Source organism: Ruegeria sp. H7 (genome assembly GCF_056532945.1).
The window spans coordinates 282348-336529 of the sequence record NZ_JBQFNZ010000003.1 but is presented as its reverse complement, the minus strand read 5'-3'; the positions used below and the strand labels follow the sequence as shown (position 1 = coordinate 336529).

General features: G+C 60.6%; 63 protein-coding genes (2 of these 63 cut by a window edge). 30 read left to right on the top strand and 33 right to left on the bottom strand.

The features are described from left to right. From ACR0AC_RS10485 to ACR0AC_RS10455, 7 genes are all read right to left on the bottom strand, one after another. Positions 1-450, bottom strand: the 5' portion of a protein-coding gene (locus tag ACR0AC_RS10485) for a M16 family metallopeptidase (RefSeq protein ID WP_170631068.1). 861 nt of this gene lie to the left of the window's left edge; only the first 450 of its 1311 coding nucleotides appear in the window; it begins with the start codon at positions 448-450; its stop codon lies off the left edge, out of view. Then, entirely contained in the window at positions 447-1784 is a 1338-nt protein-coding gene (locus tag ACR0AC_RS10480; protein WP_170623203.1) for a M16 family metallopeptidase, read from the bottom strand. The genes ACR0AC_RS10485 and ACR0AC_RS10480 overlap by 4 nt, the downstream gene beginning before the upstream one ends. 80 nt (positions 1785-1864) lie before the next feature. Continuing rightward, the gene (locus ACR0AC_RS10475; protein WP_170453645.1) at positions 1865-2380 is read right to left on the bottom strand and encodes a DUF3035 domain-containing protein; all 516 of its coding nucleotides are present in this window, start codon (positions 2378-2380) and stop codon (positions 1865-1867) included. Positions 2381-2429: 49 nt separating this feature from the next. Then, positions 2430-2906, bottom strand: a complete 477-nt coding sequence (gene lspA, locus ACR0AC_RS10470; protein ID WP_480873188.1) for a signal peptidase II — start codon at positions 2904-2906, stop codon at positions 2430-2432. Next, positions 2906-4495 carry a bifunctional phosphoribosylaminoimidazolecarboxamide formyltransferase/IMP cyclohydrolase gene (purH, locus tag ACR0AC_RS10465; protein WP_480873186.1) on the bottom strand — a complete coding sequence of 530 codons (1590 nt, stop codon included), beginning with the start codon at positions 4493-4495 and terminating at the stop codon, positions 2906-2908. The genes lspA and purH overlap by 1 nt, the downstream gene beginning before the upstream one ends. A gap of 22 nt (positions 4496-4517) precedes the next feature. Continuing rightward, positions 4518-6257 carry a heparinase II/III family protein gene (locus ACR0AC_RS10460; RefSeq protein ID WP_480873184.1) on the bottom strand — a complete coding sequence of 580 codons (1740 nt, stop codon included), beginning with the start codon at positions 6255-6257 and terminating at the stop codon, positions 4518-4520. A 90-nt stretch (positions 6258-6347) separates the two neighbouring features. Further along, the gene (locus tag ACR0AC_RS10455) at positions 6348-7604 is read right to left on the bottom strand and encodes an RsmB/NOP family class I SAM-dependent RNA methyltransferase (RefSeq protein ID WP_480780712.1); all 1257 of its coding nucleotides are present in this window, start codon (positions 7602-7604) and stop codon (positions 6348-6350) included. Between the two features lie 89 nt (positions 7605-7693). Here ACR0AC_RS10455 and ACR0AC_RS10450 point away from each other — a divergent pair, with 89 nt between their 5' ends. Continuing rightward, on the top strand, positions 7694-7870 hold the full coding sequence (locus ACR0AC_RS10450; RefSeq protein WP_170453640.1) for a DUF1674 domain-containing protein: 177 nt from the start codon (positions 7694-7696) through the stop codon (positions 7868-7870). A gap of 18 nt (positions 7871-7888) precedes the next feature. On the opposite strand, the gene ACR0AC_RS10445 is transcribed toward ACR0AC_RS10450, so the two are convergent. After that, complete coding sequence (locus tag ACR0AC_RS10445; protein ID WP_170453639.1) at positions 7889-8743, bottom strand: LysR family transcriptional regulator; 855 nt, start codon at positions 8741-8743, stop codon at positions 7889-7891. 97 nt (positions 8744-8840) lie between these two features. On the opposite strand from ACR0AC_RS10445, the gene tmpA reads away from it, so the two are divergent. The 3 genes from tmpA to ACR0AC_RS10430 are packed head-to-tail and all read left to right on the top strand — an operon-like array spanning position 8841 to position 11229. Next, positions 8841-9977: a 2-trimethylaminoethylphosphonate dioxygenase gene (gene tmpA / locus ACR0AC_RS10440; RefSeq protein WP_170453638.1), complete on the top strand. Its 1137-nt coding sequence runs from the start codon at positions 8841-8843 to the stop codon at positions 9975-9977. After that, the gene (gene tmpB, locus ACR0AC_RS10435; protein ID WP_480626588.1) at positions 9974-10564 is read left to right on the top strand and encodes a (R)-1-hydroxy-2-trimethylaminoethylphosphonate oxygenase; all 591 of its coding nucleotides are present in this window, start codon (positions 9974-9976) and stop codon (positions 10562-10564) included. Before tmpA ends, tmpB begins: the two co-directional genes overlap by 4 nt. Further along, positions 10561-11229, top strand: coding sequence for an ureidoglycolate lyase (locus ACR0AC_RS10430; RefSeq protein WP_480873181.1), 669 nt, complete (start codon positions 10561-10563; stop codon positions 11227-11229). Before tmpB ends, ACR0AC_RS10430 begins: the two co-directional genes overlap by 4 nt. On the opposite strand, the gene ACR0AC_RS10425 is transcribed toward ACR0AC_RS10430, so the two are convergent. Together ACR0AC_RS10425 and dapB are read right to left on the bottom strand one after the other, a co-directional pair. Then, entirely contained in the window at positions 11216-11854 is a 639-nt protein-coding gene (locus tag ACR0AC_RS10425; RefSeq protein ID WP_480583918.1) for a DUF2306 domain-containing protein, read from the bottom strand. The genes ACR0AC_RS10430 and ACR0AC_RS10425 overlap by 14 nt on opposite strands. A gap of 84 nt (positions 11855-11938) precedes the next feature. After that, positions 11939-12748 (bottom strand): 4-hydroxy-tetrahydrodipicolinate reductase, encoded by an 810-nt coding sequence (dapB, locus tag ACR0AC_RS10420; protein ID WP_170453634.1) that lies wholly within the window; start codon positions 12746-12748, stop codon positions 11939-11941. Between the two features lie 91 nt (positions 12749-12839). Between dapB and rbfA the strand changes: the two genes are divergently transcribed. From rbfA to ACR0AC_RS10385, 7 genes are all read left to right on the top strand, one after another. Continuing rightward, entirely contained in the window at positions 12840-13235 is a 396-nt protein-coding gene (gene rbfA / locus ACR0AC_RS10415) for a 30S ribosome-binding factor RbfA (RefSeq protein WP_170453633.1), read from the top strand. Next, positions 13232-13975, top strand: coding sequence for a phosphodiester glycosidase family protein (locus ACR0AC_RS10410; RefSeq protein ID WP_480583829.1), 744 nt, complete (start codon positions 13232-13234; stop codon positions 13973-13975). The genes rbfA and ACR0AC_RS10410 overlap by 4 nt, the downstream gene beginning before the upstream one ends. Positions 13976-14029: 54 nt before the next feature. Continuing rightward, positions 14030-14935 (top strand): tRNA pseudouridine(55) synthase TruB, encoded by a 906-nt coding sequence (gene truB / locus ACR0AC_RS10405; RefSeq protein WP_480583826.1) that lies wholly within the window; start codon positions 14030-14032, stop codon positions 14933-14935. A gap of 21 nt (positions 14936-14956) precedes the next feature. Further along, positions 14957-15460, top strand: coding sequence for a DUF1643 domain-containing protein (locus ACR0AC_RS10400; RefSeq protein ID WP_170623226.1), 504 nt, complete (start codon positions 14957-14959; stop codon positions 15458-15460). A 95-nt stretch (positions 15461-15555) separates the two neighbouring features. Then, positions 15556-16578: a calcium-binding protein gene (locus ACR0AC_RS10395; protein WP_170631117.1), complete on the top strand. Its 1023-nt coding sequence runs from the start codon at positions 15556-15558 to the stop codon at positions 16576-16578. Positions 16579-16721: 143 nt separating this feature from the next. Next, a complete protein-coding gene (gene rpsO, locus ACR0AC_RS10390; protein ID WP_170453629.1) occupies positions 16722-16991 on the top strand; it encodes a 30S ribosomal protein S15 in 270 nt (89 codons plus the stop codon). Positions 16992-17233: 242 nt separating this feature from the next. Beyond that, complete coding sequence (locus ACR0AC_RS10385) at positions 17234-18325, top strand: Hint domain-containing protein (RefSeq protein ID WP_480873178.1); 1092 nt, start codon at positions 17234-17236, stop codon at positions 18323-18325. Between the two features lie 65 nt (positions 18326-18390). Here the strand turns inward: ACR0AC_RS10385 and ACR0AC_RS10380 are convergent, their stop codons facing one another. Both ACR0AC_RS10380 and ACR0AC_RS10375 read right to left on the bottom strand, forming a co-directional pair. Next, positions 18391-19992: a BCCT family transporter gene (locus tag ACR0AC_RS10380; RefSeq protein ID WP_170623230.1), complete on the bottom strand. Its 1602-nt coding sequence runs from the start codon at positions 19990-19992 to the stop codon at positions 18391-18393. A 202-nt stretch (positions 19993-20194) separates the two neighbouring features. After that, positions 20195-20953, bottom strand: a complete 759-nt coding sequence (locus ACR0AC_RS10375) for a DUF3299 domain-containing protein (RefSeq protein ID WP_170623232.1) — start codon at positions 20951-20953, stop codon at positions 20195-20197. A gap of 284 nt (positions 20954-21237) precedes the next feature. Here ACR0AC_RS10375 and pnp point away from each other — a divergent pair, with 284 nt between their 5' ends. The 6 genes from pnp to ACR0AC_RS10345 all read left to right on the top strand — a co-directional run bounded on the left by pnp (position 21238) and on the right by ACR0AC_RS10345 (position 27374). Beyond that, a complete protein-coding gene (gene pnp, locus ACR0AC_RS10370; RefSeq protein WP_480873176.1) occupies positions 21238-23388 on the top strand; it encodes a polyribonucleotide nucleotidyltransferase in 2151 nt (716 codons plus the stop codon). Positions 23389-23596: 208 nt separating this feature from the next. Then, complete coding sequence (locus ACR0AC_RS10365; protein ID WP_170453625.1) at positions 23597-23869, top strand: PepSY domain-containing protein; 273 nt, start codon at positions 23597-23599, stop codon at positions 23867-23869. 23 nt (positions 23870-23892) lie between these two features. Beyond that, complete coding sequence (locus ACR0AC_RS10360) at positions 23893-24402, top strand: helix-turn-helix domain-containing protein (RefSeq protein ID WP_170453624.1); 510 nt, start codon at positions 23893-23895, stop codon at positions 24400-24402. 153 nt (positions 24403-24555) lie between these two features. Next, on the top strand, positions 24556-25245 hold the full coding sequence (locus ACR0AC_RS10355; protein WP_170453623.1) for an outer membrane beta-barrel protein: 690 nt from the start codon (positions 24556-24558) through the stop codon (positions 25243-25245). Positions 25246-25485: 240 nt separating this feature from the next. Then, positions 25486-26499 (top strand): Hint domain-containing protein, encoded by a 1014-nt coding sequence (locus tag ACR0AC_RS10350; protein ID WP_480873174.1) that lies wholly within the window; start codon positions 25486-25488, stop codon positions 26497-26499. A gap of 101 nt (positions 26500-26600) precedes the next feature. After that, on the top strand, positions 26601-27374 hold the full coding sequence (locus ACR0AC_RS10345) for a glycosyltransferase family 25 protein (RefSeq protein ID WP_480873172.1): 774 nt from the start codon (positions 26601-26603) through the stop codon (positions 27372-27374). Positions 27375-27414: 40 nt separating this feature from the next. On the opposite strand, the gene ACR0AC_RS10340 is transcribed toward ACR0AC_RS10345, so the two are convergent. Further along, entirely contained in the window at positions 27415-28065 is a 651-nt protein-coding gene (locus tag ACR0AC_RS10340) for a peroxiredoxin (RefSeq protein ID WP_170521286.1), read from the bottom strand. Positions 28066-28276: 211 nt separating this feature from the next. Between ACR0AC_RS10340 and ACR0AC_RS10335 the strand changes: the two genes are divergently transcribed. Beyond that, positions 28277-29716 (top strand): aldehyde dehydrogenase family protein, encoded by a 1440-nt coding sequence (locus ACR0AC_RS10335; protein ID WP_480873171.1) that lies wholly within the window; start codon positions 28277-28279, stop codon positions 29714-29716. Positions 29717-29770: 54 nt separating this feature from the next. Here ACR0AC_RS10335 and ACR0AC_RS10330 read toward each other — a convergent pair whose 3' ends face one another. Then, positions 29771-30205, bottom strand: a complete 435-nt coding sequence (locus tag ACR0AC_RS10330; protein WP_170631145.1) for a glyoxalase superfamily protein — start codon at positions 30203-30205, stop codon at positions 29771-29773. A 177-nt stretch (positions 30206-30382) separates the two neighbouring features. Further along, on the bottom strand, positions 30383-31234 hold the full coding sequence (locus ACR0AC_RS10325; protein ID WP_480873169.1) for a methylated-DNA--[protein]-cysteine S-methyltransferase: 852 nt from the start codon (positions 31232-31234) through the stop codon (positions 30383-30385). 130 nt (positions 31235-31364) lie between these two features. On the opposite strand from ACR0AC_RS10325, the gene nth reads away from it, so the two are divergent. Continuing rightward, complete coding sequence (gene nth / locus ACR0AC_RS10320; protein WP_170453702.1) at positions 31365-32009, top strand: endonuclease III; 645 nt, start codon at positions 31365-31367, stop codon at positions 32007-32009. Beyond that, a complete protein-coding gene (locus tag ACR0AC_RS10315) occupies positions 32006-32995 on the top strand; it encodes an adenosine kinase (RefSeq protein ID WP_170453617.1) in 990 nt (329 codons plus the stop codon). The genes nth and ACR0AC_RS10315 overlap by 4 nt, the downstream gene beginning before the upstream one ends. 165 nt (positions 32996-33160) lie before the next feature. Here ACR0AC_RS10315 and ACR0AC_RS10310 read toward each other — a convergent pair whose 3' ends face one another. The 3 genes from ACR0AC_RS10310 to ACR0AC_RS10300 form a co-directional block, all read right to left on the bottom strand. Beyond that, entirely contained in the window at positions 33161-34000 is an 840-nt protein-coding gene (locus tag ACR0AC_RS10310; protein WP_480873166.1) for a DUF547 domain-containing protein, read from the bottom strand. Beyond that, positions 33997-35370, bottom strand: coding sequence for a radical SAM protein (locus tag ACR0AC_RS10305; RefSeq protein WP_170453615.1), 1374 nt, complete (start codon positions 35368-35370; stop codon positions 33997-33999). The genes ACR0AC_RS10310 and ACR0AC_RS10305 overlap by 4 nt, the downstream gene beginning before the upstream one ends. Before the next feature lie 67 nt (positions 35371-35437). Next, positions 35438-35923 (bottom strand): RNA pyrophosphohydrolase, encoded by a 486-nt coding sequence (locus ACR0AC_RS10300; protein ID WP_170453614.1) that lies wholly within the window; start codon positions 35921-35923, stop codon positions 35438-35440. A gap of 137 nt (positions 35924-36060) precedes the next feature. On the opposite strand from ACR0AC_RS10300, the gene ACR0AC_RS10295 reads away from it, so the two are divergent. After that, entirely contained in the window at positions 36061-38088 is a 2028-nt protein-coding gene (locus ACR0AC_RS10295) for an FAD-dependent oxidoreductase (RefSeq protein WP_480873164.1), read from the top strand. 6 nt (positions 38089-38094) lie between these two features. On the opposite strand, the gene ACR0AC_RS10290 is transcribed toward ACR0AC_RS10295, so the two are convergent. Then, positions 38095-38703 (bottom strand): LysE family translocator, encoded by a 609-nt coding sequence (locus ACR0AC_RS10290; protein WP_480873163.1) that lies wholly within the window; start codon positions 38701-38703, stop codon positions 38095-38097. 69 nt (positions 38704-38772) lie between these two features. Beyond that, entirely contained in the window at positions 38773-39213 is a 441-nt protein-coding gene (locus ACR0AC_RS10285; RefSeq protein ID WP_170521267.1) for a DUF4399 domain-containing protein, read from the bottom strand. 226 nt (positions 39214-39439) lie between these two features. Here ACR0AC_RS10285 and ACR0AC_RS10280 point away from each other — a divergent pair, with 226 nt between their 5' ends. Further along, positions 39440-40345 carry a LysR family transcriptional regulator gene (locus ACR0AC_RS10280; RefSeq protein WP_170453610.1) on the top strand — a complete coding sequence of 302 codons (906 nt, stop codon included), beginning with the start codon at positions 39440-39442 and terminating at the stop codon, positions 40343-40345. Positions 40346-40402: 57 nt separating this feature from the next. Here ACR0AC_RS10280 and ACR0AC_RS10275 read toward each other — a convergent pair whose 3' ends face one another. The 4 genes from ACR0AC_RS10275 to ACR0AC_RS10260 are packed head-to-tail and all read right to left on the bottom strand — an operon-like array spanning position 40403 to position 43317. Further along, complete coding sequence (locus ACR0AC_RS10275) at positions 40403-41305, bottom strand: OmpA family protein (RefSeq protein ID WP_480873160.1); 903 nt, start codon at positions 41303-41305, stop codon at positions 40403-40405. Further along, positions 41302-41859: a peroxidase-related enzyme gene (locus ACR0AC_RS10270; protein WP_480873226.1), complete on the bottom strand. Its 558-nt coding sequence runs from the start codon at positions 41857-41859 to the stop codon at positions 41302-41304. Before ACR0AC_RS10270 ends, ACR0AC_RS10275 begins: the two co-directional genes overlap by 4 nt. Positions 41860-41887: 28 nt before the next feature. Next, positions 41888-42598 carry a GNAT family N-acetyltransferase gene (locus ACR0AC_RS10265; protein WP_480873159.1) on the bottom strand — a complete coding sequence of 237 codons (711 nt, stop codon included), beginning with the start codon at positions 42596-42598 and terminating at the stop codon, positions 41888-41890. Beyond that, positions 42595-43317, bottom strand: coding sequence for a competence/damage-inducible protein A (locus ACR0AC_RS10260; RefSeq protein WP_480873157.1), 723 nt, complete (start codon positions 43315-43317; stop codon positions 42595-42597). The genes ACR0AC_RS10265 and ACR0AC_RS10260 overlap by 4 nt, the downstream gene beginning before the upstream one ends. A gap of 49 nt (positions 43318-43366) precedes the next feature. On the opposite strand from ACR0AC_RS10260, the gene sfsA reads away from it, so the two are divergent. The 3 genes from sfsA (at position 43367) to map (ending at position 45832) form a co-directional block, all read left to right on the top strand. Beyond that, a complete protein-coding gene (sfsA, locus tag ACR0AC_RS10255; protein WP_480708407.1) occupies positions 43367-44080 on the top strand; it encodes a DNA/RNA nuclease SfsA in 714 nt (237 codons plus the stop codon). Positions 44081-44113: 33 nt separating this feature from the next. Further along, entirely contained in the window at positions 44114-44911 is a 798-nt protein-coding gene (locus tag ACR0AC_RS10250) for a hypothetical protein (RefSeq protein ID WP_480708408.1), read from the top strand. A 108-nt stretch (positions 44912-45019) separates the two neighbouring features. Further along, complete coding sequence (map, locus tag ACR0AC_RS10245) at positions 45020-45832, top strand: type I methionyl aminopeptidase (protein ID WP_170521256.1); 813 nt, start codon at positions 45020-45022, stop codon at positions 45830-45832. On the opposite strand, the gene ACR0AC_RS10240 is transcribed toward map, so the two are convergent. The 5 genes from ACR0AC_RS10240 to ACR0AC_RS10220 all read right to left on the bottom strand — a co-directional run bounded on the left by ACR0AC_RS10240 (position 45820) and on the right by ACR0AC_RS10220 (position 49077). After that, entirely contained in the window at positions 45820-45999 is a 180-nt protein-coding gene (locus ACR0AC_RS10240; RefSeq protein ID WP_170453603.1) for a hypothetical protein, read from the bottom strand. The genes map and ACR0AC_RS10240 overlap by 13 nt on opposite strands. A 24-nt stretch (positions 46000-46023) precedes the next feature. Continuing rightward, positions 46024-46659, bottom strand: a complete 636-nt coding sequence (locus ACR0AC_RS10235; RefSeq protein ID WP_170453602.1) for an HAD family hydrolase — start codon at positions 46657-46659, stop codon at positions 46024-46026. Positions 46660-46810: 151 nt separating this feature from the next. Then, positions 46811-47158 carry a hypothetical protein gene (locus ACR0AC_RS10230; RefSeq protein ID WP_170521254.1) on the bottom strand — a complete coding sequence of 116 codons (348 nt, stop codon included), beginning with the start codon at positions 47156-47158 and terminating at the stop codon, positions 46811-46813. A gap of 150 nt (positions 47159-47308) precedes the next feature. Further along, positions 47309-47869 (bottom strand): 16S rRNA (guanine(966)-N(2))-methyltransferase RsmD, encoded by a 561-nt coding sequence (rsmD, locus tag ACR0AC_RS10225; RefSeq protein WP_480873153.1) that lies wholly within the window; start codon positions 47867-47869, stop codon positions 47309-47311. Further along, positions 47866-49077, bottom strand: coding sequence for an NAD(P)/FAD-dependent oxidoreductase (locus ACR0AC_RS10220; RefSeq protein WP_480873151.1), 1212 nt, complete (start codon positions 49075-49077; stop codon positions 47866-47868). The genes rsmD and ACR0AC_RS10220 overlap by 4 nt, the downstream gene beginning before the upstream one ends. Positions 49078-49177: 100 nt before the next feature. Between ACR0AC_RS10220 and ACR0AC_RS10215 the strand changes: the two genes are divergently transcribed. The 4 genes from ACR0AC_RS10215 to ACR0AC_RS10200 all read left to right on the top strand — a co-directional run bounded on the left by ACR0AC_RS10215 (position 49178) and on the right by ACR0AC_RS10200 (position 50704). Next, positions 49178-49663: a peroxiredoxin family protein gene (locus tag ACR0AC_RS10215; protein ID WP_170453598.1), complete on the top strand. Its 486-nt coding sequence runs from the start codon at positions 49178-49180 to the stop codon at positions 49661-49663. Positions 49664-49766: 103 nt separating this feature from the next. Beyond that, entirely contained in the window at positions 49767-50012 is a 246-nt protein-coding gene (locus ACR0AC_RS10210; protein ID WP_170453597.1) for a glycine zipper 2TM domain-containing protein, read from the top strand. Positions 50013-50023: 11 nt separating this feature from the next. Then, positions 50024-50368 carry an EF-hand domain-containing protein gene (locus ACR0AC_RS10205; protein ID WP_480708411.1) on the top strand — a complete coding sequence of 115 codons (345 nt, stop codon included), beginning with the start codon at positions 50024-50026 and terminating at the stop codon, positions 50366-50368. Between the two features lie 24 nt (positions 50369-50392). Further along, positions 50393-50704, top strand: coding sequence for a hypothetical protein (locus ACR0AC_RS10200; RefSeq protein WP_170453595.1), 312 nt, complete (start codon positions 50393-50395; stop codon positions 50702-50704). Here the strand turns inward: ACR0AC_RS10200 and ACR0AC_RS10195 are convergent. Genes ACR0AC_RS10195 through ACR0AC_RS10180 form a run of 4 tightly spaced genes read right to left on the bottom strand, consistent with a single transcriptional unit; the run spans position 50701 to position 53443 of the window. Further along, complete coding sequence (locus tag ACR0AC_RS10195) at positions 50701-50994, bottom strand: 4a-hydroxytetrahydrobiopterin dehydratase (RefSeq protein ID WP_170453594.1); 294 nt, start codon at positions 50992-50994, stop codon at positions 50701-50703. The genes ACR0AC_RS10200 and ACR0AC_RS10195 overlap by 4 nt on opposite strands. Next, positions 50991-52178, bottom strand: a complete 1188-nt coding sequence (locus tag ACR0AC_RS10190; RefSeq protein ID WP_480873148.1) for a GNAT family N-acetyltransferase — start codon at positions 52176-52178, stop codon at positions 50991-50993. The genes ACR0AC_RS10195 and ACR0AC_RS10190 overlap by 4 nt, the downstream gene beginning before the upstream one ends. A 45-nt stretch (positions 52179-52223) precedes the next feature. Next, complete coding sequence (locus tag ACR0AC_RS10185) at positions 52224-52991, bottom strand: glycerophosphodiester phosphodiesterase family protein (RefSeq protein WP_480873146.1); 768 nt, start codon at positions 52989-52991, stop codon at positions 52224-52226. Beyond that, positions 52988-53443, bottom strand: coding sequence for a RidA family protein (locus ACR0AC_RS10180; protein ID WP_170453591.1), 456 nt, complete (start codon positions 53441-53443; stop codon positions 52988-52990). Before ACR0AC_RS10180 ends, ACR0AC_RS10185 begins: the two co-directional genes overlap by 4 nt. Before the next feature lie 291 nt (positions 53444-53734). Here ACR0AC_RS10180 and ACR0AC_RS10175 point away from each other — a divergent pair, with 291 nt between their 5' ends. Next, positions 53735-54182, top strand: partial view of an MlaA family lipoprotein gene (locus tag ACR0AC_RS10175; protein WP_170453590.1) — the 5' portion only. 368 nt of this gene lie beyond the right edge of the window; the window shows 448 of its 816 coding nt (coding positions 1-448); the start codon lies at positions 53735-53737; its stop codon lies off the right edge, out of view.

Genomic DNA, 54182 nt, shown 5'->3' with positions numbered 1-54182 from the left:
CGACCGCAGCCCCGACACAATCTGCGCTTTGACCCGATCCACCGCGTCCTGATCAAACCGGGGCTCGTGGATGGTGGTCCGCAACAGATCCGTCACCTCATCCCGGTTTTCGGTCAGAAACCGGGCCGAGATCGAAACGCTGTCATCCGAGGCGTTGTAGCTGAACGATGCGGCCAGAGCCTCCAATTCACGCGCATAGGAGCGCGAATCCATGTCTCCCGCACCTTCTTCAATCAGCCCACTCATCAGGTACACGGCCCCGCGCTTGTCGGGGTCGTCCAGCGATGTCCCGCCGCGAAAGCGCAGTTCCAGCGCTGTAAAGGGGATCGAATGATCCTCGACCAGCCAGGCGGTGATGCCCCCGGGCGAGGTGACCTCTTTGATCTCGATCTCGGCCCAGGCCGGTACAGCGAATAAAAGCGCGATCAGGGGGGCAAAAAACCGTTTCATTGCGTCACCTCATCTTCGCGCATCAGCCAGCCGGTGACCGATGCCTCGCGTTGCAACACGTCGCGCGCGGCGGCGATGATCTCATCGCCCGTCACCGCTTGCAGAATATCGGGCCAGGCCTGCACGTCCTCGACCGTCAGACCACTGGTCAGGGCCCGACCATAGCGGTTGCCGATGCCGTCCACATTGTCGCGCGCATAGATCTGGGACGCGCGCAGCTGCATCTTGATCCGGTCCAGATCCTCTTCGTTCACGCCCTCGGCGATGAAATCGGCCACGGCCTGATCCATGGCATCCTCGGCCTCTTGCAAGGACACGCCTTCGGCTGGAACCACCAGCAGATCAAAGGTCGTGTCATCCAGCGAAACCCCGCGGTAGAACGACCCGGCATAGACGGCGATCTGCTGATCCAGTTGCAGCTTTTCATTCAGGTAAGAGGTTGTGCTGCCCCCCAAGAGTTCCGCCAGCAGGAACAGGGCCGCTGCCGTTTCCTGCGCGCCCGGATCGCGTTCAGGGGCCAGATAGCTGCGCTGCACATAAGGCTGCGCCACGCGCGGGTCCTTGAAGGTCAGGCGGCGTTCGGCGGTGTGCGGTGGTTCTTGCGACCGTACCCGTTCGGGCAGGTCCGGATTGGCCGGGATCACGCCATAGTACTTTTCGGCCAGCGCCCGTACCTCATCCGAATCCACATCCCCGGTCACGACCAGAATGGCGTTGTTGGGCGCATAATGGGTTTCGTAGAAGGACAGCGCGTCCTCCATATCCAGCGTCTCCATCTCGTGTTTCCAGCCGATGATCGGTACGCCGTAGCGGTGGTTCAGGTACTGGGCCGCGTTCATCTGCTCGCCGAACAGGGCGCGCGGATTGTTCTCGGTGCGCTGGTTGCGTTCTTCCAAAATCACGTCGCGCTCGGTCAGGATGTCATTTTCCGACAGGCGGATATTGCGCATCCGGTCCGCCTCCATCCGCATCATCAGTTCAAGCCGGTCGGCGGCGACGCGCTGGAAATAGGCGGTATAGTCATACGAGGTGAAGGCGTTGTCATTGCCGCCATTGGCCGCCACGGTGGCCGAAAACTCACCCGGGGCCAGCGTGTCCGTGCCCTTAAACAGCAGATGTTCCAGAAAATGCGCAACACCGGACGAGCCGACGGGTTCATCGGCAGACCCCGCGCGATACCAGACCATATGTTGCACGACCGGGGCGCGGTGATCTTCGATCACCACGACGTCCATGCCGTTGTCCAGCGTGAAGGTTGTAACCGCCTCTTCCTCGTCAGCAAAAAGGGGCGTCGCGGCGATCAGGGCAGCCGACAGGGCAAGGGCCCGAACCATGGAGCATCCTCCGTTTCGTTATCCGACTAAAACTACGGTGGTGCGCGGCAGGTTCAAGGGAGATGACAGAAAGTTAAGAATTATTCATCCGGCGGTGACGACGGTGTCTCAAACCCTGCGCGGCGGGCGGCTTCGGTTTCAGCCTGCGGGTTGATCGACTGCCGCTCATAGACCTGTGCGTAACGATCCACAGGGAACAGGCGCAGGCCGGTCCAACGGCCGCGGCGTTTACGGAACGCATCATCTTCGGCCTGAACCACCTGACGCGTATCTGGCGGCACACCGTAACGGCCCGATGCAGCCACCAGCGCGGCATCAGACGAAGGAACCGCCCCGTTCGGGTTCAGCGCGCCAGCGTTTCCGCCCAGCGCCGCAACCACATCAGCCTGCGGGTTCGGATCGGTCAGGTTGCCCCCACCCGGAGTGGGCGCAGGCAGGAACGCATAATCCTGTGGCTGTGTCAGCGGTTTGACCGGCAGGACCGAGAATTCATCGGGCCCCTGCCCCGGCGGTTCCAGCGTGCGCAAACCAGAGTTCGAGCACGCCGCAACAGCGACGGCAAAGATCAAAGCAATTGGGGCGCGCGACAACCGCATCAGAGTCTCCAGCCTGTTTGGGCCGTTTTATCGCATATCCTTGGGCGCGTCACGAGGGCTTTTTTCCATCGAACAAAACCAGCCCGATCGCGCCCGCAAAGACGAAAACATCCGCCAGATTAAAGACATAGGGGTTGTTGATGCCGCAACACGACATGTTCAGGAAATCGAGAACAAAGCCATACAGCACCCGATCCACCACATTCCCCAAGGCCCCGCCGATCAACAGACCGCCGCAGATCAGCATCAGTTTCGACGGTGTGGTACGCCGCAGCCAGACAAAAACGGCAACACAAATGGCAATCGAAATGCCGATCAAAACCCAGCGCGCGGCATCGGAATCGCCCTGAAACAGGCCGAAATTGATGCCGCGGTTTTCGCCGTATTTGAACACCACCAAGGGCGGCAGCACATCGATACCGCCGGGCTGTTCCGCCACGCGCATGACACGAACGACCAGAAACTTGCTGATCTGGTCGATCACGATGGCCAAAAACGCGGCCCAGTAGAACAGCCGATACGACATCAGTGACGGAAATGCCGCATGCCGGTGAAGACCATGGCCAGACCGGCCTCATCCGCCGCCGCGATTACCTCATCATCCCGCATCGAGCCGCCGGGTTGGATGACGCAGGTTGCACCTGCCTCGGCGGCTTCCATCAGACCGTCGGGAAAGGGGAAGAACGCATCCGAGGCCACGGCGGAGCCGATGGTCAGTGGCTGTGGCAGGCCCAGCGCGTCGGCCATGCGCTCGGCCTTTTTGGCCGCAATCAGCGCCGAGTCGACGCGGCTCATCTGGCCTGCGCCAACACCCACGGTCGCGCCGTCCTTGACGTAGACGATGGCGTTGGACTTGACGTGTTTCGCCACTTTCCACGCAAACAGCAGGTCGCGCATCTGGTCCTCGGTCGGAGCTTTCTTGGTCACCACCTTCAGGTCATCCATGCCGATAAAGCCGTTATCCTTGTCCTGCACCAGCAAACCACCGGCCACCTGACGCACGGTCTTGCCGCCGGTGGTCACATCCGGCAGCGCCTCGGTCGTCAGCAGGCGCAGGTTTTTCTTGGCGGCAAAGATCGCCTTGGCCTCGTCCGAGGCACCGGGGGCGATCACAACCTCGGTGAAGATGCCGGTGATTTCCTGCGCGGTTTCGGCATCCAGCGGCTGGTTCAGCGCCACGATACCGCCAAAGGCCGAGGTGCGGTCGCAATCGAAGGCCGATTTATAAGCGTCCAGCAGGGTCGCGCCTTTGGCAACGCCGCAGGGGTTGGCGTGTTTGATGATGGCACAGGCTGCGCCTTGGGTAGGGTCGAACTCGGCCACCAGCTCAAAGGCCGCGTCGGTGTCGTTGATATTGTTGTAGCTCAGTTCTTTGCCCTGATGCTGCACGGCGGTCGCCACGCCGGGGCGGTTCGTGCCGTCAGTGTAGAACGCCGCCTGCTGGTGACTATTCTCGCCATAGCGCAGGGTCTGTTTCAACTCACCGGCAAAGGCGCGGCGGCGCGGAGCCTCGGCAGCCAGCGCATCGGCCATCCAGTTCGACACGGCCGCGTCATAGGCGGCGGTGCGGGCATAGGCCGTCTGCGCCAGATTTTGCCGGAAGGCGTAAGAGGTCTGACCGTCATTCACCTCCAACTCGGCCAGCAGGGCATCATAGTCCTGCACATCCACCACCACATTGACGAAAGCGTGGTTTTTCGAGGCCGCGCGGATCATCGCCGGGCCACCGATATCGATATTCTCGATGCAGGTGTCGTAATCGGCACCTTTGGCCACGGTGGCCTCGAACGGGTAGAGGTTCACCACCAGCAAGTCGATCGCGCCGATATCGTGCTCGTTCATCGCCGCCACATGGCCGTCATTGTCCCGCAGCGCCAGCAGGCCCCCATGCACCATCGGGTGCAGGGTTTTCACGCGGCCATCCATCATCTCGGGGAAACCGGTGATCTCGCTCACGTCCTTCACGTCCAACCCCGCATCGCGCAGCGCCTTGGCGGTGCCGCCGGTCGATAGCAGTTCAACCCCGCGCTCGGCCAGTGCCTTTCCCAGATCAATCAGACCGGTCTTGTCGGATACGGAAAGCAGCGCGCGGCGCACGGGGTGAAGGTCGGTCATGGGTCCAAAGGTCCTTTTGGCGTCAGTCAAACTCGGGCTCGTCCCGGTGAATGTCACGCACGGCATAGGCAGTATCCTGCGCCTTGCTCAACGTCCACTGGATGCGCGTCGCATACTCCATTGCGCGGCCAGATAGAACGATCTGTTTTGTCGCGCGTGGCTTCAGGCGGCCTTTTTCAAGGTAAACGCTTGGCTCGACAGACAATTTTCCAACGCCATCGTGGCGGAACACCCAGATCTCACCGCTTTTGAGCGCCATCGACACCGCCGCACCGCCCAGATCAATGGCCGCATCGACGTCCGGGTGCAGGTGAAAACGGATGTCAAACCCGATACCCGAAAGGCCGGATGCGTCCAGCGCCCTGTCAAACTGCCGCTTGGCTTTGTCGGTTGCGGTCAGCAGAATATCTTCGCCAGTCAGTTCTCGCCCGTCAAAACGCAGCTCGTATGTGCGGGCATGGGTCAGACCGAAGGTTTTGGCATAGCCGTCATGCCCGGCCATAAAGCGAATACCTTCGAATGCGTCTTCGAACTCAACCGGAACCTCGCGTGGGGCGTCCACCAGCGCCTGATGCTCGCTATCTGGTGTCGGCTTGGCCAATCTTGCGCTGGAATAACCGTCCAGACACAGCGTCGAATGGGACGGGGTCGCCCGACCCGCCCGCCGCCAGTCCAGCCCGAAACTGGCCCCGGACCCGCAATTCACGATCAAAGGGCGACGGCCCGAGGTCACCTCAAACGCCAGTGTCGAGGCATGGGCGTTCAGTGACGCGGCCCCTGTCGGCGGAGAGCTTGCATCGACAATCACAGTCGTCCGCGCGGCGGACAGCCTTGCATAGCCCATCGGCAATTCGGTCGCGGCCTTATGCTTGACCCCGCTTTGCGCCAGCGCCTGTTCCAGCCGACCTTCGACCCCACGCCCGCCGCCGTGGAACCGGGCCAGCGCCCCGTCCGCGTGGCGCAAGCTGCGCAGCGTGGGGGCGATCCGCTTGATGGCATTGGCCTGCGCCACCGGCGTGCCCCGCCCCACATCGTTCAGCGCGGCCGAGGTCCAGCTGAGCAGAGTGAACACCTCAAGCAATTCCTCCGGGTTGCGGGTGGGAATGCCGCCCTGGGCGTCCACCTGACGTTCACATTCGCGGGCCAAAGCACGCAGGGCCGGATCGGCCATTGCCTCAAGCCCTTCCAGCGCCAGTCCGGATTGCACCAGACCGGCCAGCGCCTCGAACCGTGGCAGGCCCGGCGTGGCGGCCTGCCAGCGTTTCGACAGGAACCAGGTTTGTTGCGCAAGGGATCGGAAGAACAGCTTGCTGTGCTTGTCATCAACGCCGCGTAACAGAAAGATCGCGTGGTTGATCCAGCGCATGACCCGCCGCCCGGTCAGGTCCGGCACCCATCCCGGACCATGGCCACGCCCATGCGCCTCGATCCAGCCCCAGACCCAGCGCTGCGCCTTTTCCCGCGCCCGCATGTCACCGACAGCAGCCAGATCGTCCAGCCATGCAAAACCGTGGCGCTCATCGTCAAATCCCACGCTGGGGGCTGCGACCTCCCACAAGCCGGTATCCTGTGCCTCGACCAGATAACCGGCGAACAGCAGGTTCCCGGCGACCAGTTGGCGGCCTCGGGCGAAGGACCCGACAGTGCGTGGTTCGGGCTGCGATACAAACCCCGTGACCGCCTTTTGCCGCTGGCTCAGGCGCGCGTAAAAACGGTTCTGAAACCGCATCCACCGGCTGGTCATGGTGTCCGTTTCTGACATGACGCGTGTTTCTCTGCCCCTTGCGCTCTGCTGGCGCTTGAGACCCAACGATAGACCGTGCCGATCGTCAAGTCATCGAAAAGCGTGTGCTCAGGCGGATTTGGTGAGGCAGGCGATATAGAACCCGTCCATACCACCAAGATCAGGCCAGTAATCGGGGCGCAGACGCAGGCCACCTTCTTCGGTGATCCAGTCCGGCTCGACCCCGTCGATGTTCAGCGCGTCGCGGTTTACGGACATGTCCGGGAACATATCCCGCGCCTCTTCGACCTGCACCTCGCCTTCGTCGGGCAGCAGCGAACAGGTGCAATAGACCAGCCGCCCGCCGGGTTTCAGCAGGGTCCAGGCATGAGCCAGCATCCGGGCCTGCAATTCGATCAGCCCTCCGAACTCGGAACCGTCCTTGGCAAAGGGCAGGTCGGGGTGGCGGCGGATGGTGCCGGTGGCGGAGCAGGGCGCGTCCAGCAGGATGGCGTCATATTGCCCCTGATGATCCAGCGCGTCGCCTGCGATGACATTTGCCTTCAGGCCGGTCCGCGCAAGGTTTTCGCGGACGCGTTCCAGCCGTCCTTCCGAGATATCCAGTGCCGTGACCTCGGCCCCTGCAGCGGCCAGTTGCTGCGTCTTGCCGCCCGGTGCGGCGCAGAGGTCCAGAATTTTCTCACCGGCATTGGGTGCCAAAACGAGCACCGGAAGGGCTGCTGCTGCATCCTGAACCCACCAATCGCCCGTGTCGAACCCCGGCAGGGCCGACACCTGCCCCGCATCCCGCACTCGCATCGACCCCGTTGGCAGAGCGTCACCGGGTCCGCTCGCACCGGGTTTCAGCGACAAGTCCAGCGGCGCACCGGCAAAATGGGCCTGTTCCATGCCCGCAACGGCCTCGGCCCCCCAGGCCATAACCAGCGGGTCGCGCAGCCATTCCGGCAAACGCGGCACCCGCATCTTCGGCCAGGCCTCCGGGCCTTCGGCGGCGACTTTGCGCAGCACCGCGTTGACCAGACCCTTGAGGCGCCCATGCTTGCGCGACCGGCCCACAATCTCGACCATGGAATTGACCACGCCATGCGCGGCCTCACCGTGACACAGCTCAACCGCGCCCAAACGCAATGCGTTGTGAACGGTCAGGGCAGGCGTCCGGTTTAGGTGATTGTCCAGCAGCCGGTCCGCACGCTCCAACCCGCGCAGGGTTTCCAGCGTCAGGCGCTGCGCCCGCGCGCGATCCTCGGGGTCCAGCCGGTCCAGCGCACCTGCGGCCAGACATTCGGACAGCAGCCGCCCCTCTCCCAGAATCTGATCCAGCAGATAGATCGCGCTGCGTCGCGCTGCCGTTGCGTTGTCGGACATGAAACCGCCTTTGATGTGACCCTCGCCCGCATTGCCAAGGGCGGACGGGGGCGTATATCAAGCCCCTGCACGGAAAGGAACCCGATGTCATGAGTGACGACCGCAAAGACCTGCCCCCCGCCGCCCAGCGCGCACTGGCCGAGGCCGAGGAACGCCGCAAACAGGCCGAGGCAAAAGAGTTGCCCAAGGAATTGGGCGGGCGCGATGGCCCCGACCCGGCCCGCTATGGCGATTGGGAGAAAAAGGGCATCGCCATAGATTTCTAGAGTCAGGACCCTAGGCGCTCAACCCCGTAGCGCCTGAAGAAAATCACCAATCAGGGCGCGTTGTTTTTTCGATTTGGCCCGGTCCTCGGGCCATGTCAGACAATAGCCATCTTTGGTCTGCAACTCGGGCAAATCCAGCCTGCGCAGCCGTCCCGCCTGCAAATCCGCTTGCGCAAGAGGCACCGAGCCCAGCACCACGCCCATCCCCTGACGGGCTGCGGAAAGGGCATGTTCCATCGAATCGAAACTGATCTGTGACGGGGGCAATTCCGCCGGATCCGTCTTCCGCGCCCAGTCGCGCCAACCGGGCCGTTCGCCGCGCAGATCAATCAGCGGTACGCCCCAGCCGATACCGGGCGCGGCCATCGGCACCAGCACCTCAGGCGCGATCAACTCCGCATCCCGCCCCGGCCACGCCCCGCGACCATAGCGGATTTGCAGCCATGTCCGTTCCTCATCCAACGAGGATCGACGCGCCACGGAATCGGTCATCACCCGCACCTTGGGTTGCATATCCTGAAACCGAGGCAGCGCAGGCAGGACCAGCGCATGGATGTTCGAGGCCAGCCCGGCCACCCGCAATTCACGCGGAGATTTGCCGAACAGATCCTCGGTATTGCGTTCCAGCGCCTGCAAACTGTCCTGCACCAACGGCAGATAGCTTTCGCCTTCCACCGTCAGCGACACACCCCTCGCCTCGCGCACGAACAGGGTCCGGCCCAGCCACGCTTCAAGATTGCCGATCCGCTGGCTGACTGCCGCCTGAGTCAGGCCGAACTCTTTCGCCGCTGCCGAGAAGCCGCCCAGCCGCCCGGCGGCCTCGAACACGCGCAGCCAGTCCAGCGGGGGCAATCCGATCTTTTTCTTAGCCATAAGTTTTTCCAAGCCTCAGCCGAAAGAAGGATTAATTGTCGTAATGCCACGAGGCGCGTATTTCCTCAACTAAAGCCGCGCTGAACAGGAGATCCCCATGCTGCGCACCGCCACCCATGACACCTCGGTCGTGACTGTCGCGTTCGACACCGGCACCACGGCCCGTTTCCACGCCATCTGGCTGCGCGACAACGCGCTGGACTCTGAAACCCGCGCGCCGGGCAATGGCCAGCGCCTGATTACCATCGGTGATATTCCCGCCGACATTTCGGTCAGCGCCGCCGAAGTCGCCAATGGCGATCTGACCGTGACGTTCCAGCCCGAAGACAAAACCGTCACCTTCCCCGCCATCTGGCTGGCCGATCACAGCTATGACCGCGCCCATGCGCAAGACATCGGCCGCACCGCTCCCGGCATCACCACCTGGGAACGCGGCATAGCCGCGCCCAGCGGCGATTGGGATCAGGTCCACGCCAACCCCGAAGCCAAGCGCGGCTGGCTGGCCGCCGTCGCGGAATACGGTTTCGCCAAGCTGACCGGCGGCCCGACCCAGCCGGAATCGCTGCTGAAAGTGGCCGATCTTTTCGGCTATGTGCGCGAGACCAACTATGGCCCCTATTTCGAGGTCCGGACTGAGGTGAACCCGACCAACCTCGCCTATACCGGGCTGGGTTTGCAGGCGCATACCGACAACCCATACCGCGACCCGGTGCCGACGCTGCAAATACTCTATTGTCTTGAGAACTCAGCCGAAGGTGGCGATTCCATCGTCGTCGACGGCTTCCGCGCCGCCGAAAAGCTGCGTGAACAGAACCCCGAAGGTTTTGCCCTGCTGGCAGGCTATCCCGCCCGGTTCGAATACAAGGGCTCGGACGGCGTCTGCCTGCGCTCGCGCCGCCCGATGATCGAGTTGTCGCCGGATGGGGAACTGATCGCCATCCGCTTCAACAACCGCTCATCCGCGCCGTTCGTGGACATCCCGTTTGACCAGATGGAGGCCTATTACGCCGCCTATCGCCAATTGGGCGAGATCATCGACGATCCGGCCATGGGCGTGTCGTTCAAGCTGGAACCGGGCGAAAGCTTTATCGTCGATAACACCCGCGTCCTGCACGCGCGTCTGGGCTATTCCGGCACAGGCTCGCGCTGGTTGCAGGGCTGCTACGCCGACAAGGACGGGTTGCTGTCCACACTGGCAGCGATGGAGATGGCACAGCCGGAGGCCGCGGAATGAAACCGGATTTTTCGACCCTGAACCGGGACAATATCGTGGCCTTCATCGGTGACATCTTCGAGCGTCGCGGTGGTGAGGAATATCTGGGCGAACCCGTCACCATGGCCGAACACATGCTGCAAGGTGCCACCATCGCCGAGCAGAACGGCCAGCCCGAGGAAATCATCGTCGGCGCGCTGCTGCATGATATTGGTCATTTCACCTCGGAATTCGGCACCTATCACCCCGACGACACCGAAGACCGCCATCACGAGGACGCGGGGGCCGAGGTGCTGGAGCAGTTCTTCCCCTCGGTCATCACCGATTGCTGTCGCTATCACGTGGCGGCCAAACGCTATCTCTGCGCCACCAAACCCGAATATTTCAACCGCCTGTCTGCCGCCTCGGTCCATACGCTGGAATTGCAGGGCGGCCCGATGAGCGCCGAGGAAGTCGCCGCATTCGAGGCCAACCCGAACCTGAAGGAAATCATTCAGGTGCGCTATCTGGACGAGGCCGGCAAACGCGCCGATATGGAAACGCCCGATTTCGCCCATTTCGCGCCGATGGTGCAGCGGATGGTCGACAGGCATCTGGGGTCGGCATGAGCGCGCCGGAATATATTTTCGAGGCCAGTTCCAAACCCTCGTTGCCGTGGCATGAGGTGCCGCTAATCCGCGCGACGGATGAGACGGTCAAAGGATATGGCTGTCTGGTCGATGACCCCGACACGTTCGAAATCGAGATCACCCGCTGGCCGCAGCAAGGCTGGCGGCCCATCGACGAGGGCACCGGTGACGAAGGCGGCTGGGTCGAGGGCACCTTTCGCGGCGACTGGCAGGGCGATGTACTGTACGGCGAAAACGAGGCGGTGAACGGTCACTATGTCCTCGGCTGGTCCGCCGATCCGCAACAGGCACAGTCAGACCGCCAAACCGTGCCCCGCGATCAGGTCTTGCTGTGGCATATGAACTATCATCCCGATGGCGGGCAGATGTTCTGGCCGCTGGACAACAAACCCTTCATCGTCCCCGCCGCCCTGCCCGGAGACAAGCTGACGCCCGACAAGGTGGTGGCGTTCTGGTGCGACGGCTCGCGCGGGCTCTATATCCACCCCGGCATCTGGCACGAGGGGATTTTCCCGGTCGAAGACCACCAGCGGTTCCTCGACCGACAGGGACGGGTTCATGCCCGCGTCAGTGCAGATATCGGGAAAGAGTTCGGCGTCTATCTGGCCTGCCCCTTGCGGGCGGATAAGATCAGGGATGTGTGACCAGCACTCCTTCATGGCCCGAACGCTTACGCATGATCCATATCTGAACGATCAGCAGATAGGGTACAAAGAACGCAAAGTTCTGCACCAGATCGAAAGGGCCCGAGAAATCGGGCTCTGACCCAATCCCTCCGGTCAGCAGATACCAAAGCGTATAATGCACCCGGTAGAGCCACGACCCCAGCGCCAGCCAGAACAGTCGTAATCCCCAGGCCCAATGGCCCGCGCGATCCCGAATGATCGCCATGCGCGCCAACATCAGCGCCGAGGTAAACAGGCACAGGCCGTACAAGAAAAAGCCCGCGGACATATCCGGGCCGCCGATTGTTCCGCGCAAGGGGATATAGGTCATCCCGGCCAGCCCGGTGATCAGAGCCAGCGCAATCAGCATCGTCCCCAATGCACGGTGAAACCCATTGAACCTCTGCCGAAGGGGGCGGATCAATTGCAAGGGCACCAGCGTCACCAACACCGTTCCGGCAAAGATATGCAGAATCATCGCCGCGTTTCCGACGCTCTGACCGTCCGCAAACAAATAGCTTTGCGCGGGCGCATTGTGCGACAGCCCAAGGCCGATCATTCCGAACCCATGCACCACAAACGGCAGCAGCGTCAGATAGAACACTGCCAACAACAATCCGATTGCCAAACGAGATTTCAGGATCCGCATAAGCAGACCTTAGCGCCTTAGGGCGATCCGTCTATGGGCCTACAACCCCAACACATCCACCATGTCATACTGACCCGGCGCTTTGCCCTGCCCCCACAGCGCCGCCTTCAGCGCGCCGCGGGCAAAGATGGCGCGGTCCGAGGCCAGATGGCGCAAGACGATGCGCTCTCCGGGTGCGGCGAACAGGACGTCGTGTTCGCCAACCACATCTCCGCCGCGAATGGCGTGAAAGCCGATATCGCCGCGTTTGCGCGCGCCGGTGATGCCGTCGCGGCCCCGGTCGGACACATCGTTCAGCTTGACGCCGCGCCCCTCGGCGGCGGCCTCGCCTAACATCAGCGCGGTGCCCGAAGGCGCATCGACCTTGTGGTGGTGATGGCCTTCTATGATCTCGATGTCGAAATCCTCATCCAGCGCAGCGGCGACCTTTTTGGTCAGTTGCATCAACAGGTTGACGCCAAGGCTCATGTTGCCCGCCCGCACGATGACCGCATGGCGCGAGGCCGGTTCCAGCGCCGCGATCTGTTCGTCTGTCATGCCGGTGGTGCCGATCACATGCACGCAACGCGCCTGTGCGGCCAGTGCGGCAAAATCCAGCGTCGCCTCGGGCGCGGTGAAATCGATCACGGCCTGCGCCTGCGCGAATGCCTCCAGAGGGTCGTCCGTTACAGTCACGCCCAATGCCTGACCGCCCATCGCTTCACCGACGTCCTGACCGATCCAGTCGTGGCCTTTACGCTCGACCACACCGACCAGACGCGCCTGATCGCTATCAGACACGGTCTTGATCAGCATCTGCCCCATACGGCCCGAAGCCCCTGTGATGACGATCCCCGGAATATGGGTCATTGCGCTGGTCCTTTTCGCTAAGTCGGCTCAAAGCCTCCTACCCCGTTCGCGCCTGCTTGGCAAAGCCCTGCTTTGCGCTTAGATCGGGAATATGGCAAAGAACAAATTCCACGATGGCCCCGGCCCGTCCCAACGGCAACTGCGTGTCGGCGAACTGATCCGCCGCACCCTGTCCGAGGTTCTGGCGCGCGGAGATGTCCACGACCCCGACCTGAACCGCATGTCGATCACAGTGGGTGAGGTGCGCACCTCGCCCGATCTGAAGATCGCCACCGCCTATGTGCTGCCCCTTGGCGGCAAGGGGCAGGAGGACGTGATTGAACTGCTGGCCCGCAACAAAGGTGAACTGCGGCGCGTGATTGGCAAGAAACTGAACCTGAAATTCTCGCCCGATCTGCGGTTCCGTCTGGATGATACATTTGACCGTCTGGACGATACCCGCCGCATGTTCGAACAGGACGCGGTGCGCCGCGATCTGGACGAGTGATCCGTACCCTTGTCACGTTGGGCGCTGCCATGTGGGCGGCGCAGGCGGGCGCGGTGACCTGCGAAAAGCTGACCCATGAGGACAAGCGGTATACCGTCTGCGAAGTGGACACCGCCAATGAAGACCTGCGCCTGTTTCTGAATGATGAAAACGGCGCGGTGCTGGGGCATTTTTCATCCGTGAACGAAGCGCTTGCGCCCAGCGGTAAGCAACTGGCCTTTGCGATGAACGCGGGCATGTACCACGACGACCGCTCGCCCGTCGGGCATTATGTCGAAGAGGGACACGAGCAAATGCGCGTGATCCCGAATGCAGGCCCCGGCAATTTCGGCCTGTTGCCCAACGGCGTATTCTGCATCCGTGACGGTCGCGCCGATGTGTATGAGACATTGACCTATGTCGATCAGGCCCCCGATTGCCGGTTCGCCACCCAGTCCGGCCCGATGCTGGTGATCGACGGAGAACTGCATCCGCGTTTCCTGCCCGATTCGACCTCGCTCTATGTGCGCAACGGGGTGGGCACCAGCGCCGATGGAACGCAGGCGGTGTTTGCGATCTCGGAGGATTACGTGACCTTTCACGAGTTCGGCAGCCTGTTTCGGGATGTGATCGGCACCCCGAATGCGCTGTTCTTCGATGGCAATATCTCGCGCATGTATGATCGGGCGGGCGGGCGTTCGGATCTGGGGTTCTCGCTGGGGCCAATTGTGGGTGTGGTGGAAGATACGCCCACAAATTGACAGCGGCAAAACGATCCGCTAACCCGCGCGCCTCAGCAAAAGGCAAGGTGCAAGATGGGACGCAAACGCAAGGGCCGCGACATTTCCGGTTGGCTGGTGGTGGACAAGCCTGCGGGCATGACCTCGACATCCGTAGTCAACAAGGTGCGTTGGGCGATGGATGCCAAAAAGGCGGGCCATGCGGGCACGCTGGACCCCGAGGCAACCGGCGTTCTGGCCGTGGCTTTGGGTGAGGCGACCAAGACCGTTCCTTACATCACCGACGCCTTGAAAGCCTACACCTTCACCGTGCGTCTGGGTCAGGCCACCAATACCGACGATGCCGAAGGCGAGGTGATTGCGGAAAGCGATGCACGCCCCTCGGATGACGATATCAAACAGGCGCTGGCTCCGTTTCTGGGCGACATCATGCAGGTGCCGCCCAAGTTCTCAGCCGTGAAGATCGACGGACAGCGCGCCTATAAGCTGGCCCGCGATGGCGAGGATGTGGAACTGTCTGCCCGGCCCCTGTGGGTCGAGGAACTGGTGGTGGTCGACCGCCCCGACGAAGACCACGTGGTGCTTGAGATGACCTGCGGCAAAGGCGGCTATGTCCGCTCGATCGCGCGCGATCTGGGTGCAGCGTTGGGATGTTACGGCCACGTCAAGGAACTCCGCCGCATCTGGTCCGGCCCGTTCGAGGCCGAAGACGGCCTGTCCATCGAACAGATCGACGAGATGGCCAAGACCGAGGCACTGGACGAGTACCTGCATCCGCTGGAAACCGGCCTGTCGGACCTGCCCGAGCTGAAATGCACCCCCGAGGGTGCCACCCGCCTGCGCAACGGCAATCCGGGCATGGTGCTGGCGTCGGACGTGGAATATGGCGACGAAGCCTGGGCCTCGCTCGATGGCAAGGCCGTGGCCGTGGGCATCTACAAATCCGGCGAATTGCATCCCAGCCGGGTGTTCGTCGCCTGAACGCTGTGCTAGCCGAAAGACATGATCACACGCACCCATACCAAGGGCGACGCGCCCTCGACCGCCATCTATTCGGATTGCGAGAAGTATCGCTATAGCCTGACCCGCGTTTGGAATGCGGCGGGGCGCAAGGCGCTGTTTGTGATGCTGAACCCCTCAACCGCGACCGAGGTGCAGAACGACCCAACGGTGGAACGCTGCGAACGCCGCGCGCGGGCGCTGGGGTTCGGGGCGTTTCAGGTGACAAATATCTTTGCCTGGCGCGACACCGACCCGCGCAAGATGCGCGCCGCTGCCGATCCGGTGGGGCCCGAGAATGACGCCGCGATTCTGGACGGCGTACAATGGGCCGATCAGGTGATCGCCGCCTGGGGCACCCATGGCGCGCATCTGGAACGCGGCCCGGCGGTGGAAACCCTATTGCGCGGCTCAGGCCAGCCTCTGTTTCATCTGGGGCTGACAAAGGACGGGCACCCCAAACACCCGCTTTATATCGCATACACCCAGCAGCCCGAGGCGTGGTGACAAAGGGTTAACCACGGACTCAGGCTTGCTTTGACCAAACCGGGAGCCGGATGGGATAGTTCAACCTCGGAGCAGTGTGCTTTCGGAGGGTTCCCATGTTTCTGGCCGGATTGCTTGGATTGGCCGCCGTCGGCGGCGCGGCTTACGCCATGAGCGACGTGTTCGCGACCGAAGAGGAACCCGAAGACGACGAACCGATAAACGACACGCCCGAGGAACCAACCGAAGGCGAATTTCTGGATATTGGCGAGAACGTTGAAGAACCTGAAACACCCGAGGGTCCGGAGATCTCGACCGGCACCGTAATCTCCGAACATCTTGGTGATCTGGTGATCGCAGGCTCTGACGGTACAGATGAAATCACCGGGCAGGAGGGGGACGACCAGATCAACGGCTATGGCGGAGACGACATCATCAATGGCGGTTGCGGCGATGACGTTCTGCACGGGGGCGACGGTCAGGATGTGATGTCCGGCGGGCACGGATCGGACATTCTGCATGGCGAGGCGGACGACGACCTGCTGTCCGGAAATGCAGGAGACGACAAGCTGTATGGCCATTTCGGCGCCGATGAGCTGGACGGCGGCGAGGGCGCGGATGCGCTCTACGGTGGTCAGGGCGACGACAGGCTGGCAGGCGGCGCAGGCGATGACGCGCTGCACGGTGGATATGGCAATGACACACTATCCGGGGGCGAAGGCGAAGATGTGCTGTTTGGTGGTGATGGCGATGACGTGCTGTTTGGCGGCGAAGACGGCAATTCGCCCAGCACCGACTTTCTGAACGGTGGCACCGGCGACGACACGATCCTGGCCCAGGGCGGAGATGTGGCCAATGGCGGCCAGGGGGCCGACCAGATCATCCTCGACACCGAAGGGGATGACGAAGAGGTCACCGTCATGGGTTTCCAGCCCGGTGAGGACAAGTTGCTGATCACATGGGACGCCTCGGACGATCCCGACATTCAGATCCAGCAGGACGAAGAGAACACCAACCTGACCCGCGTTGTCATCGACGGGCAGGAGGTTGCGCATCTTTACGGGGCCGACGGGATGACCAGCGACGACATCCGATTGATTACCGAAGCCCAGCTGGCCAAGTACGGGCAGACGCACTAGCCTCGCAGAATCCCTTTGCCATTGGCAGAAAAAGCGCCTATACGCGCCCATCCGCATCGGAATCGGTGCGGGTTTCTCCATGGGCCTGTGCTGGACGACATCCCGGCCTGCGCCATCAACTCTAACCTTTAAAGGAGACCCCGATGTCGATCACTACTGCTGAAAAAGCACGCGTCATGAAAGAATTCGCAACCAAAGAAGGCGACACCGGTTCGCCTGAAGTTCAGGTTGCGATCCTGACCTCGCGCATCAACACCCTGACTGAGCACTTCAAGACCCACAAGAAAGACAACCACGGTCGTCGCGGTCTGCTGAAAATGGTTGCTCAGCGCCGTAAGCTGCTGGACTACCTGAAGGGCAAGGAAGAAGCGCGCTATCAGGACCTGATCAAAAAGCTGGGCATCCGCCGCTAAGCGTTTGCACGTCTCGTCCCAAGCACGAGGCCCGGTTCAAGAAAACGCAACGCCCGCCAACAGGTGGGCGTTGGTGCATTTGGGCAACCCTTTGCACACCGCAAATCGTCAAGAAATTGCCGATCAAGCGACAGGCTAATGACACGATCATCATTAGTAGTATTATAAATTTGGCAGTTGCGCTTAACCGGTCCTTAAGCGTGCGACTGCAAGTTGGGTAACAAGTTTTGTGAGTAGGCGCGATGGCGACACTGGATCAGGCCATATGGCTGGATGGTACGGGCACGGCCCAGGATGGCAGCACCGTTGTATCGGACGGGGCAAATTCTACAACGATCACGGCAGATTTCACCGGTGATTGGGTGAGCGACAACCCCGGAAATTCGGGCGCAGACATCAACTCCAACTTTGCGACCACTCCGAACACAGCGGATTTCAGCTTTTCAAACCCCGTAAACAATCTGTCGTTTGATCTTGGGGGGGTAAACGCCAGCGGGTCATTCAACGACGGGTATCAGATTCTGATTCTGGATGAAGACGGAAACCCAATCCCATTGTCCGAAATCACGATCACTCAAAGCGCCGGCGGGACGATCAACATCACCCAGGACGCCGCAGGCAACATTCTGATTGACCCGGATACCGCGATCCCCAACGTCCTGTCGTTTTCGACTGCTGGTCCGGTGTCTCAGATCATCATTACCTCGACCCCGTCGCCTGATGGCTCATCCACAGGTGGCTCGGGGATTGGCGACTTCTCGTTCGACGTTCCCCCGCCGCCACCCTGTTTTGCGCGTGGTACGATGATCGAAACCCCGGACGGGCCGGTTGCTGTGGAAGATCTTCAGGCCGGTGATCTGGTGGTCACCAAGGATAACGGTGCGCAGCCGGTCCGATGGATCGGATCACGCCGCGTTCCCGGCAAGGGCAATCGGGTGCCGGTGGTGTTTCAGGCCGGCACAATCGGCAATGACCGTGACCTGACGGTCTCGCAGAACCATCGCGTTTTGCTGTCCGGCTGGAAGGCCGAGATGCTGTTTGGCGAAACCGAATGTCTGGTTGCGGCGAAAAGCCTGATCAATGGCGAAACGATTTACCAACGGCCTTGCGCCGAGGTCGAATACTTCCACATCCTGTTTGACCGGCACGAGATCATTTTCAGCGACGGGGCCGCAACGGAAAGCTTTCTGCCCGGTACCGTTGGCCTGTGCAGTCTGGATCATGACCTGCGCTCGGAAATTCTGGACCTGTTCCCAGAGTTGGGGGCATCGGGCAGCAATTCCTACAGCCCGGCCAGACCCCTGTTGAAGTCTTTTGAGGCGGTTGCCCTCTGATCCGGTTGCGACAGACCAAAAGAAAACGCCCGCCGGTTGGCGGGCGTTTCTGTGTCTAAAGGTGCTTACATCTTGGCGTGCTCTGATTTCAGCGCCAACCACAGGCAGTAGCACATCATCAGCACCACCAGCGTGAATGGAATGCCCGTCGACACTGCCGCCCCTTGCAGCGCGGACAATCCGCCGCCCAGCAACAGTGCGATGGCCACCAGACCTTCCAGCGTGCACCAGAATACGCGCTGAACAACAGGCGCGTCCATCTTGCCACCCGCCGTGATCGTGTCGATCACCAGCGATCCCGAGTCGGACGAAGTGACAAAGAACACCACGATCAGGATCAGCGCGATTGGAGCCACGATGCCATAAAGCGGCAGTTCCTTCAGGAACCCGAACAGTGCGCCTTCGGGGGCGTAGCTGTCGATTACTGTGGCGCGGACACCTTCTGCGCCGCCCGCGTTCAGCATGTCGATCGCGGCACCGCCAAAGGTCGACATCCACAGCGCACAGACGGCCGTTGGAGCCAACAGCGCGCAGAGGATAAACTCACGCACCGTGCGACCCTTGGAGATGCGAGCAATGAACATGCCCACAAAGGGCGACCACGCGATCCACCAGGCCCAGTAGAAGGTCGTCCAGCCATGGAAGTAACTGGTGTCTTCGCGCCCGAACGGGTTCGACAAGGCCGGAAGGTGCGTCACGTAATCCACCATGACGTTGAAATAGCGCGCAATAGCTGTGCCAACACCGGTGACGACGATCACGAAGATGAAGAGGCCGACGGCCATGATCATATTGATCTCGCTCAGCCGTTTGACGCCCGCATCCATACCCATCAGGACCGAGCCCAGCGCGATCAGCGTGATACCGATGATCAGCAGGACAACCACAGTCGGGCTGGGTTCGATGCCAAACACCTCATTCAAACCCGCCGCAACCTGCTGCGCCCCAAGACCCAAAGAAGTGGTGAGGCCGAACAGTGTTGCGAACACCGCAAGCGTGTCGATGATGTGGCCCCACCAGCCCCAGACCCGCTCGCCCAGCAATGGGTAAAAGGCCGACCGCAGGGTCAGCGGCAGGTCCAGATTATAGGCAAAGATCGCAAGGCTCAGACCCACGGCGGCGTAAACCGCCCAGCCTTCAAGGCCCCAATGGTGGATCGTGCCCACGATGCCCGCGTATTCGTTACCCGGCACGGCAATGTCGATTCCTAAGGGCGCGGCGTTGCCGCCTTCGGCGAAGTTGTAATAGACCGGCTCCATCACGCCAAAGAACAGCAGACCGATGCCAATACCGGCGGCGAACATCATCGCGATCCAACCGGCATAGGAATAGTCAGGCTCGGCGTCCTTGCCGCCGATCCTCACCTTGCCGACAGGCAGAACGATCAGCACCAGACAGAACAGGGTGATTGCATCGACCGAGAGCACAAGGAACCAGTCAAACGTGCTGGTCAGCCAGGGCCGAAGCCAGCCAAAGAACGAGGCCGCGGCCTCCTGATTGGCCAATGCGATCAGGACGAACGCAAAGATCAGGATACTCGAGATCAGGAAGACCGGATTGTGTATGTCCAGACCGAATGGCCGGACGTTATCCTGCCCCAGCTCATATTCGGTTTCGAAGTCATAAATCCGGGGATCCGGATCAAGCATTTTCTTGGTTTCAGCCATTCGACTTTCCCTCAGTTTGCTACGTGCAAACGCCAAGGTATTCGGTCGAAGACGGCCTTATTTTTCTAGTCCCTTGGCGCGTTCCCGTCCTTGCGACCGCAGGTCTTGTGGGTCGAGCCTACACCCTCATCATAATATGGCAAAATTATTCTTTTTTCGGAATGTGTTGTTCAGGGCATCAAGGTAAAGGGCGCAAACCGGTTCAGGGGCCTTCGACAGGCCCGCCGGATTTCTGCCGAAGCGCCGCGCGCAAGCGATCATGCACCGTCAGGAACTCCTGAAAATGCTCCTCGCCGCTGCCCAAGGGTTCGGCGTTGTGGACATCCAAACGGAACGTGGCCCGCATCGGAACCTGCCCGTCGATCACAAACATCTCGTACTCCGTCGGCGCAATGGTCAATCGCCCGGTCAGGCGAACACGCTCATAATACAAGGTCGGGGCCCACTGGTCCGAAAGCCGGACACGGATCATCTGATTGGGCGGGGGTGGCGGCAGGTGGCTGCACATACCGGGCTGAGGCACCAGATAGGCCACACCATGCCCCTGTTCATCCGAAGGCGCGGGGATCACATAGCCGGTGATTGTGACAACCTGATCGTTGACCTTGGGGTTCCCGGCGGTATCAGCCATCTCGCGACGCTGAATCACCGCATCACGCTGGGACATGAGCCGGTCGATATCGATCTGATCGGCGGCCAGCGCCTGTTCCGTTTCGGACAAAAGCTCTTGCCATTTGTGTTGTTCGTCCGCGCTGCCGACATCCTGCTGCAAGCGCCCACGCAAGCGCAGCGCAAAGCGCAGGTCATCAAACTGCTCGGCGCTCAGCTCGCGAAACGGGTCTTCAAAGTCCTGCGCGGCAGGGTCCGGCAGATCAGACCACTCGACAGGTTGGGACGCCAGTGCCGCAAAACCCCACAGGGTCAGCAACGCGACGCTCAGCAACCGCAGGCAAAAGGTCATGGCATCCTCGGGTATGTGACATGTGTTACCATGTAAGCAATCCTGCGTGTTTTGCCACACACGGTTGTTCAGCAACGGTCACACTCCGGGCATGGCGGTCCACCGCCGCCTTGTGCGGTTTCGCTTTCCTTCCAACGTTTTCTCCTGTATGCGCGCGGGTATCTGAGACGTTGTGCCCTGACCCCGGCACTCGAATGGAAGATAAAGTGGGGTCGGCGGCAATGGGGCCGCCATGCAAACCGGAGACCCGCAGGGGCGGGAGTGCTCCGTTCTAGGATACGCATATGTTTGATGTAACAAAGAAATCGATTCAGTGGGGCGAAGAGACGCTGACACTGGAAACCGGCAAGGTTGCCCGTCAGGCTGACGGCAGCGTGATTGCCACGCTGGGCGAAACCAGCGTCATGGCGAACGTGACCTTTGCCCGTGCTCAAAAGCCCGGTCAGGATTTTTTCCCGCTGACCGTGCACTATCAGGAAAAATACTATGCCGCCGGTAAGGTTCCGGGTGGCTTCTTCAAGCGCGAAGCGCGCCCGACCGAGAAAGAGACGCTGACCGCGCGTCTGATCGACCGCCCGATCCGCCCGCTGTTCGTTGACGGCTTCAAAAACGAAGTTCTGGTGATGTGCACCGTGCTGAGCCACGATCTGGTCAACGACCCCGACATCGTTGCGATGATCGCTGCTTCGGCTGCCCTGACCATTTCCGGCGCGCCGTTCATGGGGCCGATCGCCGGTGCCCGCGTTGGTTTCGAAGATGGCGAATACGTTCTGAACCCGACCGTGGACGATATGCAGGACCTGCGCCTGAACCCTGAACAGCGTCTGGACCTGGTTGTTGCCGGTACCAAAGACGCCGTGATGATGGTGGAATCGGAAGCGTACGAACTGTCCGAGGCGGAAATGCTGGGTGCGGTTAACTTCGCGCATGAGCAGATTCAGCCCGTGATCGACCTGATCATCTCGCTGGCCGAAGAAGCCGCGAAAGAGCCGTTCGAATTCCAAGCGCCCGACTACTCGGAGCTGTCCGCCGCTGTTTCGGCTGCCGGTGAAGAGCAGATGCGCGCCGCCTTCGCAATCACCGACAAGCAAGAGCGCACCGCCGCTGTTGCCGCTGCCCGTGAAGCGATCAAAGAAGCGCTTACCGAAGAACAGCTGGAAGACGGCAACCTCGGTTCCGCAATGAAGAAGCTGGAAGCCGGCATTCTGCGCGGTGACGTTGTCAAAGGCGGCAAGCGTATTGACGGTCGTTCGACCACCGATATCCGTTCGATCGTTGCAGAAACCTCGATGCTGCCCCGTACACACGGTTCTGCCCTGTTCACCCGTGGTGAAACGCAGGCGCTGGCCGTGACCACGCTGGGCACCGGCGACGATGAGCAGTTCATCGACGCGCTGCATGGCAACTTCAAATCGAACTTCCTGCTGCATTACAACTTCCCTCCGTATTCGGTCGGTGAAGTTGGCCGCGTTGGTGGCCCGGGCCGTCGTGAGATCGGCCACGGCAAGCTGGCATGGCGCGCCCTGCAGGCGGTTCTGCCTGCGGCGACCGACTTCCCCTACACGATCCGCATCGTGTCGGAGATCACCGAATCCAACGGCTCGTCCTCGATGGCGTCGGTCTGCGGCGGTTCGCTGTCGATGATGGATGCGGGCGTTCCGCTGAAAGCACCGGTTGCCGGTGTGGCCATGGGTCTGATCCTGGAAGATGACGGCGAATACGCCATCCTGTCGGACATTCTGGGTGACGAAGACCACCTGGGCGACATGGACTTCAAAGTGGCTGGTACCGAAAACGGCATCACCTCGCTGCAGATGGACATCAAGGTTGCGGGCATCACGCCCGAGATCATGGAAAAAGCTCTGGCGCAAGCCAAGGACGGCCGGATGCACATTCTGGGTGAGATGGGCAAGGCGCTCTCCGAGACCAACGAGTTTTCGGTCCACGCTCCGCGCATCGAGACCATGAACATCCCGACCGACAAGATCCGTGAAGTGATCGGCTCGGGCGGCAAGGTCATCCGCGAAATCGTCGAGACCTCGGGTGCCAAGGTCGACATCAACGACGACGGCGTCATCAAGATCGCCTCGCCCGATGGGGAGTCGATCAAAAAGGCCTATGACATGATCTATTCAATCGTGGCCGAGCCGGAAGAGGGTCAGATCTACACCGGTAAAGTGGTCAAGATCGTCGACTTCGGTGCCTTCGTGAACTTCTTTGGCAAGCGCGACGGCCTGGTCCACGTGTCCCAGATCGAAAACCGCCGCCTGAACCATCCGTCGGATGTTCTGAAGGAAGGCCAGGAAGTAAAGGTCAAGCTGTTGGGCTTTGACGATCGCGGCAAGGTCCGCCTGTCGATGAAAGTGGTCGATCAGGAAACCGGCGAAGAGATCGTGCCCGAAAAGAAAGAAAAGAAAGAGGAAGGTGCAGAGTAAATCTGCTTCCCTATTCTAATGATGAAGGCCCCGGTGATCCACCGGGGCCTTTTTTATGCCACTCTGCCGCCCGTGGGCTTTGATATAGCCTGATCGAACGCATAAACCTTGGTCCAATTGCATCCAATTCAACCAAAGCCCAATCGAAACGATCCGGGCACCCTCCCAACTCCATTGCGTTGAAACGCGCAAAAACAGGAGATGCGATATGGAAAACCTGAAAATTCTGACCCTTGCCGGTTTGATTGCAGCAGCCCCCGCGCTGGCCCTGGCCAATGTGGGGCTGGGCGAAAAACTGGGGACGGATGAGGCTGACATCCGTGCGGCGCTGGAGGCGCAGGGCTATGTGGTCGAAGAGATCGAATTCGAAGACGGCGAGATCGAGGTTGAACTCAGCAAGGATGGCGTGGAAACTGAACTGGTCCTGAACAAAGTCGATGGCACCGTAACCGCCATCGAACTTGAAGAGGATGACGACTGACCGCGCGACCCTGAAGGAGCATCATGAAGATATCGCAAACGTCTTTGTTGTGGCTCCTTTTGGTGGTGCAGGCCCTCTGCGCCACCTTTTTCCTGACCGATGCACTGCTGGATTGGACCGGGGGCGAAAGCGCCGGCTTCCGGTACTTGCACAGTTTTGAACTTTTGATCTCAATAGCGCTTTTGGGTGGATTGGCGGCAGCGATTGCGCTGATCCGCGCCCAGAACCGGCGCGTTCGGGATATACAACGGCAGCTTGGCGTGGCCCAAGGCGCGTTCGCACAGGTTATCGGCACCCAGTTTGACGAATGGCGGCTAAGCAAAGCCGAACGCGATGTTGCGCTGCTCTCGCTCAAGGGCCTGTCGATTGCCCAAATCGCGGAACTTCGGCAGACCAAAGAAGGTACGATCAAGGCCCAAAGTGCTGCAGTATACCGCAAAGCTGGCGTGTCCGGCCGCTTGCAACTGCTCAGCTTCTTTGTCGAGGAACTGCTGTCAGAACCCCTCATGGAACGACCAACATCCCGAGGGTAAGCCCGCCCTGCGACTGCAATTGTTCAATGGGCTACTTATTCACTCACCCACACCCAAAATCCCGTGACGCGAAGTGATGGTCGCGCGCCTTCCTTTTGACCTCCGATTGCCCACATCAGCGCCATGGACCATTCGGAACAAAGGACATGGATTATGGTTTCTCGACTTCTTCTTACCTCGGCGGCGCTGATTTTGGGTGTGACCGCCGCGTCAGCGCAAAGCCTGACGGACGGCACCTATATCCACGGCTTCCTGGGCTATAGCGACCTTCAGGATACCGACTTCAGCGGCAGCATCGGCGGCGCTTCCGAATCCGTCGACACCGATTTCGATGGCGGTGTCGGTCTGGGGATCGCAATCGGTAAAGAGATCCCTCAATGGTCCAATGACGCCATTGGCACGCGGATCGAGCTGGAGCTGTCCTATCGCGACAACAACGTGGACGGCGTCAACTTCTCCGGAAATGGCCCGGGGGCCGAGGGTAATATCTCGGGCGATGTGACCCAAACCTCGCTCTTTGCCAATGTGCTGTTCGACTTCAAGGGTAACAGCGCCTTCACCCCCTATGCCGGTTTCGGTCTGGGTGCGACCTATTCTGATATCGATTTCGCCTACGGCCCCGGCGTCACGCTGGATGACAGCGGCACCGATTTCGCGGCACAGCTGATCGCCGGTGTCGCCTATGACATCAACGAAGACACCGCCTTTACCGTTGATGCGCGCTATACCCGTGCCTTCGACGTCTCATCCGCGCGTCTGGCCCCCACCGGCGCTTCGACGGGAACGGTCGAGGATGACTTGGACACGTTCAGCATCAATTTCGGCCTGCGCTACGGGTTCTGAGCCCCACCAAGGGCGGTGTTCGTCTCCGGTTTCGCCGCCCCTGGCGTGCCTCCGCCCAAGTGGCGGGGGCATGTATTTTCAAAACTCCTGTTATCCGTGAAAGCCCGGTTCTCGGGATTCACCCCATCCCATATCCATGCGGTCGCGCGCTCGGTTTAGTAAACCATATGTTAACACTTATAAGTTGAATTAGCCCAAACTTAAGGAAAACTTTTGTAAATTCTGGGAAGACGTTCCGCCGTGGCCTCCATCACCATCTACGAACTCAGCGCGGACCCCTTCAGCACCAATAGCGTTTCAATCGAAGCCGCATATAGCGCGGACATCATCGATGATGACACGTTTCTGCAAAGCTCGGATTCCAGCACTCAACTGGATCTCAGCGGTGTCCCGAACTTCCACAACTCTTCCTCCAGCTTTCAGGTGTTCGAAACCTATCAGGGCGAAATCAACGGGCAGGCTGTGTCCTTTGTCCAATTGCAGTTCACCTCTCCGATCTATGTGGTTGTCACATCGGGTCAGGCCAACGTCGGGGACACGATTGCAGTCACCAGCAGGCCCTCATCAACACCCCCAACCGAATACAGCACACTACCGTCCTTTGTCTGCTTCACCTCCGGATCGATGATCCTGACACCAACAGGCCGCCGCCGGGTCGAGGCTTTGCGCCCCGGAGATCCCGTCATCGTTGCCGGAGGTCAGGTTCGGCCCGTCCGCTGGATCGGCAAACGCAGGCTGTCCCGGCAAGACCTGCGCCAATCCCCGCATCTGTGTCCGATCCGGATCAGGTCGGACCATTTTTCTACCACCTGCACCAATCGCGATCTGGTGGTTTCACCGCAACATCGGATCGCGGTTTCCTCCCCAAATATGGAGCTTTTGTATTCCGCCCCAATGATGCTGGCCCCGGCCAAAAATCTGGTCGATGGCAAATCTGTCCGCCAGTTGCCACCGGACGAAGGCGTCGAATACATCCATATCCTGTTCGATCAGCATGAACTGGTGAATGTCGATGGCATCTGGTCTGAATCCCTTTATCCGGGCGACACGACGCTCAGCGCGATGACCGCCGAGACCCGAAAGGAATTGCTAAGCCTGTTCCCGACCCTCAGGCAGGGCGCAAAAGGATACGGCCCCACCGTCCTGCCCGTCCTGAAACCCTTCGAAATACGCCTGCTGCGGCACACGCTTATATTAAACTGCGGGCTGGAAAATCCCTGGTCGATAACCCGCCCCGCCGCCCACGCAGCTTGAACCCCTGGAAAACGGCCATTATCTGCCAAATGGAACATTTCAAACAGTCACGGCTCTGTGTTTCGCCATCACCACCCTTCCCCAACACGCCGGGGTGCTCTATGCACATGCCAATGCGCTCGTTCGTCATTCATATGTCTTCCAGCACCGCCCGGCGGGAAAACGCCGAAAGGCTTTGCGCAGACCTGCCCAACGCCGAATTGTTCGAGGCCGTGAACGGGCGCGACCCCGATCAAATCTCGGATGTCTGCCTGCATCCCGGCAATCTGCATCGGCCCCACTACCCTTTTGCGCTGCTGCCCACCGAGATCGGCGTGTTCCAAAGCCACCGCCGCATCTGGCAGAAAATGGTGGACGAAAACATCGATCTGGCACTCATCACCGAAGATGATCTGCGTATCGACCCTGCCCAATTGCAGCAGATCCTGGCGCTTTTGAAGCGCGAGGCGACCCCGGATCACTACATCCGCATACCGGTCAAACAACGCGAGATTCCGGCACAAACCATTGCCGAGGAAAACGGGCTGCGCCTGGTTCTGCCTTGGGTGGTCGGGTTGCAATGTGTCTGCCAGATGGTGGGACGTCGCGCCGCCGCGCGCATGTTGGCCGCCACGGATCAGATCGACCGCCCGGTCGATACGTTTCTGCAAATGCACTGGCTGACCGGCCAACCGATCCACACCCTGCTCGGCAGCGGCAACCGGGAAATCGCCGGTGAAATCGGCGGCTCGACAATCCAGAAAAGCCCGCCGTTCAGCGACAAGCTGACCCGCGAATTCAAGCGCGCGGCCTACAGGGCAAAACTCTACAGCTACCCACAGCGCCCGCCTGCTTCATCTGGCCATAAATATCCTCGGGGGGAGTCGCGCCTCTAGGCGCGGCGGGGGGCAGACAGCCCCCCTGACCCGGTCCGTCTTAAGACGGCGCCTTGGTCTTACGCAGATAAGGAAAGATCGTCTCGAACTCGCCAAATTTCTCTTTGGCATCTTCATTCGACACGGCAGGCGGAATGATCACATCCTCGCCCGGCACCCAGTTCGCAGGCGTCGCAACACCCTTGGCCGACATCTGCAACCCGTCCAGCGCGCGCAGGATCTCGGCAAAGTTGCGGCCCACAGTCATCGGGTAAGTCATCGACAGTTTCAACTGCTTGTCCGGCCCAATGATAAAGACCGACCGCACGGTGGCACTGTCGGCGGGGGTGCGCCCGTCGGGCAGGTAGGCTTCGGCAGGCAGCATGTCAAACGCCTTGGACACGGCCAACCCATCATCGGCGATGATCGGAAAACCGGGATTGGCGTTCCCATATGCCTCGATGTCTTTCTTCCACTTCTTGTGATCTTCCACACCATCGACCGATACACCGATCACCTTGGTGTTGCGGGCCGCCCATTCGTCGTTCAACTGGGCCACAGCCGAAAACTCGGTGGTGCAGACAGGCGTAAAGTCTTTGGGGTGCGAGAACAGGATCGCCCAGCTGTCACCGATCCAGTCGTGAAACTGAACGGTGCCCTGATCCGTTTCTGCGGTGAAATTGGGAACCGTGTCATTGATGCGCAAACCCATGGTGCATCTCCTTTCCTGTGAAAAACCCGAGTCGGTTGCCGTAAACCTAAACACTCTGCGTCAGAGTTAAACCATTGGCCCGCACAAGGATACGCCATTCCCCTTGCAAGCGGTAAGAGATTTGGCCCAATCCCCCTCTTGCCCCGCTATGCCGCCAGTGCCAGAGTGCCCCGAAACCGGCCCCAATGCCGTCTGATCAGGAGGGAGAGCCATGATCGAAAAGCGTGAATTCTACATCAACGGCCAATGGGTTGCCCCATCCGCGCCCAATGACTTCGACGTCATCAACCCATCAACAGAAGAGCCCTGCGCAGTGATCTCACTGGGCGGGCAGGCTGATACCGATGCCGCCGTTGCTGCGGCCAGGGCGGCCCTGCCCGACTGGATGGCCACCCCTGTTGCCGAGCGGATTGCACTGGTCGAGAAACTGGCCGGGATCTACCAGACCCGCAACGATGATCTGGCACAGGCGATCTCGCTGGAAATGGGGGCCCCGATCGATTTGGCGCGGGCGGCTCAGGCAGGGGCGGGCATGTACCACCTGAACACCTTCATCCGCGCAGCCAAGGCCTTTCCCTTCGAACATCCGCTGGGCGATCACGCCCCAAACGACCGCATCATCCACGAGGCTGTCGGCGTTGCCGGTCTGATCACGCCCTGGAACTGGCCGATGAACCAGATCACGCTCAAGGTTGGGGCCGCCGCGATTGCCGGATGCACGATGGTTCTGAAACCGTCCGAGCAAAGCCCGCTGAACGCGATGATCTTTGCCGAGTTGATGGACGCCGCCGGCTTCCCGCCCGGCGTGTTCAATCTGGTGAATGGCGACGGGGTTGGCGTCGGCTCGCAATTGTCCAGCCATCCGGATGTGGACATGATCAGCTTTACTGGCTCGACCCGTGCGGGAACCGCAATTTCCAAAGCGGCTGCGGACACATTGAAGAAAGTACATCTGGAACTGGGCGGCAAAGGCGCGAATGTGGTCTTTGCCGATGCGGATGCCAGCGCGGTGAAGCGCGGTGTGTCGCATATGATGAACAACACCGGCCAAAGCTGTAACGCCCCCAGCCGGATGTTGGTCCAGCGCCCGATCTACGATCAGGCCGTCGAAACCGCTGCCGAGGTTGCGAACATGGTCAAGGTTGGCCCCGCTGCCGAGGAAGGCCGCCATATCGGCCCTGTGGTGAACGAGGTGCAGTGGCGCAAAATTCAGGACCTGATCCAGAAAGGCATCGACGAAGGCGCCCGGCTGGTCGCGGGCGGTACTGGTCGACCTGAGGGTCTGAACAAAGGCTATTACGTCCGCCCCACGGTCTTTGCGGATGCCAACAACCAGATGACCATCGCGCGCGAGGAAATCTTTGGCCCGGTCCTGACCATGATCCCCTTCGACACCGAGGAAGAGGCTGTCGAGATCGCCAACGACACGCCTTATGGCCTGACCAACTATGTCCAGACACAGGATGGCGAGCGCGCCAATCGCATGGCGCGGGCATTGCGCTCGGGCATGGTCGAGATGAACGGCAAATCGCGCAGTGCGGGGTCTCCGTTCGGAGGCATGAAGCAATCCGGCAATGGACGCGAAGGTGGCATTTGGGGGCTTGAGGATTTTCTTGAAGTCAAAGCCGTCGGCGGCTGGGCCGCCGAGTAACGCCTGTTTTCTGCAATCAAAATGCGAGGCACCCTAGGGTGCCTCGCTTTATTTTCAGGCTGGTTGGACGACAAGCTGCGGCTCTCCGTCCGATGTATGACGGGTAGACCGCCCGTCCCAACCGATCTCGCCGGTCACGCGCTGCCGGAAGGCCGAGAAGCTGTCAAACCGCACCACGTCCACGGGCGCGTCGAATTGCAGCGTCACACGGCGGTGCCCGCCATCACCCAACATCGTCAAACCGCGAATGACCGCATTGAACGGCTGACCCAGATAGCGTCCTTTGACCCGGTCACCGACCCTGAGATGCAGCCGGTTGCCAGCCATCGCACGCAGCGTGTTCCAGTCTTTGGCCCCTTGTTGATGGGCCACCAGCTCTAGGGCCTCGCTATGCGACAGGATCACATCCGCGCTGCGCAGCCTCTCGCGCAGTCGCTTTGCCTGCGCCTTCAGCTCCGAAACCGGAGCGATGTCTTGATCAATAGTCATGTCTTGCCTCGCTTCCTTATAGGGGCGCGAAATCAGGACGGTGTTCGCATTGCCATCCGTGCGCCAGGAAAGGGCAACAGATATGCATTCAACCGGGTTTCACCAAAGCCAAAGGCCGCGAACGGCAGGGGACCCGTACCTGGCGCGCCATATGACAGCGCCGGGACGTTCTGTCAATCAGGCATCCGCCTGCGCGGCTTCATAGGCCAGCATCGCGCGCTTGACGGGCAGGCCCCAGTGATAGCCACCAAGCCCGCCCGATTTGCGCAGCGCTCGATGGCAGGGGATCAGCCAACTGACCGGGTTGCGCCCGACCGCTGTTCCGACTGCACGAACGGCCTGTGGCGAGCCCACCCGCTGCGCAATTTCAGAATAGGTGGTGACTTGACCCGAAGGGATGTGCATCAGCGCCTCCCACACCTTGATCTGCAGGGGTGAGCCGATCAGGTACAAAGGCGTCGGCTGCAAACGGTCGCTGACAGAGCCGAAGGCACTCAGCACCCAAGGCCGCAGGTGCATCGGGTCCTCAACGAACTCGGCCAAGGGCCAGCGCGACAGCATATCCTCCATCGCCTCTTCCTCGCCGGTCTCGGCCCCGAAGGCCATACCGCAAATGCCCTTGTCGGTGCCCATCACCAGCGCGGGGCCAAAGGGGCTTTCGAACCAGCCCCAATAGATCGTCAGACCTGCGCCTTCGCGGGCGTATTCGCCAGGGCTCATGGACTCCCATTTCAGAAACAGATCATGCAGGCGGCCACTGCCGGACAGGCCCACGTTATGGGCGGTTTCCAACGTCGTGAACCGTTCGCGCAGCAGCGCCTTGGCGTGGCCCAGCGTTAGGTATTGCTGGTAGCGTTTCGGTGATACGCCGGTCCAGCGCGAGAACAGTCGCTGGAAATGGGCCGGGCTCATATCCATCTGCTGCGCCAGTTCCTCAAGACTGAGGCCCTCGCCGCCCTGATCGATCAGCTCGATCGCGCGGCGCATGACGTTGTAGTGGTATCCGCTTTCCGGGGTCTGGACGTTCATGGCAGTCACCTCATCTGATGCCAAAACCATAGCGCGCGGGTCACGCCCCTGCGACCCGGAACTTGCGCATTGGCTTTGGGCCAGAACCAAGGGGTTGTGTCATGGCCTTGCGGGCGGCATTAAGGCGCGGATGGCAAAGCAACTCGATTACCACACGATCCGCGAGATCTTTACGCGTTTTCAGGCAGCCGACCCCGAACCCAAGGGCGAGTTGGAGCATGTGAACGTCTACACTCTGGTCGTCGCCGTGGCGCTGTCGGCGCAGGCGACCGATGCGGGCGTCAACAAGGCCACGCGCGAATTGTTCAAAATCGCCGACACGCCGCAAAAGATGCTGGATCTGGGCGAAGAAGGTCTGACCCAGCATATCAAGACCATCGGCCTGTTCCGCCAGAAGGCCAAGAATGTCATCAAGCTGAGCCGTATTCTGGTCGACGATTATGGCGGCGAAGTTCCCAATTCCCGCGCCGCGTTGCAATCCCTGCCCGGTGTCGGGCGCAAGACCGCCAATGTGGTGCTGAACATGTGGTGGCGGCAACCGGCGCAGGCGGTGGATACGCATATCTTCCGCGTCGGCAACCGCACGGGTATCTGCCCCGGCAAGGATGTGGACGCGGTCGAGCGCGCCATCGAAGACAACATTCCTGCCGACTTCCAACTCCATGCGCATCACTGGCTGATCCTGCATGGCCGGTACCATTGCAAGGCGCGCAAGCCGCAATGCCCGACCTGCATCATCCGTGATCTCTGTCAATTCGAGGACAAAACCCTATGAAGACCTACCAACTGACCGGCATCGGAAATGCCGTTGTGGACGTGATTTCCCAGGCCGATGACAGTTTCCTGGAACTAATGGGCATCGAAAAAGGCATCATGCAACTGATCGAGCAGGAGCGTGGCGAGGTGCTCTATGCCTCGATGGAAGGCCGGGTGCAGACACCGGGCGGCTCGGTCGCCAATACGATTGCCGGTGCCGGGGCTCTGGGTCTGGACGCCGCCTTTATCGGGCGCGTGCATGATGACGCCTTGGGTCGGTTCTATGCGGATGCGATGAACGAGGATGGCGTCGATTTCGTGAACCCGCCGGTCCCGGGCGGAGAGCTACCGACCTCGCGTTCGATGATCTTTGTCTCGCCCGATGGCGAGCGGTCGATGAACACCTATCTGGGGATTTCCTCGGAATTATCGTCCGAGGATGTCTCGGCCGATGTGGCCAATAACAGCCAGATCATGTTCCTTGAGGGCTACCTGTTCGACAAGGAAAAAGGCAAGGCGGCATTCCTTGAGGCCGCGCGCACTTGCCATAAGGGTGGCGGCAAGGCCGGGATCGCGATTTCCGATCCGTTCTGCGTCGAACGGCATCGCGTCGATTTCCTGCTGCTGATCGAGAACGAACTGGATTTCGTGATCGGCAATGAGGCCGAAATCAAATCGCTGTTCGAAACCGATGATCTGGAAGAGGCGCTGGCAAAAACCGCCGGTATCTGCCCTTTGGTCGTGTGCACCCGGTCCGGCGATGGCGTGACTGTTCTGCATGATGGCCAGCGCGTCGATGTGCGGGTCGATAAGGTAGTGCCGGTGGATGCAACCGGGGCCGGAGATCAGTTCGCCGCAGGCTTCCTGTTTGGCATGGCCACGGGCCGCGATTACGAGACCTGCGCCCGCATCGGCAATGTCTGCGCCCGCGAAGTGATCAGCCATATCGGTCCGCGTCCCGAGGCCAACATGCAGGACTTGCTGCGCAGCGAGGGGTTGCTATAGGCGCGCCAGCGCCGACCTGCGGGGTGGCGCTTGTACCAATTGAACCTCGCACTTAATGGTGCAACCAACTGCGCGGGTAAAACAGAGATTGACGGTGCAAAAGCGCCGCCCCGTGGGGGCGGGTCGGCGCTGGCGCGGCGGCCTTTCGGCCTTGATCCCGCGCCTTTATGACCCCGCCGCCGCGCCGTTCAGCGCCCAGTCGTATCTATAAGCCTTAACGCGCCGGACTTCTTGCAATCTGGCGCGCAATTCAGGGGCGGCTGCGGTCTGGATATAGGTCAGCACGTCCTGCTCATTCGCTCCGAAATCCTCGCGGAACCAGATATAGATCTTGGACAGGATCAGCCCCCCGCGATCATCAAAACGCACGCCGCGCGGGTCGTTGATATAGGCCCGCTCGGCTGCGGCGAGGTCTTGTTTCAGAGTTCCGGCCTCCCACGCCCGATCCATCAGGTTCGGGCAGCCCACGGCGGCGCAGTTCAGCGCGTAATGGATGCGCGGCTCATCAAATCCGGGGCGGATGATCCGGTGTTCGATATCGTTGAGCGTCAAACTCTGCCCTGCGACCGTGGCCAGGGGGCGATCCCATGGGCCAAAGGAAAGCGGCCCGTCGGTGATGTCGCGGATCGAGTCGACCGGATAAGCCTCAAGGACGACATCCACGGTCAGCGCGTTATAGAGGTTGATCCAGTAGGCCAGTTGCTGATCGCGTGTCAGGCGTGCCGGGTCAACGGATTGCAGTTGCCCCAGATACCCCTCCAAACGATCACGATCAGACTCGGTGACGCTGGCATAGGCCACGCGGTTCACCCCCTGCGCATCGGGCGCGACATAGCGGGACAGGAACGCGCTCCAGTCGCTGTGATCCACGCGCTGCCCCGGCGGCGGGGCACTGCGGGTCAGGGCATTGCCCGGCAAGGCCTCGGCAGGTGGCAGGGCCAGCCGTTCGACACTGGCGCAGGCCGCCAGCAAAGGCAGCAGCAAGACGATCAGCAGCTTTTTCACGAGGCATCCTTTCGGTCCCGGCGGGTCAGACGCATCTGCCCTTTCAATCGTTTCAGCGGCGCATGGGCCGGGTCGCCCAGCGCAGGAATTTCCGGCCGCGACGACAACCCTCGCATCGCCGCGTTCCACCAATAGGTTCCCATCGGGCTATCGATCCGATCCGGAGCGGCCAGATGCTGATCGCGCTGGGCATTGTGGACGCACATGGACAAGGGTCCGTTCCCGGTCGCCACCATGAACACGCATGAGGCGCAGCGATCCGCCTCTAACGCATCTGCCGCCATGAAGTTGTGGATGAACACCGCCTGCCGCCGCACCCGACCGCGGAGCAAGCCCGGGCCAAGTCGGGCGACCGAGGCCACCAAATGCGCCACCGCCCACACCGCCAAAACCGGATGCCGCAGCACCAACCGACGGACCGTGGACCGGATCACAAGATGCGCCTCGCGCCCCGTGTCCAACCGCTCCAACGCGGCGATCACCTGCTGCACCAGCTTGGCGTTCGACAGCAAGGAGACCGCTCGCCCCCCGGCGGTCAGGACGCTGGCGTAGCGGTTGCAGGCAGAATGACCGACGGAAGCCGCATCAAAATCCAGCGTCGTGCCATATCCACGCTCGATCGCACGCATGACACTGTCCTGCGTGATCGCATCCGGGCGGGCGCGCAGCACGCCGCGCCCTGTATCGGCCTGCATCTGGAACGAGACAAAGGCAACCTCGGGCTGGTCCCGGAAGAACCGCGCCAGATCGGGCAGATCGCCAAAGTTGCCGCCAAACACCGTCGTGTTGAACAGGACCCGCACACCCAAGCCACGGGCGCGGGCAAGGTATTTTTCGCGCACAGTGTTCAGTTCAGCCTCTGATCCGAACCCGTTGCGGTCCTGAGTCATATCGACATGGAACGCGACATCATCCAGACCGGCCGCCGCCAGACGGGTCAGAAACGCCCGGCTGGCGCGGATGCCGTTTGTCATCAGGCAGGACCGCATGCCCAACCGCTTGATCTCGCGGCACAGCGCCTCAAGGTCTTCGGTTTTGCGCAGGGTCGGGTCGCCGCCGGTCAGCTGTACCGATGCACCACGGCCATAGTGGCTGTTGATTGTCGCAATCCGCGCAAACAGGACCGACAGCGGCGGATCATAGGTCATCTCGGCCCGGTCCGAGAGGTAACACAGCGTGCAGTCCAGATTGCAGCGCTGCGTCACCTCAAGCGCAACGCAGGCCATCGGGTAGAACCGGCCTGCTGTTTGAGTGGCCCCAAACTCACCGCACCCTTTCAAACCGTCGCGCAAGGGCGCGCGTCGGTCTGGGCCTTCAAATCGGCGTCCGGCGGGTTTGGCTGTGATCGGTTCGGGTAAGGTGTCTTTCATGGACCCCAAGCTAAAGGGGGTCTCAGGACGCGACTACGCCCCCTCACGCCAACGTGCGGGGCGGTGATCAGCCCAGATGTTCGGAAAACGCAGCCACGACCTGTTCATAGACGTCACGCTTGAAAGGCACAATTTCTTCAATCAGCCGATCCGGGTCCTGCCATTTCCACTTGGTGAACTCAGGATGTTCGGTTTCGATGTTGATCTGATCGTCGCGGCCCGTGAAGCGCAGCAGGAACCATTTCTGCTCTTGCCCGCGATAGCGGCCTTTCCAGATCTTGGGCACGATGTCATGCGGCAGATCATAGGGCAGCCAGCCATCGGTTGCGGCCACAACCTCGACCAGATCAGAGGTGACGCCGGTTTCCTCCCACAGCTCGCGTAGCGCCGCATCGCGGGGGTCTTCGCCCTTGTCCACACCCCCCTGCGGCATCTGCCAGGCGTCCTTGTGGCGATCGTTGCGCTGACCGACAAAGATCTGCCCATCGGCGTTCATCAGCATCAGACCAACGCAGGGGCGATAGGGCAGTTTGGCGATCTGATCAGGGGTCATGCACGGCCTCGCAAGGTTGTTTTGCCCACCTCTAACAAGCGCCGCCACGGTAGCATAGGGGGTGACGTTAGGTTTCGCGTGACAAAGTTGACGTGAACGTCAATTTAAAACGCGGAGACGGGAGGGAGAGTTTCACCATGACTGCGTACCCAAACATGCTGGCCCCGCTGGATCTGGGCTTTACCACGCTGAAAAACCGCGTGCTGATGGGCTCGATGCACACTGGACTGGAAGAGACCGGCGACTGGAACCGGGTGGCCGAGTTTTATGCCGACCGGGCGCGCGGTGGCGTGGCGCTGATGGTGACGGGCGGGATCGGTCCGAATCTGGAAGGCTCGGTTTTGCCGGGGGCGTCGATGATGACCAACGACAAAGAGGTGGCAAACCATTCCATCGTGACCGAACGTGTGCATCAGGCGGGCGGCAAGATCGCCATGCAGATCCTGCACGCGGGCCGCTATGCCTATGGCCCGAAATGCGTGGCCCCCAGCCCGGTGAAATCTCCAATCTCGCCCTTTCCACCGCATGAGCTGGACGAAGAGGGGATCGAGAAACAGATCAGCGACATCGTTAATGCGGCCCGTTTGGCCCAGAAGGCAGGCTATGACGGGGTCGAGATCATGGGGTCCGAGGGCTATTTCCTGAACCAGTTCCTTGTGACCCACACCAACAAGCGCACCGACCGCTGGGGTGGCTCGTATGAGAACCGGATGCGCCTGCCTATTGAGGTCGTGCGACGCACGCGCGAGGCGGTGGGAACAGATTTCATCATCATCTACCGCCTGTCGATGATCGATTTGGTTCCCAACGGGTCGACCCATGACGAGGTGGTGCAACTGGCGCAAGAGATCGAGAAAGCGGGTGCGACGATCCTGAACACCGGCATCGGCTGGCACGAAGCGCGGATTCCGACCATTGCCACCAGCGTTCCCCGCGCGGCCTTTGCCTGGGTGACGAAAAAGCTGATGGGCAAGGTGTCGATCCCAGTTATCACCTCGAACCGGATCAACACGCCCGAGGTCGCCGAAGAGGTTCTGTCCTCGGGCTGCGCTGATATGGTCTCGCTGGCGCGGCCGATGCTGGCGGATGCAGATTTCGTCAACAAGGCCATTGCCGGTCAGTCCGCGCAGATCGCGCCATGCATCGCCTGTAATCAGGCCTGTCTGGACCACACGTTCAGCGGCAAGCTGACCACCTGTCTGGTCAACCCGCGCGCCTGTAACGAAACCGAACTGGTGATTGCTGCGGCTGATACCGTGAAAAAGGTCGCCATCGTCGGCGCAGGTCCGGCTGGCCTGTCCACCGCAATGACCGCTGCCCAGCGCGGCCATGACGTGACCCTGTTCGACCGCGCGTCCGAGATCGGCGGGCAGTTGAACATGGCCAAACAAGTGCCGGGGAAAGAGGAGTTCTGGGGCCTCGTCGACTGGTACCGCACCATGATGGACGATCTGGGCGTGAACGTGGAACTGAACCGCGAGGTTGATGCCGACGACCTGACCGGCTTTGACGAGGTGGTCATCGCAACCGGCGTCACTCCGCGTGATCCGCAGATTCCGGGACAGGATGGGGACAATGTCCTCAGCTATATCGACGTGCTGCGCGGCAAGGCCGAGGTTGGCAAATCCGTCGCCGTTGTCGGCGCGGGCGGCATCGGCTTCGATGTTTCGGAGTTTCTGCTGGAAGACGGCCACAGCGCCACCACCGATCTGCCGCTGTGGATGAAGGAATGGGGCGTGACAGACCCGGAAGACCACCGCGCGGGCCTTGCGCCCGAAGGCCCGCAGCCCGCGGCCCCAGCGCGTCAGGTCACCTTGTTGCAGCGCAAGAAGCAGGCGCATGGCAAGGGGCTGGGCAAGACAACCGGCTGGATTCACCGTGCGACGCTGAAGATGAAAGATGTCAATTTCGTCGGCGGCGTGAACTACGAACGCATTGACGAAGACGGCCTGCATGTCAGCTTTGGCGAGGAACGCGCGGACCCGACCTTGATCGCAGCCGACAACATCGTGCTGTGTGCCGGTCAGGTCTCCGAGCGCAGTCTGGCGGACGCGCTGATCGAACGCGGCATCACTCCGCACGTGATCGGCGGCGCAGATGTCGCGGCGGAGCTGGACGCCAAACGGGCAATCAATCAGGGCACACGTCTGGCGGCCGGGCTTTAGGCCCGGTCAGTCAGACAGTGCAAGCTTCACCCCAAGCGCGCCAAAAGCCGTTGCAAAGCAGCGTTTGATCCAAGCCATCACAGATGGGCGATGAATGATGTAATCCCGCGCCAGCGCCGCGCAGGCCCCATAGGCGATGAACACAACAAAAGTCATCGCCATGAAGGCAAGCGCCAGTTGCACCAGCGCCAGACCCGCATGCGCCGTGTCCGTGGGCAGGAATTGCGGCAGGAACGCAAGAAAGAACAGCGAAAGCTTGGGGTTCAGCACGTTGATCAGCGTGCCGGTCGTCGCGATCTTCAGGTAGCCTGTGGTCGATTTCTCGGCACTCACTTCCATCGCGCCGCCCGCGCGGATGATGCCCCAGGCCATATAGAACAGATAAAGCACACCAAGGTATTTGAGCACCAGAAACGCCAGCGCACTGGTGTGCAGCAGCGCGGCCAGCCCGATAATGCTGGCCACAGCGGCGGGCACGATCCCAAGCGTGCAGCCTGCCGCCGCCGCAATGCTGGCGCGAAACCCCCGGCCAAGCCCGATGGCCAGCGTGTAGATCACGCCTGTTCCCGGCAACAGCACGACGATCAGCGATGTAAGAAGAAACTCAAGCGACATGGAACCCTCCGATCACACGTCGGAGAGTTCCTTACATCAGCGTGAAAGTAAACAGGCGTATCTGGGCGTCTACTCGACCGTAATCGTAATCACCTCGGACACAATCGGCGGGTTGTGCGGTACATGACCCGCATCGCCCAGCACCAATTGCAGAGTGTGCTGGCCTGCGGGCAGGTCCAGCGTCACCTCGGTCTGGCCGCCGCCGAAATGCATATGATTGTCGTCGGCGGGCAGGCCATAAGCCAGCTCATCCGCGCCGTCCTCGCCTTCGCCAATCGGCGGGCGGTTGATCAGCAGATGGTGATGGCCGGTATTCTCGGCCTCGGTCCCGGCTGGCGCGACGCCCATACCGCTCAGGCCAAAGACCACCGTCACCGGCGATTGAACCGTGTCCCCATCCGCAAGGTTCACGAAATAGACCTTGGCGTCAGGGCTGGATGGGGTCTGCGCTTGGGCCAGGGCCAGACCAGCGGACAGACAAAACGCGACAATGGCAAATAGTGATTTCATGATCTCCTCCCAGGACACAAAAATGCCATTCTCAGCATAGCACAAATGAAAAAATGTCTAGAAATCACCGTTTGACCGGGGTGTTATTGGATCGGAAACCATTGTTTCAACGTTTCTGAACTGCAAACGATCCGATTCAAAACCCTGATATTATCCCATGTCTGCCCCGTTTCCGCCCAGATTGAGCGTCAAAACTGACGTCGAACGTAAGACCTGGGGAACGAGTATGGATCGATTGACCGAAATGGAAGCCTTCGCCAACGTGGTGGACCAGGGTGGCTTCACCGATGCGGCCAAGAAGATGGGCATCTCCAAATCGGCCGTGTCCAAGCACGTCTCGAGCCTTGAGGCGCGTCTGGGTGCGCGGCTGCTGAACCGCACAACGCGCCGGGTGTCCCCAACTGAAATCGGATTGGCCTATTACGACCGCGCGCGCCGCGTTCTGAATGACGCGGGCGAGGCGGATGCACTGGTTACCTCGATGCAATCGGCCCCGTCAGGCCTGTTGCGGATCAGCGTCGCGACGGATTTCGGGGTCAATCACCTGTCCCCTGTTCTGTCCGAATTCCTGTCCGCTTACCCGGATATCACCGTCAACATGGTGCTGAACAACCGCTATGTTGAGTTGATTTCCGAAGGGTTTGACGTGGCCGTGCGCATTGGTGAGCTGGAAGACAGCACCCTGCGCGCGCGCAAACTCACGGAAACCGTCAAACGCATGGTTGCGGCCCCCAGCTATATCGAGAAATTCGGACGTCCGCAGAAGATCGACGACCTGAACGAACACAAGTTGCTGCATTATTCCAGCCAGTCTTCGGGCAATGTCTGGAAACTGACCGCGCCATCGGGCGAAAAGCGTCAGGTGCGCACCGCCGGTTGGCTCAGCGTCAATGACGGGCAATCCCTGCTGAATGCTGCGATCTCGGGCCTCGGGATCGCTTATCTGCCCAGCTATCTGTACGCGGATGCGTTGAAATCCGGCCAGGTGCTGGACGCGATGCCGTCGCTGCCGGATGAGGTTCAGGGCGTTTACGCCGTCTACCCGCCCGGGCGTTTCACGCAGCCGAAAGTGCGGGCTTTCATTGATTTTCTGGTCGAGTCCTTCAACGAAAAGGGCCCGATGGATTGGTAAATTCTCCCGGTGAACTTTAGCGGCCCGCGCTTTCTGGTGCGGGTCCTTTTTTGTGCGTCAGTTGACCAGCAATACAGCCTCGACCCGGCGATTGATATCGCGGCCCTCAGCCGTGGCGTTTGAGGTGATCGGGGCCAGATAGCCAACGCCCTGCGCCTCGATCCGGTCGGCGGCCACGCCATGCGCCTCGATCAGACGGGTTCGAACGGCCTCGGCCCGGCGCTTGCTGACAGCGATATTGGCCTGCAAGGCGCCGGTATCGTCGGTATGCCCCACAAGCGCCAGCCGCGTGTCCGGCTTTTCCGCCAGGAACCCGGCAAGCAACGCGAGCGAGGCAAAGGGCCCTTCGCCCAGCGCAACCTCACCAGTGCGAAAGTGCAGGTCGTCCAGAATGACATGACCGGTTTGCTGGAATTCGGCCAGCAACCCCCCGGCCCCATCCACACTCTGATCGATCACGACAGGTGCAGGGGCCGGCGCATCGACAGGAGTTACCCGGATCATCTGCACATAACCATCGGGTGGGTTCCGGCTGACCAGCAGGCTCAGCACCTCGGATCCCTTCTGCGCGGACAGAAACCGATAGTCCTGAATGGCGACATACATATCCGGCGTTGGCACCACTTCGGTGCCGAACCGAAAATCGAAGCCGCCGCAAATACGCGCCTCGCATTCGTACAAGATCTCATACCCCTGCGCTTCGATCTGGTCGCGCAACGGGGCAAGCAATTGCAGTGTCGTGCTGGACCCGGCCTGCAGGCGCCATGTGACCCTTTCGACCTGCCCCTCGACCGTTCGGGCCGGAACCGCACCATCTGCGAATGGCCCGGTTGGCAGATCATAGCTGTCCAGCGGAGAAACCCGCTGACTGATCTGCTGTGCGGATTGCGGCAGCGTCAGTTCCTGAGCAACCAGCGGGCTGGCCAGAATCACGGTCAAAAGGCTTAGCGTTCGGATCATCTGTACTGTGCGTGATACTCGGGGTTTGGAACCATCGCCGTGGCGCTGGCCACGCGATTGGACATGTTGAAGAACCCGGTCACGTTGGCAATGTCCCAGATATCCCGGTCAGAGAACCCGACATCGCGCAGGCGCTGGCGGTCGGCTTCTTCAATCTCGGTACTGGCTTTGGTCATCCGGGCAGCGAAATCCAGCATGGCGCGTTGGCGGTCGTCCAGCGGCGCGACGCGGTAATTCATCACCAGCATCTCACCCAGCTTTGGGTCGCCTGACAACTGCCGCACGGCAGCCCCGTGGGCCACAAGGCAATAGAAGCACTTGTTGATGGATGAGACGACCACTGCAATCATCTCGCGTTCCAGCTTTGACAACCCGCTATCTGCCAGCATCAGGTCGTTATACATGGTGGTGAAGGCGTTCAGCTTGTCGATGTCAAAGGCATAAGCCTTCAGCACATTTGGCACCATGCCCAGTTTCTCGACGCAGATATCAAAGTATTTCTGCGTCTCGGGCGGCAGCGAGTCGACCATGGGCAGGTCCAGCGCGGTGGGCATGTCTTGATGTGTCACGAAAACCTCTGTGTTAGATAAGCTGACGGTAATGGTATTCGCCCGCGATCTCCATCCCGAGCGCTTGGTACAGGCCATTTGCCCCGTCGTTCACCTTGGTGCAGATCACGCTGAAGGTTTCGGCACCATGGTCGCGCGCCCAGATCGCGGCACCCCGCACCGCCCACTGGCCCATGCCCTGACGGCGGTGATCGGGCAGAATCTCCAGCGCATGAAGCATGGCAACACCTTCATGTATAGCAACAAAGGCAACCCCGCAGGGCTGATCGCGATGGCGCAGCAGCAAGCCGATCTTGGGGCCTTTGGCACGCTCCATCACGGCGATGCGTTCCGGCCCGATGCCCCCGGTTGCCCAAAGATCCCGCATGATCGCAAGCGGCTCCCATACGGTGAACACCATGACACGCGGGATCGGCTGGTCGGTCAGATGGGATACCGGGCAGGAATAGATGTTGACCGGGTCCAGCACCTCGTACCCCCGTGCGGCAAGCTGCGCATCCAGCGCCTCGTCCCCCGGACGCAGGCAAAAGATACGCTTTTGCCCCATCGCCAGCATCGCCCGTTCGGCTGCATCGATATCCGTGTCGCTGAAAGGGCCAAGCGCATTGGCCGCCGACACCCGCGAGCCACCGCCCTGCCCTTCGCGCAGTTGAAACGGGCCCAGCCGTTCATAGCGGGCCGCAGGCCAGGTTCCGTCGACAATGTCGGCCCAGTTGACGTTCACAACTCCAGCTCTTTCGCCAGTTGGGTCATGGCGGCGTCGATCCGGGTGCCCTCGGTGCCGCGAATGACGACATTTGCGCCAAAGACACCGTTGATCTGGAACGGGTAGCACCCGATTGTCAGGTCATCATAGGCCTCGGCCAGCGCGGAGAGGGTCGCTGCGATATCGCCCTCGCCCCGATTCACCCGCAGGGTCTGCGACAACAGGGGCCTGCCGCCGGTCAGATTGGGCAAAACGCTGGCCACCATGGCCTGAAACACCGACGGCACCCCAGCCATCACATGCACGTTTTTGATGGTAAATCCCGGCGCGGTCGAGACCGGGTTGTCGATCAAAACCGCCCCGTCCGGGATGCGCGCCATGCGCAGGCGGGCCTCGTTCAGTTCAAGGCCCGATTTGTCGTAATGCGCCTGCAGCAGCGCCCGCGCATCATCGCGAATGTCGATATGCGCCCCAAAGGCCCGCGCGATGCAATCGGCGGTAATATCGTCATGGGTCGGGCCAATGCCACCGCTGGTGAACACATGATCGTACCGGTCGGACAGCGCCTTTGCGGCCCCTTCGATCTCGGGCGCGTCGTCGCTGACGATGCGGACCTCTTTCAGGTCGATGCCCTGTTTGGTCAACTCTCCGGCGAGATAGTGCATATTCGCGTCGCGGGTCCGGCCCGAGAGAATCTCATCCCCGATCACCAGCATTGCAGCGGTTGGATTGGCCATGGCGCTCTTCCTCTTGATCGACCCCTGGGGCAGGTATAGGCCGTGGGGCATGCGATTTGAAACCCCTCTTGTCCCCGCCCGCCTGATCCGCCGCTACAAACGCTTTCTGGCCGATTGCACGCTGGAGGACGGGCGCGAGGTTACAGCCCATTGCGCCAATCCCGGCTCGATGATGGGGCTGGCCGAGCCGGGCCAGAAAATCTGGCTGGAGCCCAATGACGATCCGAAGAAAAAGCTGAAATATGGCTGGCGACTGGTCGATCACGAAAACGGGCATTTCACCGGGGTCGATACATCGGTCCCGAACAAGGCCTTGCGTGCGGCGTTGGAGGCGCGTGAAATCCCCGAACTGGCCGCCTATGAAACCGTCCGCCCCGAGGTGAAATACGGCGAAAACAGCCGCATCGACTTTCTGCTGAGCGCGCCTGGCCTGCCCGACGCCTATGTCGAGGTCAAAAGCGTCACCCTGTCCCGCCAACCCGGTCTGGCCGAGTTCCCCGACAGCGTAACCGCGCGCGGCACCAAGCATCTGGGCGAACTTGCGGCGATGGCCGCGCAGGGGCACCGGGCGATCATGCTGTATCTGGTGCAGCGCACCGATTGCGACCGATTTGCGCTGGCCGCGGATATCGACCCGGCCTATGCGGCGGCGTTTGAGGCAGCACAGGCGAAGGGCGTTGAGCGGTTGGTCTATGGGACACGGATTACGCCGGAAGGTGTTTGGGTAGTTGCCAACAAACACCTAACTGCTCCATCCAATTAAATGAGATCAAACAGCGTACAAAGGTAATTGAAGATGAAAATTTGGACGATTAGCTATTTGTTTTTCAACGTATTATTGGCAACCGAGCTTTCTGCTGATAGTGCCGCACCTTCTTCGATTTTGGACGATCCGATTGCACGGTATACAAAGGAAAACTTGGAAGTTGATCAGTTGAGTTTCTGGTCGGAGGAAATTGTCATGCAAATTGCAGGGCAAGTTTCTCCAGATACGGCATTCTACTCAGCCTCTTTGGCTAAGATACTTGCTGACAATGCCGGTAGCGATCTGCGAATGATGGGAGACCCTGATACATGGTTTCTTTCCCAAAACTCACTGAGTGGAGGATCGAACCTGATTTTGATATTCCAAAACCTCGAAACCGAAAATCGCGAGGTGAAGGATACACTATTCCCGCAAGACATTGATGTAGATTTTACCAACTCCGCGCTTCAGGTTCGTCGTGCAGTCGGCAACGGTCTGAAGATGAGTAGACCTGGTTGCTATGGGAATTGGTCAACCAGTAGCAGCAACGTCATTGAAGCAACTGTGCAAGTCATCGATGTCAATTTATCAAACGATGAACAGAAACGGTGTGCAAATACTCTTATGCACGCGTCTTTTGGAGTCGCACCGACTTTTACAACACTTACATTTTCGGATATTCCCGGTATCGACAGCGACAAGGTTTTTGTAGACTCTACTGAACCAACATTATTGTTGAGGATGTTGACGTTTTGTCGGGAAGAATTGAACACCACAACAATTCAGTGTCCAAAGGACATATTGGAAAACCTGTATATGGTGCATGCGAAACGCTTGGCCAATCAATAGCGCTTCAGTTTGATCCGTAAACTCTTCCCGCGACCCCGCACCCTCTGGAACTTTCTGCGCAAGCAGCGTAAGTAAGGGGCTGCGCGAAACATTTGGAGCTTAGCGTCGATGAAAGACCATCGTGGCCGTCTGACAAAAGACGGTATCCGCATCTACGAACAGGGTGACTTTGCGGGCATGCATGCGGCAGGGGCCTTGGCTGCGCGGATACTCGACGATATTGCCCAGCATGTGTTTCCCGGTCAGACGACCGGCGCTATTGACGGGCTGATCACGCAGATGGTCGAAGATGCGGGCGCGACCTCGGCGACCATCGGCTACAAGGGCTATCAGCACGCCAGCTGTATCAGCGTGAACCACGTGGTTTGTCACGGCATTCCGGGTGAGAAAAAGCTCAAGGATGGTGACATCCTGAACATCGACGTGACCGTCATCGTTGACGGCTGGTTCGGTGATACCTCGCGCATGTATGTTGCGGGCAAGCTGCCACGCAAGGCTGAACGTCTGATCCAGGTCACTCATGATGCGCTGTTCAAGGGCATCGAGATGGTCAAGCCGGGCAACACCTTTGGCGATATCGGCCACGCGATTCAGGCCTATGTCGAGGCGCACCGGATGAGCGTTGTCCGCGATTTCTGTGGTCACGGGCTGGGCCGGGTGTTCCACGCCCCGCCCAACGTCCTGCACTATGGCCGCCCGGGCACCGGGGCTGTGTTGGAAGAGGGTATGTTCTTCACCATCGAGCCGATGGTCAATCTGGGCCGTCCCGAGACCAAGACGCTAGCCGATGACTGGACCGCCGTGACCCGCGACAAGTCGCTGTCGGCGCAGTTCGAGCATTCGGTGGGTGTAACGGCGGATGGGGTCGAAATCTTTACCCTGTCACCCGGCGGCAAGTTCCACCCGACCTATTCTTCGTGATCGGCGGCCTGGTCGCGCAGCAGTTTCAGCAGCAGGGTTTCGTGACCCCAGGGCGTTAGCGCGTCGTTGATAAAAACCGGCGCGCGCATCGGCCTGCGCTCGGGGGCCGGGGTGGCGTCGGCATCCTGTGAGAATGCCCAGATCGAAGGGGTCAGTGCGCGGTCCATGCCCGCGACCCTAGCACGGATGGATCAAATTCCCAAAAGGCGCGGCACTTCCGCCATGTCGGTGAAGACCTCTGCGCCAATCTCTGCCAGTTTGGCGCCACCCCCTTCGGGCGCAAAGCCAAGACACCGCATGCCCGCGCGCATCGCGGCGGTAACGCCGTTATGGCTGTCTTCGATTACAACCGGAGCGGATGCGCCAAAATGCTGCGCGGCCAGCAGAAACATCTCGGGGTCCGGTTTTGCCGTTCCCAGTTGGTGGGCCGAGAACATGGCACCCTGAAACCGGTCCCAAAGCCCGTTCTGGCCCAGCGTGATCGCCATTTTGTCCGGGCTGCCGTTCGAGGCCACGCAGAACGGGATGCCGTGATGATCAAGCCAATCCAACAGGTCCCGGATACCGGGCATCAATGCCACGCCCTGACGCAAACGCTCGTAGGTTTCCGCATAGACCTCATTGATCCAGTCATCCGGCAAATCGGCCCCCAACGCACGCGCCTTGTCCCGCACGCCAGCCATTGTCCCACCGAGGAAAAACCCGACGCTGTCTTCCAGTGTCAGGTCCAGGCCGTACCGGCCCAGATTGTCCACCAGAACCTTATTGGACAGCGGCTCGCTATCGACCAGAACGCCGTCGCAATCGAAGATGACCAGATCGTGCATGAAGCCTCCGCGGATTTTGCGCCCGGCTTAACCCAGTGCAGGCCCCTGCGCAAATCCACGCTCAGCAGCAATCCGCGCGCGCCGTTTCAATCTGAAACAGTCCGCCTTGTCAGAGTGTTGGGTCAAGTGCACCGAACCGGCCACAACCGGTTCAGGATGCCGAGCATGTGCCCCTGTCGAATTGCTGCCCCGCCCCTTTGACCATCATGTCATATTCCATGCTGTGATAATCGACGACAAAGGTGATCACTCCTGTCTCCTGCATCAGCAGGAATGTCATGCTGTCCAGGCCGGGGTAAATATCCGCCTCGCCCTGCACGTCAGTTGTCATGATGTAGCCCTTGTCGGATCCACCCGAACGCACCAGCGTCACGCCTTCGCTGTTGACGTCTGAGATGCAGTTGACGAAGAAATCATCCATGTCGATCTGGGTTTCGGCCACACTGGCCGAGGCGGCGGCACAGCCGATCAGCAGGGCTGGAAGGGTCTTGGAAAACATTCAGGTACTCACTGTCCGGGTTGCTAAACTCAATTTCGGCTACCGGCGATTCTGGCCCAGAATGTGTCCCCAACCTCCGCAAAATAGGGCATTAACCATTCGGCAGGGTCGATCACGGGAATGTGAATCCAGCCTTGCTGCGGATCAGCGTCAGTTTTCCGGGCTGCGCCACATCAGCGAGATATGCGTGTCGCCATACTTGCGGGCGCTGTGCAGATCGAACCCGTCCGGCGCGGCCATGGGGGCGTTTTCCTCCCACACGATCAGCGCGTCCGGGGCGATCCAGTTTCCCTCGACCGCCCTGGCCAGGGCCTTTTGGCCCATGGCCTTGCCGTATGGCGGGTCCAGAAAGATCAGATCGTAAGGGGCATCCGGGTTGTCGCCCAGCCGCGTTGCATCGCGGCGGATCAGATCGGTACGGTCCGTGCTTCGGGTCAGGTCGATATTCTTGCGGATCAAGCCCTGCGCCACGCGCCCGTCATCGACAAACGTGACATGGGCCGCACCGCGCGACAGCGCCTCAAGGCCCAGCGCGCCGGTGCCAGCGAACAGGTCCAGCACGCGTAGGCCGTCGAAATCGATCTGATGGGTCAGCACATTGAACAGGCTTTCACGCACGCGGTCCGTGGTGGGACGCAGATGCGCGCCTGCGTCCCCCTTGCCGACCGAGGCCAAGGCCCGACCCCGGAATTCTCCGGCAATGATCCTCACGCCTTAAGCAGCGGTTTCAGGTTCGCATCCGGGTCGGCCACAATGGCCGGATCGGCAGTTTTTCCCATTTCGATCAGCCGTTTGGCGACCATATAGGCGCGCGGATCGTTCATCGCGTCCACGGCGATCAACCGGTCGCCGTCGTAGTACCAGAAGGACACGCTCTGGCCTTCGCCCTGCCGGGTCACCACGCGGTCATAGCCGGTGTTCAGGCCCGCGATCTGCAGTTTGACGTCAAATTGATCCGACCAGAACCACGGTGTTGCCACATAATCCCTGGCCGCGCCCATCATGTTCTGGGCCACGATCTCGGCCTGATCGATCGCGTTGGGCACGCTTTCCAGACGGATACGGGTGTCGCCATGCGGGAAGGACGCGCAATCCCCGGCGGCCCAGATCGACGGGTCCGAGGTGCGGCCATGGGCATCGGTCTTGATCCCGTTGTCCAGCTCCAGCCCCGCCATCTCGGCCAGTTGGGTCGAGGGGGCGATACCAACGCCTACTACAACAAAATCCACCTCAAGCTCGGTTCCGTCGGTCAGAACAGCGCCAACCACCTTGCCATTGTCACCGACCAGACGATCCAGCCCGACGCCTTCGCGGATATCGGCGCCGTATTCCGTATGCAGCGCGCGGAAATAGTCGCTGGTCTCGGGGGCCGCGACCCGTTGCAGGATGCGGTCGGCCATCTCGACCAAGGTCACTTTCACACCGCGCTTGGCGCAGACGGCTGCGGCCTCAAGCCCGATATAACCGCCGCCCACGATCAGGGCACGCGCGCCGTCCGTGACGCGAGGCTCCATCTCATCGATATGGGCCAGATCGCGCACCACATGCACGCCCCGCAAATCGCCACCGATGGCAGCCGGCAGGCGACGCGGGTCCGATCCGGTGGTCAGCGCCAGTTCGTCATACGAGATGACATCATCGCCCACGGTCACCGTTTTGGCCTGCGGATCAATCACCGTCACAGGCTGGCCCAGACGCAGGGTAATGTTGTTGTCGGCATAGAAGCTTTCGGGCCGCAGGAACAGACGCTCCAGCTCCATCTCACCCAGCAGATAGGCCTTGGACAAGGGCGGGCGCTGATAGGGCAGATGCGGCTCGGCCCCGATCAGGGTGATGTCCCCGTCAAACCCATCATTGCGCAGGCGCGCAACCAAAGATGCCCCGGCCTGCCCGGCACCGATCACAACAATATGGCTCATGTTCCTCCCACCCTGTCGAATTCCCGTGGTCTCATCCACGTGGTCACCTATATTGCGGCTGAACCCGACTCTGCAAATCCAATCAACAGGAGTGCTATAAATGATTTCGACAGGTGACCAGCTACCAGATGCGACTCTCACTCAACTGGGTGCGAACGGCCCGGAAGAGGTGCGGATTTCAGACAAGACCAAAGGCCGCAAAGTTGTGATCTTTGCCGTACCCGGCGCGTTCACTCCGACATGCCATTCAGCGCATGTGCCCAGCTTCATGCGCACCAAGGACCAGTTCGACGCCAAGGGCGTGGATGAGATCATCTGCGTGTCCGTCAACGACCCGTTCGTGATGAAAGCATGGGGTGAAGCCACCGGCGCGACCGAGGCGGGCCTGACCCTGCTGGGCGATGCAGCGTCCGAGTTCACCAAGGCGATCGGGATGGATTTCGACGCCCCGCCTGCCGGGCTGATCGCACGCTCCAAACGCTATGCCATGCTGGTCGAAGACGGCACCGTCACAGCCCTGAATCTGGAAGACAACCCCGGCGCGTGCGAGGTTTCCGCGGGCGAGGGGCTGCTGGACGTGATCTGAACCCTGACGGCCCCGGCATGGTCGGGGCCAGATGAACCCAAATTAACTTGATACAACGCCCCGTTGCGCGAATACTTGGCGCATAGAACACGGGAGTTGATTTATGAGCCTCAGATTTATTTCCCTAATTGCCGTCAGCGCGGGCGTTTTGGCCGCCTGCGGTCCGGCACCCACCCCGCAACAACAGGCCGCGCGCCAGCACGAGATTGCCTGCCTCAGCGGCACGTTGGGCGGCGCATTGATCGGCGGCGCAATCGGCAACCAGTTCGGCGGCGGGTCTGGCAAGACAATCCTGACGGCGGCGGGCGCTGCTGCGGGCGGTTTTGAAGGGCAGAGATTCGCATGTTGAGGGGATTGAAAATGAAACCACTTATTCTTGCCGCGACTGTCGCCCTGGCGGGTGCAGCCAGCGCGGAAACCGTGGCCGAGTTGCACGAAAAAGAACTGAACAACATTGACGCCAACAATGACGGGTTTCTGTCCAAGGACGAGTTCAACGCCTTTTCCGATTACGCCTTTCAAACGATGGACGAGGACAAGAACGGCACGCTGGGTCTGGACGAAGCCAAACCGTTTCTGGACATCAATCAGATCCGGGACGTTGACCACAACGGCGACGGCTTTATCTCAAGATCAGAATACGACGCGCAGATGGGTCGCGATTTCACCTCTGCCGATCAGGACGGAAACGAACGACTGGACTAGGCCAACTCTGAACAGGAGCGTGGGATGAACAAATGGATCGCCTTTGGGGCGCTTGTTGCACTTGCGGCCTGTGATGTACCGCAAGCCCCTGTTGTCACGGGGCCGGACGGACAGCCCCGCATTCAGATCAATCTCAGCGGGCTGACCTGCTACAATACCAAATGCCTTGATATTAATCCGGCTGCACGCAGCGTGCGGCAGGTGGGCAACCGCACAACCCGCATCCCCGGAAATATCAATGTCAGCGACGGCACTGTCACCCCGGCCGAGTTCCAGCAGATGGGCGTTGCAGCCTCATTGGCCGGCGGAATGGGATCGCGCGGGGATCGGGGCTAGATCAGGCTGTCCATCTTGCGTGCCAGTTTGGCGTCCAGCGCGGACAACCCGCCGACGTCATGGGTGGACAGCGTCACCTCGACCGTGCGGTAGACGTTGGACCATTCGGGGTGGTGATTCCATTTCTCGGCCCAGATCGCCACCTGTGTCATCCAGCCAAAGGCGGCAACGAAATTGTCGAATATGAAGGTCTTGGTGATCGCGTCCCGGCCTTCGACCATGGTCCAGCCATTGTTGAACAGCGGGTCCAGAAGGGGGCCACGGGTCTCGGTCGACAAAAGCTCGGTCATTGCTGTTCCTCCGGGTTCGATTTTCTGAACGGGCCGTAATCCGTCAGAATCTCAATCTCTTCTCCCACCGCGCGGCCTTCGGCGTCCAGATATTTTTTGACGGCATCGGCAAATCCCGGATCGCCGACCCAATGCAGGCTGTAGGTGCGCGTCGGAAGATACCCGCGCGCCAGCTTGTGTTCCCCCTGCGCGCCCGCCTCGACCCGCTTCAAACCCTGAGCGATGGCAAAGTCGATGGCCCTATAATAGCACAGTTCGAAATGCAGGCAGGCATGGTGTTCGACACAGCCCCAATAGCGACCGAACAGCGTTTCGCGCCCGATAAAGTTCAGCGCCCCGGCAATCGGATACCCGTCGCGTTCGGCCAGCACCAAAGCCATATCATCGGCCATTGTATCCTGAGCGATATCGAAGAACTGCCGCGTCAGATAGGGTGAGCCCCATTTCCGTGCGCCGGTATCCTGGTAAAAGCGCCAGAACGCATCCCAATGCTCGGGGCGCAGATCATCACTGGTTAGAGTGCATATCTCACCGCCAAACCCGTTCGCCTGCGCCCGTTCCTTGCGGATATTCTTGCGCTTGCGCGAGGACAGGGCGTTCAGAAACCCGTCGAAATCGGCATAAGTGTCGTTCAGCCAGTGGAACTGTTGCGATTGGCGCAGCATCAGGCCCATCTGTTCGCCTGCCAACGCCTCATCCTCGGTACAAAAAGTCGCGTGGATTGACGAGACCCGATTGTCTGCCGCCAGTTGCACCGCACCCTGCACCAGCGCCGACATGCCTATCGCTTCATAGCCCGGACGCACCAGAAACCGTCGCCCGGTTGCGGGGGTAAAGGGCACGGCAATTTGCAGTTTCGGGTAATAGCGCCCGCCCGCGTTTTCATAGGCATGTGCCCAGCTATGGTCGAAGATATATTCGCCCTGACTGTGCGACTTGGCATACATCGGTGCCGCAGCAATCAGCATCCCGTCCAGATAGCAGGTCAGATATTGCGGCTGCCAGCCAGTGCCCCGCCCGACCGAGCCGCTGTTTTCCAGCGCCAGCAGAAACCGATGGGTGGTGAACGGGTCCAGCGGGCGCCCGCCCTCGGCAGCTTCGGGACACGCGCAGGCATCCCACTCGGCCGCAGAAATCTGCGAAAGCGTGCCTACGACCTGAACCTCGATTTGCGCCTGATCCATGTGCCCTCCGCGTCTGACCTTTATCTGTGACGGTCGGGGGTGGGTTCAACCCGGATGCGGGGCCAAATACCCTTCGAAGGTCACATTGTCGGCAACCGTGCGGGCCTGTGCCTCTTGCTCGGGCGAGCGCACGGTCCAGCACAGAATAGGAACGCCCTGAGCTTTCAACTCGGCGACGCGTTGGCGGTCCAGATCCGTGACCTCATGACTGATGAAACTGGCACTGACCCTGTCGAAATCCGGAATGCCGCGCAGGTGGTCGCAGATTTCGTCAGACAGCGGCCAGTCCTGTGGATCATAGCTGCTGGTTACAATCCCGCGCGGCAGATGCGGGGCCAACCGGGCCAGTTCGGCCACGCTGTTGGGGTTGAAAGACATCAGCGCCACCGGACCTTCGTAACCTTGTAAGGCCCGCACGGCATCCGCCTCAAGCGGGCCGATATCGGTGCCCATCGCGCCATCCTGATCCTTGAACTCGATCAGCAGCGGCACTTTTCCGGCGACCATCGCAAGAACCTCGTCCAGCGCGGGGATACCGTCATCGCCGTGCAGCAATGGGGTGTCCGCCGCCTGCGCCGAGGTGATCCGCCGGATCGGGCCGGGCTGGCCGGTCAGACGCGCCATGTCGTAGTCGTGAAAGACCATCGCACGATTGTCCGCAGTCAATTGCAGATCGATCTCGATCCCGTACCCGGCATCAATCGCCGCCTGAATCGCCGCCCGGCTGTTTTCCGGGCGGTTGTCCGACGTGTCATGCAGGGCCCGATGCGCAATCGGGACCTGCAGGAATTCCGGTGGCAGTCTCGGGGTCATTGGACCTCGAATATTCCTTCGATCTCAACCGCGACACCCAGCGGCAGGGATGCGGCACTGACGGCTGATCGTGAATGACGCCCGGCATCGCCCAGCGCCTCGACCAGAAAATCGGACGCGCCGTTGATCACCTGCGGCTGGGCGGTGAAATCAGCGGTCGAGTTCACAAAACCGGTCAGCTTGATCACGCGCACCAGCTTTTCGATATCGCCGCCACAGGCCGCTTTGACTTGTGCCAACAGGTTGATGGCGCAGACCTTTGCCGCCGCTGCACCGGCCTCGACATCCATGTCTTCGCCCAGCTTGCCGGTGATCAGATCATCCGCCTTCGAAATCTGGCCCGACACGTAAACAATGTTGCCCATACGCACGAACGGCACATAGTTTGCCGCAGGCGCGGGGGCGTCGGGCAGGCTGACGCCCAGACTTTCCAGTTTTGCTGTGATACTCATGGGATCGTCCTCACCAATTGTCGACTCGGCCGGACGCTACCCGGTCAGGCGCGGCGGGGAAAGCGATAAACCGGCATTTTGCCGATCGGCTGCGATCTGGGCGTAACTTCTCTTATTCCGAAGTGTTGAAGCTATGTCACTTTACCGCGCAGTAGCAGACGCGCTAAACGCTAGATGTTTCATTTGAGACGCGAAACAACTATGTGACAACGACTTGTGCCAACGCGGCACTATATTATCGATTGAAAGCCCGACCCGCCCGGGTCAGGTCACTTTGGAGTAGCTAAGACCGTGTTGAGCAGATTGCGCCTGAAACACCTTATTGTGCTGTCCCTGTTGCCGGTCCTGTCGGCCTGCGCCACCCAGCCGCCCGAGCAGGCCGCCCGGGGTGAGGTGTTTGACCCCTACGAAAACACCAACCGGGGCATCCACAGATTCAATCTGGGCGTTGACCGGTTCCTGTTCCGTCCGGCCTCGAAAGGGTACGTGAAGATCGTGCCCGATCCGATGGTGACCAGTTTCAGCACCTTTGCCGAAAACATCTCGTTGCCCGGACAGGCGGTCGACTACCTTTTGCAGGGCAACCCCAAGCAGATGGGCAACGCCTTGCTGCGCTTTGTGGTCAACATGACCGTCGGCGGGTTTGGCCTGTCGGCCCCTGCGGACGAACTGAACCTGCCGCCGGTCGATACGGATTTTGGCGAAACCCTGCATGTCTGGGGATTTGGTGAGGGGGCTT

Bases quoted from the DNA above. Each gene is read 5' to 3' on its own strand.
- ACR0AC_RS10480 (WP_170623203.1), bottom strand. From the start codon at position 1,784: ATGGTTCGGGCCCTTGCCCTGTCGGCTGCCCTGATCGCCGCGACGCCC.
- ACR0AC_RS10475 (WP_170453645.1), bottom strand. From the start codon at position 2,380: ATGCGGTTGTCGCGCGCCCCAATTGCTTTGATCTTTGCCGTCGCTGTT.
- lspA (WP_480873188.1), bottom strand. From the start codon at position 2,906: ATGTCGTATCGGCTGTTCTACTGGGCCGCGTTTTTGGCCATCGTGATC.
- purH (WP_480873186.1), bottom strand. From the start codon at position 4,495: ATGACCGACCTTCACCCCGTGCGCCGCGCGCTGCTTTCCGTATCCGAC.
- ACR0AC_RS10460 (WP_480873184.1), bottom strand. From the start codon at position 6,257: ATGTCAGAAACGGACACCATGACCAGCCGGTGGATGCGGTTTCAGAAC.
- ACR0AC_RS10455 (WP_480780712.1), bottom strand. From the start codon at position 7,604: ATGTCCGACAACGCAACGGCAGCGCGACGCAGCGCGATCTATCTGCTG.
- ACR0AC_RS10450 (WP_170453640.1), top strand. From the start codon at position 7,694: ATGAGTGACGACCGCAAAGACCTGCCCCCCGCCGCCCAGCGCGCACTG.
- ACR0AC_RS10445 (WP_170453639.1), bottom strand. From the start codon at position 8,743: ATGGCTAAGAAAAAGATCGGATTGCCCCCGCTGGACTGGCTGCGCGTG.
- tmpA (WP_170453638.1), top strand. From the start codon at position 8,841: ATGCTGCGCACCGCCACCCATGACACCTCGGTCGTGACTGTCGCGTTC.
- tmpB (WP_480626588.1), top strand. From the start codon at position 9,974: ATGAAACCGGATTTTTCGACCCTGAACCGGGACAATATCGTGGCCTTC.
- ACR0AC_RS10430 (WP_480873181.1), top strand. From the start codon at position 10,561: ATGAGCGCGCCGGAATATATTTTCGAGGCCAGTTCCAAACCCTCGTTG.
- dapB (WP_170453634.1), bottom strand. From the start codon at position 12,748: ATGACCCATATTCCGGGGATCGTCATCACAGGGGCTTCGGGCCGTATG.
- rbfA (WP_170453633.1), top strand. From the start codon at position 12,840: ATGGCAAAGAACAAATTCCACGATGGCCCCGGCCCGTCCCAACGGCAA.
- truB (WP_480583826.1), top strand. From the start codon at position 14,030: ATGGGACGCAAACGCAAGGGCCGCGACATTTCCGGTTGGCTGGTGGTG.
- ACR0AC_RS10400 (WP_170623226.1), top strand. From the start codon at position 14,957: ATGATCACACGCACCCATACCAAGGGCGACGCGCCCTCGACCGCCATC.
- ACR0AC_RS10395 (WP_170631117.1), top strand. From the start codon at position 15,556: ATGTTTCTGGCCGGATTGCTTGGATTGGCCGCCGTCGGCGGCGCGGCT.
- rpsO (WP_170453629.1), top strand. From the start codon at position 16,722: ATGTCGATCACTACTGCTGAAAAAGCACGCGTCATGAAAGAATTCGCA.
- ACR0AC_RS10385 (WP_480873178.1), top strand. From the start codon at position 17,234: ATGGCGACACTGGATCAGGCCATATGGCTGGATGGTACGGGCACGGCC.
- ACR0AC_RS10380 (WP_170623230.1), bottom strand. From the start codon at position 19,992: ATGGCTGAAACCAAGAAAATGCTTGATCCGGATCCCCGGATTTATGAC.
- ACR0AC_RS10375 (WP_170623232.1), bottom strand. From the start codon at position 20,953: ATGACCTTTTGCCTGCGGTTGCTGAGCGTCGCGTTGCTGACCCTGTGG.
- pnp (WP_480873176.1), top strand. From the start codon at position 21,238: ATGTTTGATGTAACAAAGAAATCGATTCAGTGGGGCGAAGAGACGCTG.
- ACR0AC_RS10365 (WP_170453625.1), top strand. From the start codon at position 23,597: ATGGAAAACCTGAAAATTCTGACCCTTGCCGGTTTGATTGCAGCAGCC.
- ACR0AC_RS10360 (WP_170453624.1), top strand. From the start codon at position 23,893: ATGAAGATATCGCAAACGTCTTTGTTGTGGCTCCTTTTGGTGGTGCAG.
- ACR0AC_RS10355 (WP_170453623.1), top strand. From the start codon at position 24,556: ATGGTTTCTCGACTTCTTCTTACCTCGGCGGCGCTGATTTTGGGTGTG.
- ACR0AC_RS10345 (WP_480873172.1), top strand. From the start codon at position 26,601: ATGCACATGCCAATGCGCTCGTTCGTCATTCATATGTCTTCCAGCACC.
- ACR0AC_RS10340 (WP_170521286.1), bottom strand. From the start codon at position 28,065: ATGGGTTTGCGCATCAATGACACGGTTCCCAATTTCACCGCAGAAACG.
- ACR0AC_RS10335 (WP_480873171.1), top strand. From the start codon at position 28,277: ATGATCGAAAAGCGTGAATTCTACATCAACGGCCAATGGGTTGCCCCA.
- ACR0AC_RS10330 (WP_170631145.1), bottom strand. From the start codon at position 30,205: ATGACTATTGATCAAGACATCGCTCCGGTTTCGGAGCTGAAGGCGCAG.
- ACR0AC_RS10325 (WP_480873169.1), bottom strand. From the start codon at position 31,234: ATGAACGTCCAGACCCCGGAAAGCGGATACCACTACAACGTCATGCGC.
- nth (WP_170453702.1), top strand. From the start codon at position 31,365: ATGGCAAAGCAACTCGATTACCACACGATCCGCGAGATCTTTACGCGT.
- ACR0AC_RS10315 (WP_170453617.1), top strand. From the start codon at position 32,006: ATGAAGACCTACCAACTGACCGGCATCGGAAATGCCGTTGTGGACGTG.
- ACR0AC_RS10305 (WP_170453615.1), bottom strand. From the start codon at position 35,370: ATGAAAGACACCTTACCCGAACCGATCACAGCCAAACCCGCCGGACGC.
- ACR0AC_RS10300 (WP_170453614.1), bottom strand. From the start codon at position 35,923: ATGACCCCTGATCAGATCGCCAAACTGCCCTATCGCCCCTGCGTTGGT.
- ACR0AC_RS10295 (WP_480873164.1), top strand. From the start codon at position 36,061: ATGACTGCGTACCCAAACATGCTGGCCCCGCTGGATCTGGGCTTTACC.
- ACR0AC_RS10290 (WP_480873163.1), bottom strand. From the start codon at position 38,703: ATGTCGCTTGAGTTTCTTCTTACATCGCTGATCGTCGTGCTGTTGCCG.
- ACR0AC_RS10285 (WP_170521267.1), bottom strand. From the start codon at position 39,213: ATGAAATCACTATTTGCCATTGTCGCGTTTTGTCTGTCCGCTGGTCTG.
- ACR0AC_RS10280 (WP_170453610.1), top strand. From the start codon at position 39,440: ATGGATCGATTGACCGAAATGGAAGCCTTCGCCAACGTGGTGGACCAG.
- ACR0AC_RS10275 (WP_480873160.1), bottom strand. From the start codon at position 41,305: ATGATCCGAACGCTAAGCCTTTTGACCGTGATTCTGGCCAGCCCGCTG.
- ACR0AC_RS10270 (WP_480873226.1), bottom strand. From the start codon at position 41,859: ATGCCCACCGCGCTGGACCTGCCCATGGTCGACTCGCTGCCGCCCGAG.
- ACR0AC_RS10260 (WP_480873157.1), bottom strand. From the start codon at position 43,317: ATGGCCAATCCAACCGCTGCAATGCTGGTGATCGGGGATGAGATTCTC.
- sfsA (WP_480708407.1), top strand. From the start codon at position 43,367: ATGCGATTTGAAACCCCTCTTGTCCCCGCCCGCCTGATCCGCCGCTAC.
- ACR0AC_RS10250 (WP_480708408.1), top strand. From the start codon at position 44,114: ATGAAAATTTGGACGATTAGCTATTTGTTTTTCAACGTATTATTGGCA.
- map (WP_170521256.1), top strand. From the start codon at position 45,020: ATGAAAGACCATCGTGGCCGTCTGACAAAAGACGGTATCCGCATCTAC.
- ACR0AC_RS10240 (WP_170453603.1), bottom strand. From the start codon at position 45,999: ATGGACCGCGCACTGACCCCTTCGATCTGGGCATTCTCACAGGATGCC.
- ACR0AC_RS10235 (WP_170453602.1), bottom strand. From the start codon at position 46,659: ATGCACGATCTGGTCATCTTCGATTGCGACGGCGTTCTGGTCGATAGC.
- ACR0AC_RS10230 (WP_170521254.1), bottom strand. From the start codon at position 47,158: ATGTTTTCCAAGACCCTTCCAGCCCTGCTGATCGGCTGTGCCGCCGCC.
- ACR0AC_RS10220 (WP_480873151.1), bottom strand. From the start codon at position 49,077: ATGAGCCATATTGTTGTGATCGGTGCCGGGCAGGCCGGGGCATCTTTG.
- ACR0AC_RS10215 (WP_170453598.1), top strand. From the start codon at position 49,178: ATGATTTCGACAGGTGACCAGCTACCAGATGCGACTCTCACTCAACTG.
- ACR0AC_RS10210 (WP_170453597.1), top strand. From the start codon at position 49,767: ATGAGCCTCAGATTTATTTCCCTAATTGCCGTCAGCGCGGGCGTTTTG.
- ACR0AC_RS10205 (WP_480708411.1), top strand. From the start codon at position 50,024: ATGAAACCACTTATTCTTGCCGCGACTGTCGCCCTGGCGGGTGCAGCC.
- ACR0AC_RS10200 (WP_170453595.1), top strand. From the start codon at position 50,393: ATGAACAAATGGATCGCCTTTGGGGCGCTTGTTGCACTTGCGGCCTGT.
- ACR0AC_RS10195 (WP_170453594.1), bottom strand. From the start codon at position 50,994: ATGACCGAGCTTTTGTCGACCGAGACCCGTGGCCCCCTTCTGGACCCG.
- ACR0AC_RS10190 (WP_480873148.1), bottom strand. From the start codon at position 52,178: ATGGATCAGGCGCAAATCGAGGTTCAGGTCGTAGGCACGCTTTCGCAG.
- ACR0AC_RS10185 (WP_480873146.1), bottom strand. From the start codon at position 52,991: ATGACCCCGAGACTGCCACCGGAATTCCTGCAGGTCCCGATTGCGCAT.
- ACR0AC_RS10180 (WP_170453591.1), bottom strand. From the start codon at position 53,443: ATGAGTATCACAGCAAAACTGGAAAGTCTGGGCGTCAGCCTGCCCGAC.